The following is a 55,540-nucleotide window of genomic DNA, read 5'->3' as shown; positions in this document are numbered from 1 at the left end:
CGCTGAAGCCCCGCACCGTTGTCCGGCCGGGTCAGCGCCTGCATGAGCGCCTGCCCATCGCGGGACTGCATAAGCTGTCGAAGGGCGGCGGGATCGGCCTTCAGCTGCTCCATCATCCGCTTGGTGTTTTCATCCATGGCTGTGTCCTCCCATGCTCTCAGTCTCAGACCAGTATATGAACGGCGCGAAAAAAATGTGCCTGCGAAAATCGCAGACACATTTTTACATCATTTCAGCTTTTTCCCCTGAGCGCAGTCCGCTTTTAAGGGGCAATCCTCGCATTTAGGGGAGCGGGCGGTGCACACATCCCGGCCGAAAAGCACCATCCGGTGACAGAAAGGCCCGGATTCCGCCGGGGGGATGGCCTTGCGAAGCTGCTGCTCCACCTTTACCGGGTCCTTGGACCCGTCGGTGATGCCCAGCCGCCCGGTGATGCGGATGCAGTGGGTGTCGCACACATAGGAGGGCTGACCGTACACGTCCCCCAGGATCAGATTGGCGGTTTTCCGTCCCACGCCGGGGAGGGAGGTGAGGTCCTCCATGTTGCCGGGAACCTTTCCGCCGAACCGCTCCAGAAGCTGCTGGGCGCAGGCCACCAGATCCTTGGATTTTCCATTGTAGAACCCACAGGAGTGGATGTATTCGCCCACCTCCCTGGGGTCCGCCTCCGCGAAGGCCTCCAGCGTAGGGAACCGGGCGAAGAGCGCCGGGGTCACCAGATTCACCCGGGCGTCGGTGCACTGGGCGGACAGCCGCACAGCGAAAAGCAGCTCGTAGTCCTTCTCGTATTGCAGAGAACACAGCCCCTCCGGGTACAGCTCCTTCAATTTTTCGATGATCCGCAGGGTGGACGCCTTATACCGCATGGCGCACCTCCTATGTACAAGAATGGTGTTATTTTATCACGGATTCTGTGGAAATGAAAGAGAAAAAATCATAGCATTTTCCGGGCAGTTATGCTATAATACAATTTCAGCATTTGACAGAAGGGAGGGACGCCATGCACCGGCCCTTAGCGGACGAGATCCGTCCGAAAACTCTGGATGAAGTCGTGGGTCAGCGGCACCTGCTGGCGCCCGGCGGTGTTCTGCGCCGCCTGATCGATGCCGGGACTGACGCCAACATGGTGTTCTACGGCCCCTCCGGCACCGGCAAGACCACCGTGGCCAACATCATCGCGGAAAAGACCCACAAGACGTTGTACCGCCTGAACGCCACCACGGCGTCCTTGCAGGACGTGAAGGACATCATCGCGGATGTGGGGACGCTGCTGGCCCCCGGCGGCATCCTGCTGTATCTGGATGAGATCCAGTATTTCAACAAAAAGCAGCAGCAAAGCCTGCTGGAATTTATGGAGAACGGATCCCTGACCCTCATCGCTTCCACCACGGAAAATCCTTTTTTCTATGTGTACAACGCGCTGCTTTCCCGCAGCAGTGTGTTTGAGTTCAAATCCGTCCCGGCGGAGGAGATCCGCCCGGCAGTGCTTCGGGCCTTGGAGGTCATGAAGACCCGGACGCCCCTGCCCCTGACGTGGGAGCCGGAGGTCCCGGCGCTGGTGGCTCAGGGCTGCGGCGGCGATGTGCGGAAGTCCATCAACGCCGTGGAGCTGCTCTGCGAGGCGGCGGTCCCCAAAGACGGAACGCTGCTGCTGACGGAGGCGGATGCCAAGGCGCTGTCCCAGCGCAGCGCCATGCGGTATGACCGGGGCGGCGATGCCATGTATGATGCCGCCTCCGCTCTCCACAAGTCCATCAGGGGCAGCGACCCGGACGCGGCGCTGCACTATCTGGCCCGCTTTCTGGAGGCCGGGGATCTCATCACCCCCTGCCGCCGGTTGCTGTGCGCCGCCAGTGAGGATGTGGGCCTCGCCTATCCCCAGGCCATCACCATTGTAAAGTCCTGCGTGGATACCGCCATGCAGCTTGGCCTGCCGGAGGCACAGCTCCCCTTGGCACAGGCCGCCATCCTGCTTGCCACGGCCCCCAAGTCCAACAGCGTCTGCACCGGTATCATGTCCGCGTGGGCGGATGTGAAGGCGGGCCGGGGGGGCGACGTGCCCCGGGAGCTGCAGAATGTTCACGCCGATTCCGCCGGATTGGAGCGGGAACAGGGCTACAAGTACCCCCATAACTACGGCCACCACTGGGTTCGCCAGCAGTATTTGCCGGACGCCATCAAAAACGCCCGCTATTATCACTACGGCGACAACAAGACCGAACAGGCCGCGAAAAGCTACTGGGAGAAGATCAAGGGACCTCAGTGAATTCCGTGACCACCGGAGGCCGCTCACAGTTGGCGGGGGAGTAAACCCAGCGATCCAGTACCCCGTCGGTGATCCAGTAGGGCAGCGTTTCCGGCGGCTCCGCAGGCGGCAGCACTTCAATGACCTGTAATTTGATCTTCATGCGCTCCGGGCGGATGGAGCGGATGGTGACGGATACCCCGTCCCCCTCCCGCAGATCCTCCCGCTGGTCGGTGAGGCCGGAGAGGTTGGGGGCCAGTTCCACAAAGCAGCCATAGTCCATAACACCCCGGACAGTGCCCCGCACCGTGTCCCCCTCGGAAAAGCGGCTGGCGTTTTCCAGCCAGGTGCCTAACAGCTCCTTGTGGGTCAGGGTGATCCGCCGGTTTTCCCGGTCAAAGACCTTGACCGCTGCCAGAATTTTCTGCCCCACCCGGAACCGCTCGTTGGGATGGCGGATGCGGGCGGCGGAGATGTATTCCGTGGGCAGCAGAGCCACGATGCCCCGGCCAATGTCCACGAAGGCCCCGAAGGGCTCCGTGCGTACCACCCTTCCCATCACCACGGCCCCCGGCGTCAGGCCCCGGCACATTTCCTCCATAGCCTGTTCCTGGACCTTCCGGCGGGAGAGCAGGGCCGTCGGCGCGCCTTTCGCGTCGGCGGAGAGGGATTCCACCGTAAAACAGACCTGCTTTCCGACCCTTGATAAAACGGCGATCTCCCGGTCTGCACCGCTGATCCACGGAGCGGTGACTTCCTCTCTGGGAATTTTCGCGAAAGTGCTCCCAAGCTGTAAGTACAGGTTCAGGTCCCCATCGCACCGCTGGACGGTCCCCTCCAGTACGGTGCCGTCGCTCACGGCGCGGCGCAGCATTTCCAGCGTGTATAGCGGCGGGGCGGACAGCCCTTCCGGTAAGTAACCTCTGTTTTCCGGCATACGGATCACATCCTTTTCTTTGATATTCCACCTTATGCGGCTTCGCCGCGGCGGTGACAGGAGGCCCTTTTATGGATCTGCATATAAAAGACGTTGTAGAATTGAAAAAGACCCACCCCTGCGGCTCCAAGCAATGGGAGATCACCCGGGTGGGCATGGACATCAAGCTGAAGTGCCTTGGCTGCGGTCATGAGCTGATGCTGCCCCGGTCCAAGGTAGAAAAGAGCATCAAAAAAATTCTCCCCGCCAGCGGGGAAGTTAAAGGAGGAACCCCGAAATGACTCCGAAGCGGACCCGTATCATTGCCCTGATTCTGGTGGGCGTATTGGTCTTTGGTTTGGCGGCTACCGGTATCAGCGCGCTGCTGATGGTATAAAGCGCCTCATTTGCCCGGCGGACGGCTTTCTTGTCCGCCGGGCTTTCTTTCGACCTTTTTTCGGAACGGCCCGGCTTATAATCTTCTTGTGAAAGGGGGGAGGCTGCATGACGGTGGTGTATCTGGACAGCGTGTTTCTGTTCAACGCCCTGCTGGACTACCTGCTGTTTCTCTCTACGGCACGGCTGGCGGGCATCCCTCTGCGCCGTCGGCGCTACCTCCTCTGCGGAGTGCTGGGCGGGCTGTATGCCGCAGCGGTGTTCCTTCCCGGCGGGGGCTTTCTCACGGAAACGCTGGTAAAGGCAGGCGTGGGGCTGCTGCTGGCGCTCATCGCCTTTGGCCGGGAGACCCATTTTCTCCGGCTGACGCTGCTGACCGTCGCCATCGCCTGCGCCTTGGCGGGGACGGTTCTGGCCCTCGGACTGTTGGCGGGGCAGCACATTCCCAACGCCCGGGGAATTTTCTATACGAATGTCAACGGGAAAACCCTGCTGCTTTCTGCGTCAGGGGTCTACCTGCTGCTGACGGTGATCTTTCGGGCGGCGGCCGCCCACGGTATCCGGGGGGAGTGTCTGCCGGTGACAGTGTGCCTACTGGGGCAAACGGTGGCCCTCACCGCATTGCTGGACACGGGCAACAGCCTGCGGGACACCGCCGGGGAACCGGTGCTGACGGCGGAGCTGTCCCGGTTTCCGCAGCTTGCGGCGGCCATTCAGCACCGTCCGCCGTCAGAGGCATTGCCTTTGCTGCGCCAGCGCTTTCCAAAGCTGCGTCCCCAGTTTTTGCCGATGCGGACGGCGGCGGGAGGCGGGCTGCTGGTCAGCGTGAGCAGCGATTGGACGGAGATCGGCGGCGTTTGTTATCCAAATTTGCGGATCGCCCTGACGGATACAGAGTTGGGGGGCGGATATACCGCTTTATGGGGCGGGGAAGGGAGAAGGAATCATGAGAGAATGGCTGCGGCGGCTGCTGTGCCGTCTGGGATTGTGCCGGGAGCCGGAGCTGCATTATATCGGCGGCAGCGATACGCTTCCACCGCCGCTGAGCCGGGAGCGAGAGACGGAGCTGCTGAACCGATTGGGAGAGGAGGCAGCCCGACAGGAGCTGATCGAGCATAACCTGCGTTTGGTGGTGTACATCGCCCGCCGGTTCGAGAATACGGGCATCAACATCGAGGATCTCATTTCCATCGGCACGATCGGTCTCATCAAGGCCGTGGGCACTTACCGGACGGACAAGAACATCAAGCTGGCAACCTACGCCTCCCGGTGCATCGAAAACGAAATATTGATGTTTCTGCGGAAAAACGCGGGACGGCGGGTGGAGGTCTCCTTCGACGAGCCGCTGAACACGGACTATGACGGCAACGAACTGCTGCTCTCCGACGTGCTGGGTACCGAGGCGGATGTGGTCATGCGGCCGCTGGAGGACGATGTGGACCTGTGCCTGCTGGCGTCGGCGCTGGATACCCTTTCACCACGGGAGCGGGAGATCATCACTCTGCGGTTCGGCTTGGGCGGAGGAAAGGAGCAGACCCAGAAGGAGGTGGCCGACCGGCTGGGGATTTCTCAAAGCTACATTTCCCGGCTGGAAAAGCGCATCATCCAACGGCTGAAAAAGGAAATTCTGCGGCTTTCTTAGGTTGACAAAGCACAAAAGCTATCGTATAATGAATTCCGTTCAAACGCTGAGAAGCGGAGTAGTAGCTGATTTTAACGGTCAAGAGAGAGGGCGGACGGTGCAAGCCCTACCGGACGGTCAGTGAAGTCACCGCGGAGCGGTCGTGCTGAAATCCAGTAAGCCGGACGGGTGTCCCGTTACAGACGGTAAGTGTCACGCGCTTTGCGTGGAATCCAGGTGGTACCACGGACTCTTGTTCGCCCTGAGCCTTTGCGGCTCGGGGCGTTTTGTTTTCAAAATCTGGTAAGACCGTGAAATAAAGGAGAGTTTCAATGAACAAAGAACTGCCAAAGGTGTATGAGCCCCAGCAGGTGGAGTCCCGCATCTATCAGATGTGGGAGGATCATGACTGCTTCAAGGGCGTGGAGGACTCCAAGAAGAAGCCCTTCTCCATCGTCATGCCGCCCCCCAACGTCACCGGCCAGCTCCACATGGGTCACGCGCTGGACTGCACCCTGCAGGACATCCTGACCCGCTTCAAGCGGATGCAGGGCTACGCCGCCCTCTGGGTCCCCGGCACCGACCACGCCGGCATCGCCACCCAGATCAAGGTGGAGGAAGAGCTGCGGGTCAAGGAGGGCAAGACCCGCTATGACCTGGGCCGGGAAAAGTTCCTGGAGCGGGTCTGGAAGTGGAAAGAGGAGTACGGCAACCGCATCGTCCAGCAGCAGAAGAAGATGGGCGTTTCCTGCGACTGGAGCCGCGCCCGCTTCACCATGGACGAGGGCTGCTCCAAGGCCGTCCGGGAGACCTTCTGCGAGCTGTACGACAAGGGCCTCATCTACAAGGGCAGCCGCATCATCAACTGGTGCCCCCACTGCGTTACCGCCCTGTCTGACGCCGAGGTGGAGTATGTGGACAAGCCCGGCCATCTGTGGTATATCCGCTATCCTCTGGCGGACGGCTCCGGCGATATCGTAGTCGCTACCACCCGTCCCGAGACCATGATGGGCGATACCGGCGTGGCCGTGAACCCAGAGGACGAGAACTTCAAGCACCTGATTGGCAAGAAGTGCATCCTGCCCATCATGAATCGTGAGATCCCCATCGTAGGCGACGAATACTGCGAGATCGGCTTCGGCACCGGCGCGGTAAAGATGACCCCCGCCCATGACCCCAACGACTTTGAGGTGGGCCTGCGGCATAATCTGGAGGTCATCCGGGTCATTGCCGATGACGGTCACATCAACGAAAACGGCGGCCCCTACAACGGTATGGACCGCTACGAGTGCCGCAAGGCCATCGTGAAGGATCTGGAGGAGCAGGGCTATCTGGTGAAGGTGGAGCCTTACAACCACAATGTCGGCACCTGCTACCGCTGCCACAACGATGTGGAGCCCCTGATCTCCGCCCAGTGGTTCGTGAAGATGGAGCCTCTGGCCAAGGAGGCCCTGCGGGTGGTGAACGAGGGCGAAGTGAAGTTCGTCCCCGAGCGCTTCTCCAAGACCTATACCAACTGGATGGAAAACTGCCATGACTGGTGCATTTCCCGTCAGCTCTGGTGGGGTCATCAGATCCCTGCGTGGACCTGCGATGACTGCGGCCACATCAACGTGAAGCGGGAGGATCCCACCGTCTGCGAAAAGTGCGGCAGCACCCACCTGACCCGGGAGGAGGATGTGCTGGACACCTGGTTCTCCTCCGCCCTGTGGCCCTTCTCCACGTTGGGCTGGCCGGAGCAGACCGCCGACCTGAACTACTGGTATCCCACCAGCGTCATGGTCACCGGCTATGACATCATTTTCTTCTGGGTGGCCCGAATGATCTTCTCCGGCTGCGAGCAGATGAAGAAGATCCCCTTCCACACCGTTTTGATCCATGGCCTGGTGCGGGATGATAAGGGCCGCAAGATGTCCAAGTCTCTGGGCAATGGCATCGACCCCCTGGAAATGGCGGAAAAGTACGGCGCGGACGCGCTGCGCTTCAATCTCATCACCGGCAACTCCCCCGGCAACGATACCCGGTTCTACACCGAAAAGTGCGAGGCCATGCGGAATTTCGCCAATAAGATCTGGAACGCCAGCCGCTTCGTGATGATGAACCTCACCATCGACCGTTATGAGCTGCCCGCTGCCGACAAGCTGGAGCGGGAGGACAAGTGGGTCCTCAGCAAGCTGAACCGGCTGGTGAAGGAAGTCACCGAGAATCTGGACAGCTTCGAGATCGGTGTGGCCTCCGCCAAGGTCTATGACTTCATCTGGGACACCTACTGCGACTGGTATATCGAACTGACCAAGACCCGGCTGAACGGCACGGACGAGGACGCCAAGCTGACCGCACAGAACGTGCTCTGCTACGTTCTGGTGACGCTGCTGAAGCTGCTGCATCCCTTCATGCCCTTCATCACCGAGGAAATCTATCAGGCCCTGCCCAAGTGCGGCGGCGCTGAGGACATTCTGATGACCGCCCAGTGGCCGGAGTACACCGAGGCGCTGAACTTCCCGGCGGAGGAGAGCGCTATGGAGGCCGTTATGGACCTGATCCGGGCCATCCGCGCCCGTCGGGCCGAGATGAACGTGCCCCCCTCCAAGAAGGCGGAGCTGATGATCGTCACCGATCAGGCGGAGCCGTATCAGCAGGGGCTGCACTTCATCCAGCGTCTGGCCTACGCCAGCAACGTCACCTTCCCGGAGACCGCTCCGGCGGATGTGACCGGCCTTGTCAGCGTGGTGACCCATGACGCCACCGCCTACCTGCCCCTCAGCGAGCTGGTGGATCTGGCGGCAGAGCGGGAGCGCATTGCCAAGGAGCTGGAAAAGGCGAAGAACGGTCTGCGGATCACCGAAGGCAAGCTGGCCAATGAGAAATTCGTGGCCCACGCTCCCGAAAATGTGGTGAACGCCGAGCGGGAGAAGGTTGCCAAATATCAGGAGCTCATCGCCAAGCTGGAAGAATCCGCCAAGGCCATGGCCTGAGCCTAAATACCGAACCGACCAAAAGCATCCACCCGCCCGGCGGGTGGATGTGAGACTGTCGATAAAGTAGTAAATTCTCCGCAACGGTAAGGAAGGGTGTGCGCGGGAAACCCAAGAGGGGTGTCCCGCGCCATTAAAATCCTAAGTTTTCAGAACTTTTATGAAGTTCTGAAAACTTGCTCAGCGGGAAGAAAAGACTTTTTCGACACGCTGGCATCCACCCGCCCGGCGGGTGGATGTTTTTTTCTGCGTGCCCGCCTAAAGACAGAGGGAAAAATTGATAATTTCCGTCAGTTTGCCGGGGCGCAGAAATGCGTTGGAGCAATGGGCGGGCCTCTTGTGAAAATAGACCCTTGACAGGTGGAGAAACCCGTGATATCATATCGAAAGTTTAGAGATTTTTAGAAAAGGAGCGATGAACGTGACGTTGGTACTGAACAATGCGAAGGTATTCCGCAGCGGCGTTTTCTCCCGGAGCAGTGTTTCCATTTCTTTGGGCAATGGTGTTTCCCGAGGCGGTACTATTTCCACTATGGATGCTTCTTCTTTCGTGATTTTACCCGGTTTCGTTGATGTGCATGTGCATCTTCGGGAGCCGGGTTTTTCTTATAAGGAGACCATCCGTACCGGCTCTTTAGCGGCGGCCCACGGCGGCTATACCACCGTATGCGCCATGCCGAACCTGAATCCGGTGCCGGACAGCATGGAGACCTTGCAGCCGGAGCTGGACGCCATTCAAAAAGACGCCGTGATCCGGGTCCTGCCCTACGGGGCGATTACGAAAGGCGAGCAGGGCGGGGAACTGGCGGACTTGGACGCCATGGCCCCCTATGTGGTGGCCTTCTCCGATGACGGAAAAGGCGTTCAGGACCGCGACATGATGCGCCGCGCCATGATGGAGGCCAAGCGCCTGGGCAAGCTGATCGTGGCCCACTGCGAGGACAATTCCCTCCTGCGGGGCGGCTATATCCATGACGGTGCCTATGCCAAGGCCCATGGCCACCGGGGCATCTGCTCCGAGAGCGAGTGGCGGCCCATTCAGCGGGATCTGGAGCTGGTGCGGGAGACGGGCTGTGGCTATCATGTCTGCCACATCTCCACCAAGGAGAGCGTGGACCTGATCCGCAAGGCCAAAGCCGAGGGCCTGGACGTCACCTGCGAGACCGGCCCCCACTACCTGCTGCTGGACGATTCCTGCTTGCAGGAGGATGGCTGTTTCAAAATGAATCCGCCCCTCCGGGACAAGGCCGACCGGGAGGCTCTGTTGGAAGGCCTGGCGGACGGCACCATCGACATGATCGCCACGGACCATGCCCCTCACAGTGCCGAGGAAAAAGGCCGCGGACTGGAAAAAAGCGCAATGGGCATTGTAGGACTGGAAACGGCGTTCCCGTTGTTGTATACTGAACTTGTGAAGCCCGGCGTCATCTCTATAGAACGGCTGATGGAACTGCTCCACGATGCTCCCTGCCGCCGCTTCAACATCCCGACAGACACCGGTTTTACTGTGTTCGACCTGAATGACACCTATCGGATCGACCCGGCAGACTTTCTCTCCATGGGCAAGGCAACACCCTTTACAGGATGGGAGGTCCAAGGCCGCTGCCTGCTGACAGCAGCAGGCGAAACGGCTGTCTGGTATGATGCAGACCGTCTGCTGAAAGGAGAATGATCGTGAAGCAAACAACCTTGACAGTGACTGAAAACACAGGACTGGCCGATGGAATTTACCGTCTGCGGCTGGTGGGGGACACCTCTGCCATCACCGCCCCCGGCCAGTTCGTGAACCTGAAACTCTCCGGCTTTTTCCTCCGCCGTCCCATCTCCGTGTGCGACTGGTCCGATGGAGAATTGACGCTTATTTATAAAGTCTTGGGCCACGGCACCGAGGCCATGACGGGCATGGCTCCCGGCACGGAGCTGGATGTGCTGACGGGTCTTGGCAACGGCTATGATGTGTCCCGCAGTGGGGAACACCCCCTGCTGGTGGGCGGCGGCGTGGGCATCCCGCCGCTGTACGGCCTTGCCAAGCGGCTGGTCGCTCAGGGTAAGCGCGTCACCGCGGTGCTGGGTTTCAACCGGGCATCTGAGATCTTTCTGGCAGATGAGTTCCGGGCGCTGGGGGCGGAGGTCATCATCGCCACCGCCGACGGCAGCGCCGGCCTCAAGGGCCTTGTGACCGATGGCATGGCCGCCGTGTCCGACTACACCTATCTCTATACCTGCGGCCCGGAGCCGATGCTGAAGGCGGTATACAGCGCCTGCAAGACCTCCGGCCAGTTCAGCTTTGAGGAGCGGATGGGCTGCGGCTTCGGCGCCTGCATGGGCTGCTCCTGCAAAACGAAATACGGCAATAAGCGGATCTGCAAGGACGGCCCCGTGCTGGAAAAGGAGGAGATCGTATGGTGAATACAAAAGTGACCCTCTGCGGTATTGAGATGGACAACCCCATTATCCCCGCCAGCGGCACCTTCGGCTTTGGCTATGAGTTTGCGGAGCTGTACGACATCAATATGCTGGGCACCTTTTCCTTCAAGGGCACGACCCGGGAGCCCCGCTTCGGGAATCCCACGCCCCGCATCGCGGAGTACGCCGGCGGTCTGCTGAACGCTGTGGGTTTGCAAAATCCCGGCGTGGACGCGGTGATCGAAACGGAACTGCCGAAGCTCAAGCAGGTATTTCACAAGCCGGTGATGGCCAATATCAGCGGCTTTTCTGTGGCGGAATACGCCGAGGTCTGCGAGAAGCTGGACGCCCAGGAGCAGGTGGGCTGGCTGGAGGTCAATATCTCCTGCCCCAACGTCCACGGCGGCGGCGCGGCCTTCGGCGCGGATCCCAAGTCCGCAGCCGAGGTGACGAAGGCCGTCCGGGCGGTGACGAAAAAGCCCATCATTTTGAAGCTGTCCCCCACGGCGGCCAACATCGCCGCCGTTGCCAAGGCCTGCGAGGATGAGGGCGCCGACGGCGTGAGCCTCATCAACACCATGCCGGGTATGCGGATCGATCTGAAGCGCCGCCGTCCGCTGCTGGCCAACACCACCGGCGGTATGTCCGGCCCGGGGATGTTCCCGCTGGCAGTGCGGATGGTGTATCAGGTCTACGAGGCAGTGTCCATCCCCATCGTGGGCATGGGCGGCGTCACCACGGCGGAGGACGTCATCGAGCTGATGCTGGCGGGCGCCACCGCCATCGGCGTGGGCGCGGCGAACCTTGTGGAGCCGTATGCCTGCAAGACCATTATCGAAAATCTGCCTGCCGTGATGGAACGGTACGGCATAGAAAATCTGACAGAGATCATAGGAGGAGCACATCATGGGTAAAGACGTTATCGTTGCGCTGGACTTTGACAGCAAGGAAAAGACACTGGCATTTCTGGACCGCTTCACAGAGGAAAAGCCCTTTGTGAAGATCGGCATGGAGCTGTTCTACGCCGAAGGCCCCTCCATCGTCCGGGAGATCCGGGCACGGGGCCACAAGATCTTCCTGGATCTGAAGCTGCATGATATCCCCAACACCGTGAAAAAGGCTATGGCCGCTCTGTCCGCGCTGGATGTGGACCTGGTGAACGTCCATGCCGCCGGTACCGGCGCCATGATGTCCGCTGCTCTGGCGGGCCTGACCCGTCCGGATGGTACCCGCCCGCTGCTGATTGCTGTGACCCAGCTGACCTCCACGGATCAGGACATGCTGGAAAAAGAGCTGTGGATCGAAAAGCCCATTGCCGAAGTGGTGATGCACTATGCGGAGATCGCCTCCATCGTGGGACTGGACGGCGTGGTGTGCTCTCCCCTGGAGGCAGGCGCGGTCCACGAGCGCTGCGGCAAGAACTTCCTCACCGTGACCCCCGGCGTCCGCTTTGCTGACGGAGATGTGGGCGACCAGAAGCGGGTCACCACGCCGGCCAAGGCCAAGGAGCTTGGCTCCGACTACATCGTGGTGGGCCGTCCCATCACCCAGGCGGAGGACCCCGTGGCTGCCTACCGCCGCTGCGTGGCGGAGTTCGTGGGCTGAGCCGCGAAACGGAAACGATTGGATCAACAAAAAAATTGACATAAAGGAGAACAAACTATGGACAGCATCAATGTGCGCGTTGCCAAGCGTCTGCTGGAGATCAAGGCGGTCTTTCTCCGCCCTCAGGAGCCCTTTACCTGGGCCAGCGGCATCAAGAGTCCCATCTACTGCGATAACCGACTGATCCTCACCGCTCCGGAAGCCCGGAACGAGGTGGAGCAGGCCATTGCCGATACCGTGAAGCGGGAGTACCCGGAGGCGGAGGTCCTGATGGGTACCGCCACCGCCGGCATCGCCCACGCTGCCATTGCCGCCCACCTGCTGGGCCTGCCTATGGGCTATGTCCGTTCCGGCAATAAGGACCACGGCCGTCAGAACCGCATCGAAGGCCGTCTGGACAAGGGCGAGAAGGTCGTGGTCGTGGAGGATCTGATCTCCACCGGCGGCAGCGTGCTGGAGACCGTGGAGGCCCTGCGGGAAGCGGGCGCTGAGGTGCTGGGCGTGGTGAGCATCTTCACCTACGGCATGAAGAAGGGTATCGAGCGGATGGCCGCCGCCGGTGTGAAGAATGTGAGCCTCAGCAACCTGGACACCATCGCCCAGGTGGGCGCGGAGGAAGGTTATATCGCGCCGGAGGATGTGTCCCGTCTGCTGAAATTCCGGGACAATCCGTCTGACGAAAGCTGGATCAATGGAGGGAAAAACTGATATGGAAAATTTGATCGACATTATGCAGCTCTCCACCGAGGAGATCGACGAGCTGGTAAAAACGGGCTGCGATATTATGGAGCATCCCGCCGAATATGCCCATAAGTGCGACGGCAAGATCCTGGCAACGCTGTTCTTTGAGCCTTCCACCCGTACCCGCCTGAGCTTTGAGAGCGCCATGCTGTCCCTTGGCGGACAGGTGCTGGGCTTTTCCTCCGCCGCCAGCTCCTCCGCCTCCAAGGGCGAGAGCGTGGCGGACACCATCCGGGTGGTCAGCGCCTACTGCGACATCATCGCCATGCGCCACCCCAAGGAGGGCGCGCCTCTGGTGGCAACGCAGCACTCCTTGGTGCCGGTGATCAATGCCGGTGACGGCGGCCATAACCACCCCACCCAGACCCTGACGGACCTCATCACCATCCACAAGGAAAAGGGCCATTTCGACAACCTGACCATCGGCTTCTGCGGCGACCTGAAGTTTGGCCGGACGGTCCATTCTCTGGTGGCTGCCATGAGCCGCTACACCGGCGTCCGGTTCGTGTTTGTCTCCCCGGAGGAGCTGAAGCTGCCCCGCTACGTCAAGGAGCAGTACGTCAAGTCCAAGAACATTCCCTATACCCAGTCCACCTGTCTGGAGGAGGTCATGCCGGAGCTGGATATCCTGTACATGACCCGCGTCCAGAAGGAACGCTTCTTCAATGAGGAGGATTACCTCCGCTTGAAGGACAGCTACATCCTCACCCCGGAGAAGCTGGAAAACGCCAAGGAGGATCTGCGAATTCTGCATCCGCTGCCCCGCGTCAATGAGATCTCTGTGGCGGTGGACGAGGACCCCCGTGCCTGCTACTTCAAGCAGGCCCAGAACGGCCGCTACATCCGCATGGCGCTGATCATGAAGCTGCTGGGTATTCAGTGAGAGGAGAGAACGGACATGATTATTGATTCTATTCAGAACGGCATCGTGATCGACCACATCACCGCCGGTAAGGCCATGGAGCTGTACAACATCCTGGGCCTGGACAAGCTGGATTGCACCGTCGCTATTTTGAAGAACGTCACCAGCGGCAAACTGGGACGGAAGGACATCATCAAGATCGACCGGGAGATGGAGCTTGACTGGGACCTCATCGGCTATGTGGACCCCACCATCACCGTCAACATCATCCATGACGGCAAGCTGGTGGAAAAGCGGGGCTTGAAGCTGCCGGAGCGGATCCGGGGCGTGCTGAAGTGCAAGAACCCCCGCTGCATCACCTCTGTGGAGCAGGAGCTGCCTCAGGAATTCCTACTGACCGATCCGGCCAAGCGTGTTTACCGCTGCATCTACTGCGAGACTGAGGCCGGCAAATAAGACGGCCTGAGGAGATTATGATGAAAAAAGGTTATTTGATCTTACAGGACGGCCAGGTATTTGAGGGCGTCCGGTTCGGTGCGGAGACCGACACCGTGGGTGAGCTGGTGTTCACCACCGGTATGTGCGGCTACGTCGAGACCCTGACGGACCCCAGCTATGCCGGACAGATCGTTATGCAGACCTATCCTCTGATCGGCAACTACGGCATCATCCGGGAGGATTTTGAAGGAGCCTGCTGCGTGAAGGGCTATGTGGTTCGGGAATACTGCGACACACCCTCCAATTTCCGGACGGACTGCGATCTGGATACATACTTGAAAGAGCAGGGCGTGCCGGGCCTGTGCGGTGTGGATACCCGGGAGCTGACCCGCATCATCCGGGAGCACGGCGTGATGAATGCCGCCATCTGCGACGAGATCCCCGCCGATCTGACTCCCATCAAGACCTACGCCATCACCGGTGTGGTGGAGGCTGTTTCCTGCAAGGAGCCCGACCGCTATCAGGCGGAAGGGGAGGAGCGCTTCCGGGTGTCCCTGCTGGATTACGGCGCCAAGCGCAACATTGTCCGGGAGCTCCAGAAGCGGGGCTGCACCGTGACGGTCCTGCCTGCGACCACCTCCGCGGAGGAGATTCTGGCGGCGGATCCGGACGGCGTGATGCTGTCCAACGGCCCCGGCGATCCTGCGGAAAACACGTATCAAATCGAGCAGATCCGCAAACTTCTGGGCAAGGTGCCCATGTTCGGCATCTGCCTGGGCCACCAGCTGACGGCTCTGGCCGCCGGCGGCAGCACCTATAAGCTGAAATACGGTCACCGGGGCGTGAACCAGCCGGTCCGGGATCTGAACGGCGTCCGTACTTACATCACCAGCCAGAACCACGGCTACGCCGTGGACGGCGATACGGTGAAACTGGGCAAGGTTCGTTTTGTCAACGCCAATGACGGCACCTGCGAGGGCATCGACTATCCGGAGCTGAAGGCGTTTACCGTCCAGTTCCATCCTGAGGCTTGTACTGGCCCCAAGGATACGTCCTTCCTCTTTGACCAGTTTGTAGAGTTGATGAAAGGGGGCAGAGTCTAATGCCTTTGGATACAAGTATCAAAAAAGTCCTGGTTATCGGCTCCGGCCCCATTGTCATCGGCCAGGCCGCCGAGTTTGACTACGCCGGCGCCCAGGCCTGCCGCATCCTGAAGGAGGCGGGGGTGGACGTGGTGCTGTGCAACTCCAACCCCGCTACCATCATGACCGATCAGGCCATGGCGGACGAGATCTATCTGGAGCCTCTGACTACGGAGACCATCAAGCGCATCATCAAGAAGGAAAAGCCCGACAGCCTTCTGGCAGGATTGGGCGGCCAGACCGGCCTGACCTTGGCCATGCAGCTGGACAAGGAGGGCTTCCTCCAGGAGCAGGGGGTCCGTCTGCTGGGCACCGACGCCAAGGCTATTTCCCGGGCTGAGGACCGGGAGCTGTTCAAGGAAGCCATGGCGGAGATCGGTCAGCCGGTGATTGCCTCCGATATTGCCGAAACGGTAGAGGGTGCCTTAGAGGTGGCCGAGCGGATCGGTTATCCCGTCATCGTCCGTCCCGCCTTTACCCTGGGCGGCGCCGGCGGCGGTGCCGCCGCCAATGAGGCGGAGCTGCGGATCATCGCCCAAACCGGTCTGGACGCTTCTCCCATTACCCAGATCCTGGTGGAGCGGGCCATCTTCGGCTGGAAGGAGATCGAGTTTGAGACCATGCGGGACGGCGTGGGCAACGTGATCGCCGTTTGCTCCATGGAGAACTTTGACCCCGTTGGCGTCCACACCGGCGATTCCATCGTGGTGGCCCCTACCCAGACCCTGGCGGACAAGGAGTTCCAGATGCTCCGGAAAGCGTCTCTGGACATCATCACCCATCTGGGCATCGTGGGCGGCTGCAATGTGCAGCTGGCCCTGAATCCGGACAGCTTTGAATATGCGGTCATTGAGGTGAATCCCCGCGTCAGCCGTTCCTCCGCCCTGGCATCCAAGGCCACCGGCTATCCCATTGCCAAGATCACCACGAAGATCGCCCTGGGCTACACCCTGGACGAGATCAAGAACGACATCACCGGTAAGACCTGCGCCTGCTTTGAGCCCACGCTGGACTACATTGTGGTGAAGATGCCCAAGTGGCCCTTCGATAAGTTTGCCGACGCCAGCCGCAAGCTGGGTACCCAGATGAAGGCCACCGGCGAGGTCATGGCCATCGCTCCCAGCTTTGAGATGGCACTGATGAAGGCCGTCCGGGGGGCGGAGGTGGGCCTGGACAGCCTGAACCGCAAAAACGATCCCGAGGACCATGCCCCCATCTGGGAGCGGCTCCGTCGGGTGGATGACCATCGGCTGTTCACCATTTTTGAGGCCCTGAAGGGCGGTACGTCCATCGACGAGATCTTCAGCATCACCCGGATCGACCGCTGGTTCCTTGCAAAGCTGAAGAAAATGGCGGAATTTGAAAAGGCTTTGGAAAAGGACGGCCTCACTGTTGAGCATTATGAGACCGGTAAGAAGATGGGCTATCCCGACGATACCCTCAAGCGACTCTCCGGCGCTGCCGCGCTGCCCTGTGAAAAGAAGGACGCCGTCTACAAGATGGTGGATACCTGCGGCGCGGAGTTCGATGCCGAGACTCCCTATTTCTATTCCACTTTTGATAAGTTCTGCGAATCCCGGACTTTCCCCCGCAGCGGCAAGCCGGTCATTATGGTGCTTGGCTCCGGCCCCATCCGCATCGGTCAGGGCATCGAGTTCGACTATTCCTCCGTCCACTGCGTCTGGACGCTGAAGGAGCTGGGCTACGAGGTAGTCATCGTCAACAACAACCCCGAGACCGTCTCCACGGACTATGATACCGCCGATCGCCTGTACTTTGAGCCTCTGTTCCCCGAGGATGTCATGCACATCATCGAGGTGGAGAAGCCCGTGGGCGTGGTGGTGGCCTTCGGCGGCCAGACGGCCATCAAGCTCACCAAGTTCCTGGACAGCCACGGTATCCCCATTTTGGGTACCAGCGCTGAGTCCATCGACATGGCAGAGGACCGGGAACGGTTCGATGCCCTGCTGGAGCGGTTCTCTATCAAACGGCCTCAGGGCCGGGCCATCACCGGTATGCAGGAGGCGCTGGACGCCGCTCATGAGCTGGGCTATCCCGTGCTGCTGCGCCCTTCCTACGTCATCGGCGGCCAGAACATGGTCATCGCCCACAACGATGAGGACGTGCGGACTTACATGGAGGTCATCCTCTCCGGCAAGATCGAAAACCCGGTGCTGGTGGACCAGTACCTCATGGGCAAGGAACTGGAAGTGGACGTCATTTCCGACGGCAAGGACGTCCTGATCCCCGGCATCATGCAGCACATCGAGCGCACCGGTGTCCACTCCGGTGACTCCATCGCTGTCTATCCGCCCTTCTCCATCGGAGATAAGATGCTGAAGGTCATTGTGGACTGCTCGGAAAAGCTGGCCCTGTCTCTGGGAACCCATGGCCTCATCAATATTCAGTATCTGATCTACCAGAACGAGCTGTACGTCATTGAGGTGAACCCCCGTGCCAGCCGCACGGTGCCCTACATTTCCAAGGTCACCGGCGTACCCATGGTGGATCTGGCCACCCGCGTCATGGTGGGTCAGCCTCTGGCCTCTCTGGGCTATGGCACCGGTCTGTACCGCCAGCCCCCCTATGTAGCCGTGAAGGTGCCTGTGTTCTCCTTTGAGAAAATCACCGATGCCAACGCTGCCCTCTCCCCGGAGATGAAATCCACCGGCGAGGTGCTGGGCCTTGGCAAAAATATGCAGGAGGCCCTGTTCAAGGGCCTTGTCTCTGCCGGATACAAGGTGGAGAAGGAGGCCCGCGGCGGCGTGCTGATCTCCGTGAACCACCGGGATCAGCCGGAGATCGTCAACATCGCCCGGAAGCTGGACGAAATGGGCTACAAGCTCTACGCCACCGACGGCACCGCCAGAGAGATCTCCCGTCTGGGTACCGATGTGGAGATCGTGGGCAAGCTGGGGAAGGACAACCGGGTGTTCCAGCTCCTTGAAAACGGCCGGATCGACTATGTGATCCTCACCGGCTCCACGGAGCCCATCTATATCCGGGACTTCATCCATCTGAACCACCGCTGCGTCCAGCTGGGGATCCCGTGCCTGACCTCTCTGGATACCGCCAACGCGCTGACGGATATTCTGGCCAGCCGCTACAACCAGCGGAACACGGAGCTCATCGACATCTGCCACCTCCGCAGCGAGCGTCAGAAGCTGAAATTCTCCAAGCTGCAGACCTGCGGAAACGATTACATCTTCCTGGAAAACTTCCACGGCGAGATCACCTGCCCGGAGTCCCTGTGCGTCACCTTCTGTGACCGGCACTACGGCATCGGCGCCGACGGGATCGTCCTGATGGAGCATTCCGACATTGCCGACGCGAAGATCCGGCTGTTCAACGCCGACGGCAGCGAGAGCGCCACGGCGGGCAACGCCCTGCGCTGCATGGGCAAGTACCTGTATGACAACGGTCTGGTGAAAAAGGAAGATATGCGGATCGAGACCGGTGCCGGCGTCCGGGAGGTACACCTCTACACCGCCAACGGTCTTGTGACCTCCGCCTGTGTGGATATGGGCTGCGCCTCTCTGGATGCGGCGGCCTTCCGGTTTGCCATCGCGGAAAAGACGGTGGTGGATTACCCGGTGTATATCGGCGGACAGTCCTTCAACATCACCTGCGTAGACGTGGGAGAGCCCCATTGCGTGGCCTTCTGCCCCCGGATCGACGATGTGGATGTGGAGTTCCTCGGTCCCCGGTTTGAGCAGGCTCCCTATTTCCCGGAGCGGATCAACGCAGAGTTTATTCGCGTGGTGAATCCCAGCACCATCAAAATGCGGGTCTGGGAGCGGGGCAGCGGCGAGATCATGGCCAGCGGCACCGGTGCCTGCGCCGCTGTGGTGGCGGCCGTGGCCAACGGTATGTGCGAAAAGGGACGGGATGTGACCGTCCGGGCTGCCGGCGGTGATCTGGTGGTGAATTACACCGACGAGAAGATCACCCTCACCGGCGACGCCAAGCTGGTTTATACCGGCGAAGCGGTGTACTAACGGAAAAACCGTTTTTGAAAACTGGATCTAATCTGCTTTGACTGCACGAAAAAGCGGCCTATGCGTTTTACGCATGGGCCGCTTTTTTTGCTGCAAATTTCAAGTGCGCTATTATGGGCCCGAAGGCAGGGCCATGGGCGCATTAAGGGAACGTTTTCCGTCGATTTTGACCGTGATACGGCAGGTGAGAGATAACCGGCAGAGATTTACATAAAAAATATGACAGTCGCACCCGGCTTCGACAGAAACCTGTCCGGCGAATATGCTACCATCACCGTAAGACAAGCCATTCCCCAACAGATCTGATCGGAGCAGAGTACCTTCTGAGCTGATTTGACAAATGGGGATAAAATTCGACAAAAGAGGGAATAGTATGGATATACGAGCGCGGGACACAGACCGGGAGCTGTTGCTGGAATTCAGCGGAGAAATGGACCATCACGGGGCCAGAAATGCCTTGAAGGAAGTGGAGATCGCCATTGATGCGGCCCTTCCCCGAAGTCTGATCTTAGACTTTGCGGGCGTGACCTTTATGGACAGCTCCGGGATCGCCCTGATCCTTCGGTCTCAGCAGCGGATGCAGCTGATGGAGGGCAGCGTTGTGCTCCGGAACGTGCCGGAGCAGGCCCGCCGTGTTCTGGACGCTGCCGGCATCGGGCGGCTGGTTTCCATTCAATAACGGGAGGTTTACATAATGAAAATAAAGACGGAAAATGAAGTCACTTTGCAGTTTCCCAGCCAGAGCAGCAACGAGGGGTTTATCCGCTCCGCGGTGGCCTGCTTCGCGGCACAGATGGACCCCACTCTCAACGAGCTGGAGGACATCAAGACCGCCGTTTCTGAGGCGGCCACCAACGCCATCGTCCATGCGTACCCGGACCGGATCGGCAAGGTGACGGTGAAGGTCCGGATCTGTACCGAACAGGTGCTGGAGATCACGGTGCGGGACTACGGCCGGGGCATCCCGGATGTGGAAAAGGCCCGGCAGCCCATGTTCACCACCGGAGGAGAGGAACGCAGCGGCATGGGCTTCACCATCATGGAGAGCTTTATGGATAGTTTAAAGGTGCGGTCCGTGGCTGGCCGGGGTACCACCGTGGTGATGAAAAAGAAGATCGCCCCCCGGATCAAGCGATGAATGGCGCCATGGAGCTGCTGCGGGCGGCTCAGGAGGGGGACCGGGACGCATGTGAGCAGGCAGTGCTGGAAAACAACGGCCTGATCTGGAGTGTGGTCCGCCGGTATTACGGCCGGGGAGTGGAGCCGGACGATCTGTACCAGCTGGGATGTCTTGGGTTTCTGAAAGCGATCCGGGGGTTTGATTTTTCCTACGGCACCTGCTTTTCCACCTATGCCGTTCCCAAGATCGCCGGGGAGATCCGGCGGTTTCTCCGGGATGACGGCACCATCAAGGTGGGACGGAGCATCCGGGAGCAGGCACTGACTCTGTATGCCCTGCGGGAGCGGCTGCGGCAGGAGTTGGGGCAGGAGCCGTCCCTCTCCGAACTGTCGGCCCAGACCGGATGGACACCGGAGGAGATCGCCCAAGTGGATCTGGCCACAGAGGCACCGGATTCCTTGCAGCGGGAAACAGCGGACGGCCTTGCGCTGGAGGGGCTGCTGGGCACAGAGGCTCCGGAGGAGGGACTTGTGGAGCGCATCGCCCTGCGGGAGGCGGTGGATCAACTGCCGGAAAAGGAGCGCATGACGATTCTGCTCCGCTATTTCAAGGGGCTGACGCAGGAGCGGGCCGCCCGGGTGCTGGGGGTGTCCCAGGTGCAGGTTTCCCGGCTGGAACGCCGGGGACTGGAACGGCTGCGGCAGAGCTTTGCGGAGTGAAATAGGGATCATCCTGAAATTCCGTCATGGTGGACCAATAACGCTTTGGCATGTGGGTCATTCGTAGTTTTGGATTTTCCCGCTCCCGAATAGCCACGGTATCGTAAAACCGCTTCCAAAGCAGCCGGTAGGCGGCCTCCGTTTCATTCGGCGGCGCCATCTGAAAGTCCGCTAACGGGCGAATGACGGCCTTGCCGGCGGCGTAAAACAGCGCCTCGTGGTGGACACGGTCATAAATGAAAAATTTCTCGTTTTGATAGCGGGCGCAGAAGTGGCTCCGCAGAATGGGGAGGACCCTATTTTTCGGTTCGATCTCGCTTCCCAGAATGCCGCCCAGATCGGAGAAGCGGAGAAAGCCTTTTAAAAGATGGGCTTCGCCGTTGAGATGCCGGACGGCTGTCGCTACCGGATGAAGCGTCTCGTCGGAAAAGTTCCGCAGAAAACTGGGACCTTCCCGCAGCAGCTTTACCACCAGCCGGTACAGGCGGATCTCGCGTTCCTCCATGCAGGTGAGAAACCCCCGACGTACCAGCTCCTCTCCGTAGGGGGAGAGCTTGTGCAATTTTCGCAGGACCCGTCCGGCGTGGCCGCTGTCGGTGCGGATTGCCCGGACGGGAAACAGAATAGGCGCAGAGTCCTCATCGTCGGTAATGGCGGTGAGGACTTCTTTGTTGGCGTAGCTGTCAAAAATGCAGCAGAGAAAGCCCTCGAAGCTGCCGTCATAGGTGTAGATCATTTCGTTCATAGGGCACCTCCGGACTTAAACGGCATCGTCGAACAGAGAAAGCTGTCGCATCTCCGGCTGGGGCAGCAGGGACTGCTCCACGGCGATGAGGTTTCGCAGAAGGCTGTCTTGCGTGAAGCGCAGACCGTCGGCCATGCGGCCATTGGCGGTGAGGAAATACTGCGCCCGCTTCATGACCACACCTAATTTCGGCAGATTTTCCAGCCGCAGGGGGCCAGTCCGCCGGGCAGTCAGGATGCGGCGGGCGGATACTACCCCCAGACCGGGGACGCGCAGCAGTGCTTCGTAGTCCGCCCGGTTCACCTCTACGGGGAAAAATTCAGGATGCCGCAAGGCCCAGCAGCATTTGGGGTCCAGACGGGGGTCAAAGGAAGGGGCCTGCTCGTCCAGCAGCTCCTCCGCACGGAACCCGTAAAACCGCAGCAGCCAGTCCGCCTGATAGAGCCGATGCTCCCGCAGCAGGGGCGGCTTGGTCTCCTTGGAGGGGAGAAGGGCACTTTCCACCACCGGCACATAGGCGGAGAAAAATACCCGCTTCAGCTGATACCGGTCATAAAGCCCCTGCGTCAGCCGCAGAATGTGGAGGTCGCTGTCCGGCGTGGCACCCACGATCATCTGGGTGCTCTGGCCCGCCGGGGCGAACTTGGGCGTGTGGCGGTACTTGACCAGTTCTTCTTTATTTTGAATACTTCTGACTTGGATCTGCCGCATAGGAGCCAGTACAGCGGCCTTCGTCTTTTCCGGGGCCAGAGTCCGCAGTCCTGTCTCTGAGGGCAGCTCGATGTTGCAGCTCAGTCGGTCGGCCAAAAGGCCCAGCTGCTCCACCAGCTCCGGGGCGGCGCCGGGGATGGCCTTGGCGTGGATGTAGCCATTGAAGCGGTATTCTTCCCGAAGAATGCGGATGGCCCGGATCATCTGCTCCATGGTGTAGTCCGGATTCCGCAGTACCCCGGAGGAGAGGAACAGCCCCTCAATATAATTCCGCCGATAGAAGTTGATGGTCAGGTCCGCCAGCTCCTGCGGCGTAAACGCCGCCCGCCGGGTATCGTTGCTCCGCCGGTTGACGCAATAGGCGCAGTCATAGACACAGCAGTTGCTCATCAGCACCTTCAGGAGCGTGACGCACCGCCCATCAGCGGAGAAGGTATGGCAGCAGCCGGCGATGGACGAGGTGGTGTTGCCGATATAGCCCTGCCGGAACCCGCGGCGGACGCCGCTGGAGGTACAGGCGGCGTCATACTTGGCTGCGTCCGTCAGGATCTCCAGCTTGGCAAGAACGTCCATCTTCACCGTGCCGCAGCGTGGCGGCGGGTATGACGGGTGGGCTGTTCAATATAGTCCACTACCCGGAATACCTGGGAAGCCAAAGTGGATACGCCTACCAGCATAAAGAAAAAGCTCCAACCGATCATAACACGTTCCTCCAATCGAACAAATGTTTTATCTACTCTTATCATACATCGAACACTTGTTCGTGTCAAGAAGAACTTGTCAAAAAAAGAAGAATCCCCTGCCCTTTTTTCAAAAGAGCAGGGGATTTATGAGCTGTTTTGCCGGAAATCGCGATTACTGGCACTGAGCCAGAGCGTTCAGCAGATCGTCAATAGCGCTTTCGGGAGTGGCCCAGCTTGTGACGAAGCGGTACATAATGTGCTCCTCGTCGATGACCCGCTCCACCTGGAACTCAAAGCCCATGGCGGCCAGCTTCTCGGCGGTCTGGATCTTCATGACCGGGAACTGCTGGTTGGAGGGGGAGGGGACCGGGAACTCATAGCCCAGCGCCTTGAAGCCGTCCCGCAGACGGAAAGCCATGTCATTGGCGTGACGGCCGATGTCGAAGTAGAGATCGTCCTTCAGCAGCGCCTGGAACTGTACGCCCAGCAGCCGGCCCTTGGCCAGCATACCGCCCCGCTGCTTGATGTGCCAGCGGAAGTGGGGGCAGGGGACCGTCAGCACCACGGCCTCGCCAAACAGCGCGCCGTTCTTGGTGCCGCCGATGGTGAACACATCCGTCAGCGCCGCCAGATCCGCCAGCGTCAGATCGCTTTCCGGGGAGGTGAGGGCGGAGCCAAGACGGGCGCCGTCCAGGAACAGCAGCAGGCCGTGCTCGTCGCAGCAGCGACGCAGAGCGGTCAGCTCCGCCTTGGTGTAGACGGTGCCGATCTCAGTGGTATCGGAAATGTAGACCATCTTGGGGGAGACCATGTGCTCCGTGCCGTCATGACGGGCCAGAACGGCCTCCACCATAGCGGGGGTCACCTTGCCGTCCGGGGAGGTCTCCACGCAGACCTTGTGGCCGGTGGCTTCGATGGCACCGGTCTCATGGCAGTTGACGTGGCCGGTGTGGGCGGCGATCACCGCCTCATAGGAGGCCAGCAGCGCCGTGATGACCGTCAGGTTGGTCTGGGTGCCGCCGACCAGAAAGTGAACGTCCGCCTCGGGAGCGGCGCAGACCGTCCGGATCAGGTCACGGGCCTCCTCACAGATGGGGTCCACGCCGTAGCCGCAGGTCTGGACCAGATTGGTGTCCGTCAGAGCCTGAAGAACCTGGGGATGTGCGCCTTCGCTGTAATCGTTGCGGAAGCTGTACATGAAAAAACCTCTTTTCTGTAATCGGATTGTTACCGCTTGTTTCTTGACTATTATAACGCAAATCGTGTATATTAGCAAGCAGAGAACACAATAGAAAGAAAATGAACGCCCTTGAGGGACGTTTATAAGGAGGTACTATGAAGAAATTGTTTGCGCTGGCGGCTGTGGCCCTGACCCTGTGCGGCCTGCTGACCGCCTGCGGCAGCAAAACGGAGACTGCCAATGACGTGGATCTGACTGGATTTTACAACTCTCTGGCGGAGCAATACGGCTGGGGCGACGATATGATGGATCTGGACGGCGAAATGCTGGAGATGTACTATCCCGGTCTGGGGGACATCCCCGCCAAGCAGCTTCTGGCCAAGGCTCCTGTGATGTCCTACGCCGTGAGCGAGTATGTGTTCCTGCAAGCCGACAGTGAGCAGGATGCCGCGCAGGCGGTGAAGATCCTCCAGACCCGGATCGACAGTCAGGCGGACGGGGATGCCTTCTATCCTGAGACCATTGACCAGTGGAAGGCTGCCAAGGTGCTGCAAAACGGCGCCTATGTGGCAATGATCGCCTCCGGCGAGCACCAGACGGAGATCGAGGACGCCTGGAACGCACAGTTCGGCGCGTAACAGTCTGACGCGGAACGACCAGCCGTGACACCACGGCTGGTTTGCTATGTAGAAACGGAAAAAACACTGCATTTCAACGTCATTAAAGCAGAATTGCTTTACAGAAAAAGAAGGTGAACAGCCCATGCGTTTCAGCAGCTTACCCTTTTTATTCGGCTTTTTGCCGATCACGCTGGCGATCTACTTTGCCGTTCCCCTCCGGTGGCGGAATCTGGCCCTGCTGCTGGCCAGCCTGGTATTTTACGGCTGGGGGGAGCCGGTCTATATCAGCATCATGGTGCTGTCCATCCTCATCGACTATACCCACGGCCTTCTGGTGGAGAAGTACCGCAGCCGGGACAAGCTGGCCCGGTGGTTCGTGGCGGAGAGCGTGCTGCTGAATTTGGGTCTGCTGGGCTTTTTTAAATATTGGGATTTCTTCGCCGCCAACCTCTCTCTGATCCCCGGCGTTTCCATTCCCACCCTGGGACTGCCCCTGCCCATCGGCATCTCCTTTTTCACTTTCCAGACCATGAGCTATACCATTGATGTCTACCGGCAGGACGCTCCCGCCCAGCGGAACATGGTGTCCTTCGGCGCCTATGTGACCATGTTCCCGCAGCTGGTGGCGGGGCCTATCGTCCGCTATAAGGATGTTGCGGCGGAGCTGATTCACCGGACGAACACGGCATCGGCGTTCGCCGCCGGGGCACGGCGGTTCACCGTGGGCCTTGCGAAAAAAGTGCTGCTGGCCAACAGCATCGGTGCACTGTGGGACGCGGAGCTGGCGGCGCAGTCTGCCGGGACGCTGACGGCCGTCGGCGGCTGGCTGGGCATCGCGGCCTTCGGCTTTCAGATCTACTTCGACTTCTCCGGCTATTCCGACATGGCCATCGGCATGGGGCAGATGCTGGGCTTTCACTTCCCGGAAAACTTCAACTACCCCTATACCGCCGCCTCCGTGACGGAGTTCTGGCGGCGGTGGCACATTTCCCTGACCACATGGTTCCGGGAGTATCTGTACATCCCCTTGGGCGGCAGCCGGAAGGGGACATGGCGGACGGTGCGGAATATCTTCCTTGTCTGGTTCTGCACCGGCTTCTGGCACGGGGCAAGCTGGAATTTCATCCTATGGGGTCTGCACTTCTTTGTGTGGCTCATGCTGGAAAAGTATCTGCTGCGGGACTTCCTCCAAAAGCTGCCATCGTGGCTGCGGCATTTCTACACGCTTGTGGTGGTGTTCGTTGGCTGGGGCGTGTTCGCCATGGAGGATCTCGCCGGCTGCGCCGGGTATTTCAAAACCTGCTTCGGCAGCGGAACGCTGTGGAGTGCCGCTGACGGCTACTACCTGACAGCCTACGGCCTGACGCTGCTGCTTTTAACGGTTGGCTCCACCCGTCTGCCCCGGAAGGTCTGGGACCGGCTGCCGGAGCGGACGAGAGACCTGCTGGGGCCGCTGCTGATGACGGCGGGTCTGGTGATCTGCACGGCCTACTTGGTAGACGGCAGCTACAACCCGTTTCTGTATTTCCGATTCTGATTTTTCATTTCATCCAAGAAGGGAGGGGGCCGCATGGCGAACAAGGGACGGCTGACCACGGGGATCTTCTGCCTGTTTCTGGCGGGACTGCTGGCGTGGCACATTGCGCTGCCGGACCGGGCACGCTCCGAAACGGAAAACCGGACGCTGGCCCAGTTCCCGGACTTTTCCTGGGAAACCCTGAAAAACGGCAGCTTTACCGCGGGGATGGAGGACTATTTTGCCGACCAGTTCCCTCTGCGGGATGACTGGACGGGCCTGAAGGCCCGGTGCGAGCAGATGTTGGGCAAGCGGGAATTCAATGGCGTCTACCTCTGCGGCGATACCCTTATCGCCAAGGTGGACGATCCGGACAGGCTTCAGGTGGAAAAGAATTTGGACGATGTGAAGCAGTTTGGAGAAGCATCTCACGGCCAGGTGCTTTTGGGGTTGATCCCCTCGGCGGCAGAGGTCTGGAAGGACAGGCTGCCGCAGGGCACGCCCAGCTTCGATCAGGCTGCGTTCATCCAAAGCGCGGCGGAGAAAACGGGCCTGCCCACGGTGGATCTGCTGGGAGTCTTGACAGAACACGCGGGGGAACCCATCTATTACCGGACCGACCACCACTGGACCACCTGTGGGGCGTTCTACGGAGCCAATGCGCTGTTGACCGCCTTGGGGAAGGAGCTATTAAAGGAAACTGACTTTACACCGGAAGTTGCCAGCATGGACTTCAACGGAACCCTGTATTCCACCTCCGGTATCCACTGGCTTGCCCCGGATACCATAGAGTATTGGGTGTCCGAGGACGATCTGCGGGTCACATCGTGGAAATCCGGCAAGGAGGAGCCGGGGCGGCTGTATGACCGCAGCTATCTGGAGCACAAGGATAAATACAGCTCCTTCCTCGGCGGCAATCAGCCGTTGTGCGTCCTTGAAAACCCGGCGATCACCGACGGCAGCAAGCTGCTGCTGATCCGGGACTCCTATTCCGATTCGCTGGCGCCCTTTCTGGCCCAGCGCTTTTCCGAGGTGCATCTGGTGGACCTGCGGTACTACCACACTTCCGTGGCGGACTACATGGCGGAGCAGGGCATCGACACTGCCGTGGTGCTTTACAGCGTGTCGAATTTCCTCGCGGACCGGAACCTGATCTATCTGGCCCCGCGAGGGTGATGCACATCGGTGTTCGTTGTTTCAAATCACGGAAATGAAATTGCAGACTGCTTTCTTGAGAAAAGGCTTGCAAATAGTGTCAGCTTTGATATAATAGATACATTCTGATTTCAACACTGAAGGAGAACCTTGAACTATGGAAAGTATGATTATGATTGTTGCCCTCATGGCGGTGATGTATTTCTTCATGATCCGTCCTGAGAACAAGCGGAAGAAGCAGGCACAGAGCATGCGTGACAGCCTGAAGAAGGGTGATATGATCACCACCATCGGCGGCATTGTGGGCAAGATCGTTATGGTGAACCCCAACACCATTGTGATTGAGACCAGCGATGACCGTGTCCGCATGGAGCTGACCAAGTGGGCCGTGTCTCAGGTGGGCGTTCAGACCGGTGAGCAGCCCGAGGCCGAGAAGAAGGAGAAGAAGGCCGAAAAGAAGGAAGAGACTCCCGCTGTGGAGGCTCCCAAGGCTGACGAGGACGAGAAGAACTAAGTCTGGTCGGACTGTTCGATTTAAGCAGCCAAAAGGGCTTGCTGTCTGCGTATCGCAGATGGCAAGCCCTTTTTTTGATGTGCGGCGCGAAAGCGGAGTTGCAGATCCGACGCAGCTTTGCCGTCCGTTCCCGCAAGCGCGGTGTTTTTGCTCGGATGCAGTTACCCGGTCCAATAAGACTTGTGATTTAGAGGAACGGAACATGGGACGGTACAGACCTGTTAGTTTCGGTAAATAGCTTGATAGAGAACAGCCCCCATTTGCCGGATCGTCCGACAAATGGGGGCTGTTCAAGGCACGGGGCCTGGTCATATCAGTTGTTTTCCGCGAAGCGGGCCAGAAACTGCTTGGTGCGCTCCTCCTGAGGATGGTCGATGACCTGCTTGGGATCGCCCTGCTCCACGATGAAGCCGCCGTCCATGAAGATCACCTGATCCGCCACGTCCCGGGCGAAGGCCATCTCGTGAGTGACGATGATCATGGTGGTTTTCTGTTCCGCCAGACCACGGATAACCTTCAGTACCTCGCCGGTCAGCTCCGGGTCCAGCGCAGAGGTGGGCTCGTCGAAGCAGAGAATATCCGGGTGGAGCGCCAGTGCCCGGGCGATGGCCACCCGCTGCTGCTGACCGCCGGAAAGCTGATGAGGATAGTGCCCGGCACGGTCCGCAAGGCCCATCTGGTCCAGCAGCTCCATTCCGGCGGCACGGATGGCGTCCTTGCTCTCGCCGGTGTCCTTGGCCATCAGTTCCCGGGCGAGGGTCACGTTTTCCAAAGCCGTATACTGGGGAAAAAGGTTGAAGGACTGAAATACCATGCCGAAGTGGAGCCGGTTTTTCCGGATCTCCTTTTCGGAGCAGTTCGCGTGATGATCGGCGTCAAACAGCACCTTGTCCTGCACGGTGATGGTGCCGGCGTCCGGCGTTTCCAGAAAGTTCAGACACCGCAGCAGCGTGGTTTTGCCGCTGCCGGAGGAGCCGATGATGGAAAGGGCCTGCCCCTCCTCCAGAGAGAAGCTGATGTCATTGAGGACCTTTGTGTTTTCAAAATGCTTTTCCAGATGCTGTACGGTTAAGATCGACATTTCAAAGCCCTCCCTTACTTAAAATAGCTGAGCTTGCGCTCGATGAAGCTGAACAGGAGCGTCAAAAGACCCACAAAGGCCAGATAGAACACGCCGGTATAGAACAGAGGCCAGGTGATGCCCTTGGACTTCATAAAAGCTTCGCCGGCCATGGTGATCTCAATGATGGCGATGGTCCGGGCCAGAGAGGTGTCCTTCACCAGCGTGATGATCTCATTGGACATGGGGGGGATGACCCGCTTGACCATCTGCAAAAGGGTGATCTTGAAGAAGATCTGCCGCTTGGTCAGGCCCAGCACCTCACCGGCTTCCCGCTGACCTGCCGGGACGCCCTCAATGCCGCCCCGGTAGATCACAGAGAAGTAGCAGGCGTAGTTGATGATAAAGGCGATGCAGCAGGCAGTCATGCGCCCATCCCGGAAGGCGTTCCACGGATTTGTGCCGAACCAGGTGCCGGGACCGTAGAAAATGATGATAAGCTGGAGGATCAGCGGCGTACCCCGGATGATCCAGACGATGATGTTGGTCAGGGCGGACAGGGGACGAAGCTGGGAAAGCCAGCGGGCAAAGCCCCGCGCTTCCTGCTGCCGGTAGGCCAGAGACCGGAAGGGCGCCCACTTGCTCATGGAGCCGAAGGCCACCACCAGACCCAGAGGCAGGGCAAACAGCAGCGTCAGGAAAAACAGCTTGACCGCCTGACTACAGCCTTGCAGGATGGAGAGGGTAACAGTCCAGAACATGAAAAAATTCTCCTCTATGTAGTGATAATGGGGGGAACGAAGGGGGAGGAAGGAAAGCGTATGCGGGAAATATGCCGCTCAAAGGCAGAGAGCGACCGCTCTCTGCCTTTGCTGTATGATTTGCGGAATTACTTGGTCACAATGACCTGAGCGTTGTTGCAGTAGGCGTTGGTGCACTCCATGGATTCCTGGGCGGCGGTGGTGATGGTCATGCCGTTCCAGACCACATCGATGCCCTTGCCGTTCAGCTCGAAGACCTTGTTGTCCCAGGTGATCACGGTAAACACAGGCTCCACGCCCAGCTTTTCCGCTACCAGCTTGGCCATGTCGGCGTCGAAGCCGATCCAGTTGCCGTCAGCGTCCTGATAGTCCATGGGCTCAAACTCGGTGATGCCGATGACCAGCGTGCCCTTGTCCTTGATGTACTGCACGTCGCTGTCGGATTCGGAAGCGGTGAACTCGGATGCGGGCTGCTCCACCAGAGCGGCCTGTACGCCGTAGGTCTCGGCGGTTGCTTCCAGAACGCCGTCGGCGTAAGCGTCAGCCATCACGGAGTTGATGAAGGAGGCCAAATCGCTGCCCTTGCGGCAGCCGACGCCGTACAGCTCCTCGGTGAGCTTCTGATCGGTGATGGTCAGATTGGGATAGCTGGTGCCTTCACCCACCATGGCACCGGCCATGAGGGAGTCGATGATAGCGGCATCGGCGGTGCCGGCCTGCACTTCCATCAGTGCCTTGGCCTGAGAGTCTACGGATACAACGTTGTAGCCGTTGGCCAGTGCCACTTCCTCACCGGCGGAACCGGCTTCCACTGCGTAGGTCAGCTTGGCGACTTCAGCAGGCTTGGTCGCATCGGCGGCGGGGGTGCTGGTATCAGCGGGGGTCTCGGTCTTGGCACCACAGGCAGCCAAAGACAGAACCATCATAGCAGAGAGTACAAATGCAGTCAATTTTTTCATGTTCCATTCCTCCTGAAGAATTGTTCGAGCGATTGATTTATTATGGTAGTAGTTTACCATGATAAATTGGTAATGTAAAGAAGTGAAAACGACAAAATGCGCCGAACGTGCGGCGGGTGATTTGGTGGGAATGAACAAAGGCAGACGGGCTGTCATACTTTTCCGGGCTGTCTCATAGAAATGGACTATAAAAGCGGAAAAAGGACGGGATGCTATGAATACCTCGATCTATCAGAATATTGCCACCCGCACTGCGGGCGACATCTATATCGGTGTGGTAGGGCCGGTGCGGACGGGCAAATCCACCTTTATCAAGCGGTTCATGGAGACGCAGATCATTCCCAATATCGACAACGTGTACCGCCGGGAGCGGGCCAGAGATGAGCTGCCCCAGAGCGGCTCCGGCCGCACGGTGATGACGGCGGAGCCGAAGTTCGTGCCGGAGGAGGCGGCCCAGATCCAGTTGGAGGGGGGCGCGGCCTTTTCCGTCCGGCTTATCGACTGTGTGGGCTACATGGTCCGGGGGGCCTTGGGCCAGACGGAGGATGATCAGCCCCGGATGGTCACAACGCCGTGGTACGATCATCCTATCCCCATGACGGAGGCGGCGGAGATCGGCACCCGGAAGGTCATCGCGGAGCATTCCACCATTGGCATCGTCATCACCACCGACGGCAGCATTTCCGACATTCCCAGAGAGGATTATCTGGAACCGGAGGAGCGGGTGATCCGGGAATTGCAGGAGTTGGGAAAGCCGTTTATCGTCCTGCTGAACAGCGAGGACCCCAAATCGGACCGGACTCTGGCCTTGGCCGGGGACATCGCCAGCCGGTATCAGGTGAAGTGTGTGCCGGTGAACTGTTTGCGGCTGGAGGAGGAAGATGTAGGGGAGATCCTGAAGGCGGTGCTGTATGAGTTCCCCATGCGGGAACTGGATATTTTCCTACCGCCCTGGGTGGACGCTTTGCCGGGAGAGCATCCGGTAAAGGCGGGAATCTATGACGCCATCCGGCAGAGCATGGCGGAGCTGCACCACATCCGGGAGATCGACGGCGCAGTGAAGAAACTGGGAGAAAACGAGAACATCAGCGAGGCGCTCATCACAGCCATCGACCTTGGCACCGGCGTAGCCGCCGCACGGGTGAGCCTGCCCCGGGAGATGTTCTACCGGACGCTCTCGGAGCAGTCCGGCTTTGATGTGGGGGATGACGGTGACCTCATGAGCCTGCTGACAAAGCTGGCCGGCGTCAAGACGGAATATGACAAGGTGGCCGGGGCGCTGCGGGATGTCCGGGAAACGGGCTATGGCATCGTGGTGCCGGGGATCGACGAATTGAAGCTGGAGGAACCGGAGATCATGAAGCAGGGAGGGCGGTACGGTGTCCGCCTGAAGGCCAGCGCCCCCAGTATCCACATGATCCGGGCGGATATCGAGACGGCGGTGAGCCCCATTGTGGGCAACGAGAAGCAGTCGGAGGACATGGTGAATTACCTCTTACAGGAGTTTGAAGGGGACACCAGTAAGATCTGGCAGTCCAACATTTTCGGACGCAGCTTTCACGAGGTGGTCAGCGACGATCTGCAAACCAAACTGAAGCGGATGCCGGAGGATGCCCGGAAAAAGCTGCAGGAGACGCTGACCCGCATCATCAACGAGGGCAGCGGCGGGTTGATCTGCATTATCCTGTAAAGGTAAATAAAAGTGCCCCCGGCGGGAATATTCCCGCCGGGGGCATTTGTCTGCAAATATAAAGAACGCCGGAACGGTCACAGGGCCGTGCCCCGCTTGGGCATGTAGAGATTTGTCATATCCACGCCCTCCAAGGCCAGCAGAAAGCGCTTTTTCTCCACGCCTCCGGCGTAGCCGGTGAGACTGCCGTCCGCCCCCACAACCCGATGACAGGGGATGAGGATAGAAATGGGGTTGTGCCCCACCGCGCCGCCTACAGCCTGGGCAGCAGCGGAAATTCCCCGGTCCCGGAGAATCTGGGCCAGCGCGCCGTAGGTAGTTACCTGACCGTAGGGGATCTCCAACAGCAGCCGCCACACCACCTGACGGAAATCGCTGCCTCTGGGAGCCAGCGGCGGCAGATCCGGGAGAGGCTGCTTGGCAAAATAGGCGTCCAGCCACGCGGCGGCCTGACGGAACACGGGCAGATCGTCCCGTTCCACGGCGGCTTCGTCCAGCGTGGCGGCAAAATATTTCTGCCCTTCCAGCCACAGACCGGCCAGCGCGCCGTTGTCAGCGGCTAAAAATATAGTTCCCAGCGGGGAAACGTACCGGGTCAGCTCCATAAAAGTCCCTCCTGACGCATAGAATGACGGCTCAATGCCATTATAATCAAGGCCCGTGCTACTTGCAAGAGAAATCCCTCCGTGGTATGATGAAACGGAACGATACATTGTGTGAGAGGAGGCGGCTTTGTATGCTGTTGGCGGTCGATATCGGCAACTCCACGATTTCCACCGGCCTGTTTGGGCTGGATGGGGAGCTGCGCTTTTTAGCATCCTTGGATACGGACTACCGAAAGACGGCGGATCAGATCTGCGTGGATCTGATGAACCTGTTTCAGCTTTACCATTTCCGCTATGAGGATGTGACGGATTCCATTCTGTGCAGCGTGGTGCCGCCGCTGAACTTTATGATGGAGAAAGCGCTGACCCGTCTGCTGGGCAAGCCGCCTGTGGTGGTGGGCCCCGGCGTGAAAACGGGACTGAATATCCGCCTGGCGGTCCAAAGTCAGGTGGGGGCGGACATTGTGGCGGACGCTGTGTCGGCGCTGGAACAGTTCACCGCGCCCATCATCACCATCGACATGGGTACCGCCACTACCATCGGTGTCATTTCCGAGGGACGGACCTATGAGGGCGGCCTTCTGCTGCCGGGGGTCAACGTCTCTCTGGAGGCCCTCTCCCGGCGGGCGGCCCAACTCCCGGCCATTTCCCTTCAGGCCCCGAAAAACCTGATCGGCAAAAGCACGGAGGACTGTATGCGCTCCGGCATCGTATACGGCACCGCCGCCATGCTGGACGGCATCATCGACCGCATCCGGGGGGAATTTCCCGGAAAGGAGCTGCACATCGTGGCCACCGGCGGCAGCGCGCCCTTTATCGTGAAATTCTGCCGGAATAAGATCCTTTACGATAAAACACTGCTGATGAAGGGCCTGTGGGCCATCTATAAGAGAAACCAGTAAATCGGAAAAATGAAAAGAAAGCAGTAAAGCAACAAATCAGCCGCCTGATGGAGTATCCATCAGGCGGCTGCGTTTTACAATTCTAAAGGGGAGACTTACTTTACCAGAACCTTCTTCAGCTTGGCGAAGCGGGGCAGGGAATCCACCTTGGGCAGGTTGGGCTCACCCTGGATCAGGGGCAGCACATAGTCGATGAAGGGCTGCTCCACGCCGTTGTGCTCCTTGTTGATCCACTCCAGAGGAACCTTCTTCTCCGTGTTGGCCACGTCGGTGAGGTTCAGCAGCTCCGTCTTGCAGACGTACTTGCCGTTGTCGCGGGTGCACTGGAAACCGACCATCTTATCGGTAATGCCGGCCACGGCGTTCTCCACGGCGGCCTTGCCGCTCATGACGGACTCCTCAATGTCGGTCTCGGAGGCCAGATGTGCGCCGCAGCGCTGCAGCAGGCTCAGCTCGATGCCGCGGACCTTGGCACCGGTCTTTTCCTTGACCACAGAGGCCAGGTGAGCAGCCAGACCGCCCAGCTGAGCGTGGCCGAAGCCGTCGGTGGCAGAGGTCTTGGCCTCAGAGACGAAGGTGCCGTCAGCATAGTGGATACCCTCGGAAACGGCCACCATGCAGTTGCCCTTTTCCTTATAGATGCGGTCCACGTCGGCCAGGAACTTGTCCATGTCGAAGTCCACCTCGGGGAGGTACACCAGGTCGGGACCTGCGCCGTAAGCGGTAGCCAGAGCAGCAGCGCCAGCCAGCCAGCCGGCGTGACGGCCCATGATCTCCATGATGCAGACCATGCCGGTGTCATAGACGCGGGCGTCCTGATAGACCTCCATGCAGGAGGTGGCGATGTACTTGGCGGCGGAGGCGAAGCCGGGGCAGTGGTCGGTGCCGAACAGGTCGTTGTCAATGGTCTTGGGCACGCCCATCACGCGGCAGTCATAACCGACCTTCTGCATATACTTGGAGATCTTGTTGCAGGTGTCCATGGAGTCATTACCGCCGTTATAGAAGAAGTAACGGACGTCATACTTCTTGAAGATCTCCAGAATGCGCTTGTAATCCGTGTCATCCACGTCGGGGTCCGCCATTTTATAGCGGCAGGAACCCAGAGCAGAGGAAGGAGTGTACTTCAGCAGCTCCAGCTCGGCGGGGTCCTCCTGACCCATGTCGAACAGACGGTCATTCAGAACACCCTTGATGCCGTGCTCTGCACCCAGGACCCGGGTGATGTTGGGGTTCTTCAGGGCAGTTGCGATCACGCCGTAGGCACTGGCGTTGATAACGGAAGTGGGACCGCCGGACTGACCGAAGATACAGGCGCCTTTCAATTCGCTCATATGAAAATCCTCCTGACGATTCAAAATAAGATACCTGTATCATATCATCGAAATTTTAGAAAGTAAATACTTGCAATTTATTTTTTTTGTGATATTATGATAAAAGAAAAACGTTTTCCTCCCAGAAATCTAAAAAATTGTCAATATGTTCACAAGGGCTTCCGGGATGAAAAACGGATAGATCCCCAAATAGAAAGTTATATTTTATAGGAGGATGTTCGTATGCCACTGGTTACTTCTACTGAAATGTTCAAGAAAGCCTATGATGGCGGCTATGCCATCGGCGCGTTCAACGTCAACAATATGGAGATCGTGCAGGGCATTACCGAGGCTTGCCAGGAGGAGCACGCTCCCGTGATCCTGCAGGTTTCCAAGGGCGCCCGCGCCTATGCCAACCACACCTATCTGGTGAAGCTGGTTGAGGCCGCTGTGGAGTGCTGCCCCGATATCCCCATCGTTCTGCATCTGGACCACGGCCCGGACTTCGAGACCTGCAAGAGCTGCATTGACGGCGGCTTCACCTCCGTCATGATCGATGCTTCCGGCAAGCCCTTTGCCGAGAACATCGAGATCACCAAGAAGGTCGTGGAGTATGCCCACGATCACGGCGTTGTGGTCGAGGCCGAGCTGGGCACTTTGGCCGGCATCGAGGACGAGGTCAAGGTCGCCGCTCACGAGGCCTCCTATACCCGCCCCGAGGAGGTCGAGGAGTTCGTGTCCAAGACCGGCTGCGACTCTCTGGCCATCGCCATCGGCACCTCTCACGGCGCTTATAAGTTCAAGCCCGAGCAGTGCACCCGCAATGAAAAGGGCATTCTGGTTCCCCCTCCCCTGCGTTTCGACGTTCTGGAAGAGGTCTCCAAGCGCCTGCCCGGCTTCCCCATCGTGCTCCACGGCTCTTCTTCCGTGCCTCAGGAGTATGTGAAGATGGTCAACGAGTTCGGCGGTCAGATGCCCAACGCCATCGGCGTGCCCGAGGAGCAGCTGCGTCAGGCTGCCAAGCTGTCCGTCTGCAAGATCAACATCGACTCCGACCTGCGTTTGGCCATGACCGGCACCATCCGTAAGTTCATGGCGGAGCATCCCGACAAGTTCGATCCCCGCGAGTACCTGAAGCCCGCCCGTGCCAACATCAAGGAGCTGGTCCGTCACAAGCTGGTGGACGTCCTCGGCTGCGCCGGCAAGGCCTAATTCAGTTTTGACTGATTGATTTTACCCCAAACGCACCGGGAGACACTGTCTCCCGGTGCGTTTTTGTCAAATCGCCAGCTTTTGCGGATGATAACGCTCTTGCACATTCCGGTACCCTATATTATAATGTAAGGGCATTTGCAATAAACGAAAAGGAATGTGGCTATGTTTAAGATCTTGAAAACAGAGGGGAAGGCCCGACGGGGCGAATTCTCCTGCGCCCACGGCGGCACGGTGCAAACCCCGGTGTTTATGAATGTGGGTACGCAGGCGGCCATCAAGGGCGGCGTTTCGGCGTTGGATTTGAAAAATGTGGGCTGCCAGATCGAGCTGTCCAACACCTACCACCTGCATCTCCGTCCCGGTGACAAGGTGGTGCGGCAGATGGGCGGCCTCCATAAATTTATGAATTGGGATGGGCCGATCCTCACGGACTCCGGCGGGTTTCAGGTGTTTTCGCTGGCCTCTCTGCGGAAGATCAAGGAGGAGGGCGTCACCTTCGCCAGCCATATCGACGGGCACCGGATCTTTATGGGCCCGGAGGAATCCATGCAGATCCAGTCCAATCTGGGCAGTGACATCGCCATGGCCTTTGACGAGTGCGTGGAGAACCCGGCCCGGTATGAGTACGCCAAGGCATCGGTGGAGCGGACCCTCCGCTGGCTCCAGCGCTGCAAGGTGGAGCATGACCGGCTCAACAGTCTGCCGGACACGGTGAACCCCCATCAGATGCTGTTCGGTATCAACCAGGGCGCCACCTTCGCGGATCTTCGGGCCTGGCATATGCAGGAGATCGCCAAGATCGACTGCGACGGCTACGCCATCGGCGGTCTGGCGGTGGGCGAGCCGGCGGAGATCATGTACGAGATGATCGACGTGGTGGAGCCCTTTGCCCCCAAGGAGAAGCCCCGGTATCTCATGGGCGTGGGAACCCCCAGCAACATCATTGAGGCCGTGGCCCGGGGCGTGGACTTCTTCGACTGCGTGATGCCCTCCCGCAACGGCCGTCACGGAAAGCTCTTTACCTGGGAGGGCAACGTGAACATCATGAACGAGAAGTATATCACCGATGACCGGCCCATCAGCGAAAGCTGCAGCTGCCCGGTGTGCCGGAGCCATTCCCGGGCCTACCTGCGCCACCTGTTCAAGGCGGACGAGGTGCTGGCCCTGCGTCTGGCGGTGCTGCACAACCTCTGGTTCTACAACGAACTAATGGCCAAGATCCGGGAGGCACTGGACAACGGCACCTTTGCCGACTTCCGGGAGAAATACAGCGGCAATCTGGAAAAACGGGCCTGATTTGGAACGGTTTTGCCTGCTGCGGCCGGTAAGAGGACTTGACAAACCGGCGGTTTGCGCATAAAATAAATCCGTTATCGACTGAGATGGGGAAAAAGCCCTGGTATCCCGCCTTCAGAGAGCCGGCGTTTGGTGCAAGCCGGTGGGGGAGCCTGGGAGGACTGGCCCCGGAGTCTTTCGCCTGAACAGCAGTAGGGCGGAACGGCTGGCATCGTTATCTGCCGCACCGAGCGCCGGGAAACCGGCGGAAACAGGGTGGTACCGCGTTTTCAACGCCCCTGAGCCGTAAGGCTTAGGGGCGTTTTCTTTATTCGGCGGAAAGCGTGAGGCGTTGTAGGATGAAAAAGCTGTGGGCTTCCCCCGTTCCTTTTCTGGCCTATGGCGTTCCCTATGCGTATCTGGGATTTTGGGGACATGGGGAAACGGGCAAAGTTTTGGCGAATTTTCTGTCTATCATCGGCGTGATTACGCTGATGAAATGGACATACCACAGAAACAGTCTGAAAGCCCTGTTTTTGGGAAATGCCCTGTCCCTGCTGGTATCCTGCGTCTGCCTGTCCGTGTTCGGAACGGAGAAATGGGGCGGGACCTTTGAACCCGCAACAGCTTTTCAGATGCTGTGCGCGGCAGCGTTGCTCGCACTGGCCGTTCAGCTGGTCTGGTGGCGCGTCAAGCGGCGGACATAAAAGCGGTCCTGAGATCAAATCAATCAAAATGCAGAACATTTCAGATAAAAGGAGTCAACCATGAAGTACGATTTTACAGCCATTGAAAAGAAATGGCAGAAGAAGTGGCTGGAGGAAAAGCCCTTCACCGCCGTCACCGGGGACAAGACCCGGGAGAAGTTCTACGGCCTCATCGAGTTCCCTTATCCCTCCGGCCAGGGCCTCCACGTGGGCCACGCCCGTCCCTTCACCGCCATGGACATCATCTGCCGCAAGAAGCGGATGCAGGGCTACAACGTGCTGTTCCCCATCGGCTTTGACGCCTTCGGCCTGCCCACGGAGAACTACGCCATCAAGAACCACGTCCATCCTGCCATCGTTACCAAGCAGAACATCGCCAACTTCACCAAGCAGCTTCACATGCTGGGCTACTCCTTTGACTGGGACCGGGTGGTAGACACCACCGACCCCAGCTACTACAAGTGGACCCAGTGGATCTTCCTCCAGCTGTTCAAGAAGGGCCTTGCCTATAAGGCATCCATGCCCGTGAACTGGTGCACCAGCTGCAAGTGCGTGCTGGCCAACGAGGAAGTTGTGGAGGGCGTCTGCGAGCGCTGCGGCAGCGAGGTCATCCGCAAGGAAAAGAGCCAGTGGATGCTGGCCATCACCAAGTACGCCGACCGCCTCATTGACGATCTGGACGACGTGGACTATATCGAGCGGGTGAAGATCCAGCAGCGCAACTGGATCGGCCGCAGCGAGGGTACCGAGGTGGACTTCACCGCCACCAACGGCGACAAGCTGACGGTCTACACCACCCGGTGCGACACGCTGTTCGGCGTGACCTATATGGTCATCTCTCCCGAGCACCCCTACCTCGCCCAGTGGAAGGACCAGCTGACCAACTGGGAGGCCGTGGAGGCCTACCGGCAGGAGGCTGCCCGGAAATCCGATTTTGAGCGAGGCGAGCTGAACAAGGAAAAGACCGGCGTCCGGCTGGAAGGCATCGAGGCCGTCCATCCCGTCACCGGTAAGCATATTCCCATTTTCGTTTCTGATTACGTGCTGATGGGCTACGGCACCGGCATCGTCATGGGCGTGCCTGGCCACGATCAGCGCGACTGGGATTTTGCCACGGCCTTCGGCCTGCCCATTGTGGAAGTGGTGAAGGGAGGCGACGTCACCAAGTGCGCCTTTGCACTGAAGGACGACACCGGCATCATGGTCAACTCCGACTTCCTCAACGGCCTTACCGTCAAGGAGGCTATCCCCACCATGAAGAAGTGGGTCACGGAGCATGGCATCGGCCATCCCAAGACCAACTTCAAGCTCCGTGACTGGGTGTTCAGCCGTCAGCGCTACTGGGGCGAGCCGATCCCTCTGGTGAAGTGCGAGAAGTGCGGCTGGGTCCCCCTGCCGGAGGAGCAGCTTCCCTTGCTGCTGCCGGACGTGGAGAGCTACGAGCTGACGGACGACGGCGAATCTCCTCTCTCCAAGATGACCGACTGGGTGAACACCACCTGCCCCAAGTGCGGCGGCCCTGCCCAGCGTGAAACGGATACCATGCCCCAGTGGGCCGGCTCCTGCTGGTACTTCCTGCGGTATATGGACCCCCACAATGATAAGGCCTTGGCCTCCAAGGAGGCGCTGGAATACTGGTCTCCCGTGGACTGGTACAACGGCGGCATGGAGCACACTACGCTGCATCTGCTGTACTCCCGGTTCTGGCATAAGTTCCTCTATGACATCGGCGCCGTGCCCACCAAGGAGCCTTACGCCAAGCGCACCAGCCACGGCATGATCCTGGGCGAGGGCGGCGAGAAGATGTCCAAGTCCCGGGGCAACGTGGTGAACCCCAACGACATTGTGGCCCAGTACGGTGCAGATACCATGCGGCTGTATATCATGTTCGTGGGCGATTTTGAGCAGGCGGCTACCTGGTCCACCGATGCCGTGAAGGGCTCCAAGCGCTTTTTGGACAAGGTGTGGAATCTGGCGGAGTCCGCGGCGGACAGCCGTGAGCTGACCCCCGCCAACGAGGCCGTTCTCCACAAGGCCATCAAGAAGGTCACCGACGATATCGACACGTTGAAGATGAACACCGCCATCGCCGCCATGATGACTGCCGTCAACGAAATGACCGCCAACGGCGTCACCAAGGGCGACATGGGCATTCTGCTGCGGCTGCTGAATCCCTTTGCCCCCCACGTCACCGAGGAGCTGTGGGAGCAGCTTGGCTTTGCCGCTGAGACCGGCAGAATGTGCTGTCAGGCGGAGTGGCCTGTATATGACGCCAGCAAGACCGTGGCTTCCTCTGTGGAGATGGCCATTCAGGTCAACGGCAAGATGAAGGGCACCGTCACCATGCCGGTGGACAGCGATGAGGAGGCCGTGAAGGCCGCCGCGCTGGCTGTGGACAAGGTGCAGAAGGCCACCGAGGGTATGCAGATTGTCAAGACCATTCTGGTCAAGAACCGTCTGATCAACCTGATCGTAAAGCCCCAGTAAGGGAAAGTGATCGGCTCAAATGCGGGAAACCATCAAATTTTTCGGATTTGAGAAAAAATCCTTGACTTTCTTCTGATTATTTCCTATAATGATGTACGTTAAGGCTATACGTAGCCCCTAAGCATCCAGGATCAAGCCGGATGTCTCGGAGGGAGGGAAATATAAATGTCTGAGATTCATGTCAAGGAAGGCGAATCCATCGATAGCGCACTGAAGCGTTTCAAGCGTAGCTGCGCTAAGGCAGGCGTTATCGCCGAGGTTCGCAAGAGAGAGCATTATGAAAGCCCCAGCGTGAAGCGTCGCAAGAAGTCTGAGGCTGCTCGTAAGAACAAGAAGCGTTTCTACTAAGAAGCAAAAGTACCGCACCGTGAGGTGCGGTACTTCTTTTTTATTTGCGGCGGAACAGCGAGTCGGCGATGTCGCAGACCTCCGGCCACTGGAAAAACGCGGCGGCCACGCCCAACTGCCGCCCAAGACGCAGCTTTTGCCGCAGCGTGTCGGCGTCATCAAAGAGAATGAAGTGGGATTCACCGTTCTTGGCATAAGTGAAGTAGCGGGCAAACAGGTCTTTGGAAAAAAACACGGCGGGCTGATGCTCCCTTATAAGCGCGTCCAGTGCCGCCTGCGTCAGCGGTTCTCCCTGACCGCTCCGGGCAGGGAGACGGAAGTCCATCCGCAGCCGCTGGAGGTCAAAGACCACATTCCGCCCGCCGCCGTAGCGGGCGAGCTCCTCCCGGATGTGGGTTTCAAAGCTGCCGCCGGAGATGGCTGTGTTCAAGATGACGGTGGGACGCTCGACAGCCCCGGCGTAGGACGGGGGAAGGCAGAAGAACTTTCGGCTTTTGGCGCACTGCTGCCCCAATAGGGCAGCAAAGCGGCGGCGATCCTCCCGGGACGGCTCGTCAAAATCCAGAACGATTCCGCCATAGCTGCGGCGGGCGCATTCCCGGAGCACGGCCTCGGCCAGCGCCGCCGGACGGTCAATGGACGGCGCGGAACGGTCACTGAGAACCAGCAGCCCCGGCAACGGGGCCATCGGCCCGGACCGGGCCGGTGTCAGCAAGTTCCGGCTCAGCAGGGAGGACCCCTCCCCGATGCGGTAGGCGGCGTGGGCCAGCCCCACCGGATAGGCGGAGGCGGTTCGCGTGTCCTCCGGGCGGACGGTCAGATAGAGCTGCATGGCGGTTCCCCCTTGTGAAGCGGCCGTAATTCTGATATACTGCATTTATTCTTATGTGAGAGGAGGGCGGCTTATGCTGACGCCGGACATTCTTTTTGACAGCTACCGGGATATCACCCCCGCCTTTCTGCAAAGTCAGGGCGTGACGCTGCTGCTGACGGATCTGGACTATACACTGGCGCCCAAGGCGGTCCGCCGCCCGGACGAGGGGCTGCGGCAGTGGATCATCGGCTTGAAGGACGCCGGGATCACCGTGATGATCGTGTCGAACAACCGCTCCGGCGTTCGCGTGACCGAGTTCTGCGGAGATCTGGGCATCGGCTATCAGGGCCATGCCGGAAAGCCCAGTCCAAAGGGCCTGCGGGCCGCTATGGAGCGGACGGGGGCGGATCCGGCCCACACCGCCATGCTGGGAGATAAGCTGTTGACCGATATGCTGGCGGCCCACCGGGCGGGCGTCCGGGCGTGGATGGTGGAGCCGCTGGGGGGACCCGTTGGGATATGGAACCGTGTTCTGCACCTGCTGCAGCGCCCGTTTAAAAGGGCCTGCCCCTATAAATACCAAAAAAATCCGGAGGAAAACACAAAATAACCGGAAAACCACTTGCAATAACGGACAAGATAGTGTAAAATATCATCGGTCAAATTATATAAGACAGGAAAGAATTGAGAAAATGTCCACTTCACGGTCGTTTTCTCGTAAAGATTTGTGAGGAGGATTTAACTATGCCTATTTCTGCAGGCGATTTCCGTAAGGGTGTTGTATTTGAGATGGACGGTAAGCCCATGCTGGTCGTGGACTTCCAGCACGTCAAGCCCGGCAAGGGTGCCGCTTTCGTGCGTACCAAGTACAAGAACGTGATGACTGGCGCAATCCGTGAGGAGTCCTTCAACCCCAGCGCCAAGTTCGAGAACGGCACTGTGGAGCGCAGAAACGCCGAGTACAGCTACAATGACGGCGATCTGTACTACTTCATGGACCCCGAGACCTATGACATGACCCCGCTGAACAAGGATGTTCTGGGCGACGGCTTCCAGTTCGTCAAGGAGAACACCATGTGCACTCTGGTCAGCTACAAGGGTAGCGTGTTCAGCGTGGAGGCTCCCAACTTCATGGAGCTGGAAGTCACCGCTACCGAGCCCGGCGTGAGAGGCGATACCGCCACCAACGTCACCAAGCCCGCTACTCTGGAGACCGGCGCCATCATCAAGGTGCCTCTGTTCATCAACGAGGGCGAGAAGATCCAGGTGGATACCCGCACCGGCGAGTATCTGGGCCGCGTGAAGGAATAAGTTTTGAAGGGGGGATTATAACGATAATCCTCCCTTTATTTCCAAGATTGATATTTTGAAAGGAGCGATCACTATGGAGATCACTGAGAAGGTTGCGTATCTGAAGGGCCTGATGGAAGGCATGAAGATCGACACGGAGACCAACGAGGGCAAGATCCTGTCCGCTATGGTGGACATTCTGGAGGACATCGGCCTGGAGTTGGAGGACCTGTGGAATGCTCAGGGCGAGCTGGAGGACGGTCTGGACGTTGTCAGCGATGATCTGGAGGATATCGAGGACATCGTGTATGACGAGGATGACGAGGACGAGTCCTTTGACGATGAGTACTATGAGGATGACGCCGAGGATGACGAGGATTGCTACGCCACCACCTGCCCCACCTGCGAGGAGACCATCTACTTCGATGAGTCCGTGCTGGAGGATGGCGAGGTCATCTGCCCCAACTGCGGCGAGAAGCTGGAGTTCGACATGAGCTCTCTGGAAGAGGACTCTGACGACGATCAGGAGTAAATCCGATCCGATCCAATATGAAACAGCTCCCCGGTGAATACCGGGGAGCTGTTTTTCTTACTGATAAAACGGTGAATTCTCCGCTATGGTAAGGAAGGGTGTGCGCGGGAAACCCAAGAAGGGATACACCGTCGGCTCAAGCCAAACAGTGAATACTGCGTATCCGCTATTTGGGAGCCTTCCTCGAAACAGGCTTGCTTCATCCGCCACCGGCGGCGCTTCGCCTGTTTCCCTGCGCCATTAAAATCCCGCATTTTCGGAACTCTCATATAGTTCCGAAAATGTTCAGCGGGGCGAAAGAAGTTCGCCCCGCTGACAGCTCCCCGGTGAATACCGGGGAGCTGTTTTGCTTGATTTCCTATGCGGATGCATAAAATTAGTTAATGCAATGACTTTAAAGCTGTATTACTTTACAGATTTCTGCCGCAGGCTACAAAGTCCGGCACCGATAGCGGTAGCGAAGGTGGCGCTTTCCGGGATCACGTAATGGATGCCGTAGAGCTTTTCGAAAGCCGCAAAGTTTGGCTCCGCCTGATCCAGCGTGGTCATGGAGCCGGTGACGATCACGGTGTCCGTATGGCAGCTCTGACAGGCCAGCACCGTCATAGTTCCGATGGCCTGAAGAACCAGATTCACCGCGCCGGCGGCCAGATCAGCGGGGGTGGCGTCCTCGGAGAGATCACCGAAGTTGGCAGCGGTCATGTTGGGGTCCAGCGTGGAGGCAGGGTCCCGGGCAATGTCGCTGATGGTGAGATCCACATGGCTCAGATCCCCCTGAGCGGCCAGCTTTTTGATCTGGTAGAAGCGTTCCATACCCACCAGCTTGTGGCAGAGACCACCCAGCGTGCCGCCGCCGATACCGCTGCCGCAGAGGTGCCGGACTTCTTTTCCGGCTTCTGCCCACAAAAAGGCGGTGCCGGTACCCATCGTCACGACTACGCCGGAGGTCTGACCGGACAGAGCCAGCGCACCGGTGCCGCTGGCCTGAAATTCATCCACCCGGCAGGTGGGCAGGCCGAACACATCCCCATCCACATAGCTGGCGCCAACGCCGGTCAGAACGACCCGGCGCACATCTCCGAGGGAGAGACCGTTGCTGGTCAGGTAGTTGCCCAGCGCGCCGTACAGGCTGGTGACCTGATCCTCCGCCCGGACCCGGAGCATGGAGACCACGCTGCCGTCGGTCCGCAGCCCTACGATCTTTGTAGTAGAGCCGCCAATATCAATGCCTAAGATCACTTCCATGGCTTGTTTCCTTTCCAAAGGGGGCCGGCAGGTGAGGGATACGCAAAAGCCGGCCGCCGTCTTAGTTATGATAGGGGAGCAGAGGTGCCTTGTCAATGTTTATTTGTGAAAAAATTGATAAAAGAATTGCTTTTATCCGGGGAGATAGCTATAATGTGTGGTAACTTGTGGTGTAACGAGAAGGAGACACACGATGGATATCACAGATAAGCTCAATATGACGATGCTCTGCGACTTTTACGAATTGACCATGGGAAATGGTTATCTGGAAGCGGGGCTGAAGGATCGGATCACCTATTTCGATATCTTTTTCCGCGATGTTCCGGACCATGGCGGTTACGCCATCTGCGCAGGTCTGGAGCGGATCATCGCCTATATTCAGGATCTGCATTTTTCTGAGGAGGACATTGAATATCTCCGGAGCAAGGATCTGTTTTCCGAGCGGTTCCTGGACTATCTCCGCGATTTCAAATTCACGGGTGACGTCTGGGCCATCCCAGAGGGCACTCCCATCTTCCCACGGGAGCCGATCATCACTGTCCGGGCTCCGGCTATTCAGGCACAGCTGGTGGAGACCTTCCTGCTGCTGATCTTCAACCACCAGAGCCTTGTGGCCACCAAGACCAACCGCATTGTTCGGGCGGCAGAGGGGCGTGTGGTGCTGGAATTCGGTTCCCGCCGGGCACAGGGCACGGACGCCGCCATCTCCGGCGCCCGGGCTGCCTATATCGGCGGCTGCGCCGGTACGGCCTGCACCATTTCCGACCAGCTTTTCGGCGTTCCCGCCGGCGGCACCATGGCCCATGCCTGGGTGCAGATGTTCGACTCGGAGTATGAGGCCTTCAAGACCTACTGCGAGGTGTTCCCCACCAACGCCACGCTGCTGGTAGACACCTACAATACCCTGAAATCCGGTGTTCCCAACGCTATCAAGGCCTTCAACGAGGTGCTGCGGCCCAAGGGGATTACCAAGTGCGCCATCCGTCTGGATTCCGGCGATATCGCCTATCTCACCCGGGAGGCCCGGCAGATGCTGGACGAGGCGGGCTGGGAGAGCTGCAAGATCTCCGCGTCCAACTCTCTGGATGAGTACATCATTCAGGACATCCTCCGCCAGGGTGCCAAGGTGGATCTCTTTGGCGTGGGTGAGCGGATGATCACCTCCAAGAGCGACCCAGTGTTCGGAGGCGTGTATAAGCTGGCGGCCATTGAGAAAGAGGACGGCACCATCGTGCCGAAGATCAAGATCAGCGAAAATGTGGGCAAGATCACCAACCCCCATTTCAAGAAGGTCTACCGGATCTTTGATAAGGCCACTGGCAAGGCGGAGGCGGACTACATCACCGTGTGGGATGAAGTGATCGAGGAGGGTCAGCCTCTGGAACTGTTCGATCCGGACGCCACCTGGAAGCGGCGGACCTATACGGACTATACCATCAAGCCCTTACAGGAGAAAATCTTCGAGCACGGCCAGCTGGTGTATCAGCAGCCCACACTGCCGGAGATCCAGAAGTACTGCCGGGAGCAGATCGATACCCTGTGGGACGAGGTAAAGCGTTTTGAGAATCCCCACAACTACTATGTGGACCTGAGCCAGAAGCTCTGGGACATCAAGCAGGATCTGCTGCGTAAGAATTACCGCTGAATGAAAAGCGCATGGCTGGAATGGCCATGCGCTTTTTTCAAATATAGTTGAAGATTGCCGGTTGTGTTGCTATAATTATAATAGAAAACTATTTGAATCCGGGAGGTGACGGTATGGGCAGAATGTCCCATAGGAATCAGGAACGCACGGAGCGGCGGATCTCCGCAGCGGCCAGTCTGATGCTCTGCGCCCTGACGGTGCTGGCGCAGATCGCGGTGACCCTTCTGCTGACCCGTTTCCTGAAAGAAAAGGCTAGCTTTGTGTATGGCTTCCTCCAACTGATCGGCGCGGTGGTGGCCATTCGGGTTTACCAACGCAGCGGCAGCCCATCCTATAAGCTGAGCTGGATGTGTTTGCTGCTGATTTTGCCAGTGGCAGGTATGCTCCTGTTCTGTCTATGGGGCGGCACGCATCAGGCCAAGCAGCTGAGTTTGAAGCCGGTGCCGCCGATCCCCCAGCGGGAGAGCGCAAAAATGCTCAGCGACCTGAATCAGACCGCCCTGACCCGCCGCAGCCCTGCGTGGGGCCGCTTGGCCGCCTATCTCCAGAAGCGGCAATTCTGGCTGTACCGCAATACGGACGCCGCCTATTTCGGTGAGGGGGAGTCCTTCTTCCGGGATCTGGTGGAGCATCTGCGGCAGGCGGAGACCTATATCTTCATGGAGTACTATATTTTGGCGGAGGGGACTGTCTGGGACGAGATCTTCGCCGTATTGAAGGAACGTGCCGCCGCCGGGGTGGAGATTCACCTGATTATCGACGATTTCGGCACCTTGACCCGTCTGTCTGACGGGACGCTGCAAGCCATCAAAGATGCGGGGATCGAGGTGGAGATCTTCAACCCCGTCCACCGGTATATCAACCGCCTGTACTTCAATTACCGTGACCACCGGAAGATCACTGTTATCGATGGTTATGTGGCCTACGCCGGCGGTATCAACATCGGAGACGAGTACGCCAACCGGATCGAGCGCTTCGGCTACTGGAAGGACAGCACCGTTCGCCTGACGGGGGACGGGGCCTGGGGCTTTGCTGTGCAGTTCATGCAGATGTGGAAGATGCTGGGCCGTCATTTTCCCAACGAGGACGATTACTACCGCTCCCGCCGGGAAGGTCCGGCGGTGGAGGGCTTCTGCCAGCCCTTTGAGGATGGGCCGCTGAATAACCCGGACAATCCGGTGGAGGCTGTCTATCTTCAGCTCATCGCCTCTGCCAAGCGGATGCTGTATATCACCACGCCGTATTACGCTGTGGAGGAATCCATCCAGGAGGCGCTGTGCATCGCGGCGGACGCCGGGGTGGATGTGCGGCTGATGATCCCCGCTATCCCGGATAAAAAACTGGTGTATCTGGTGGCGGAGACCTACTGGGGTGATCTGCTGCGCCACGGCGTCAAGATCTACAAATATACCCCCGGCTTTGTCCATGCCAAAAGCGTCATGGCGGACCGGGAAGCGGCCCTGATCGGCAGCACCAATATGGACTACCGCAGCTTCCAGCTTCACTATGAGGACGCGGTGATGCTCTACCACATGCCGGTGATCGAGGAGCTTTTGGAGGATATGGACCACATCGTGGAGGACAGCCAGCTTTATACACTGGAGGACTGGGAGAACCGCCCGTGGCTCCGGCGGATGACGGCGTCCATTTTGAAATTAGGAGCCATCTGGCTGTAACAGTAAGAGAGGATCAAAACGTATGTCCCGGGAACTGACACCGCAGGAGACTGCCGAACGCAGTCTCATCAAAACCTATCGCAAATCCATCTGGAACCCCTTTATCGCCGCTGTGAAGCGGTACGAGCTGATTGAGCCGGGGGACAGGATCGCCGTGTGCATCTCCGGCGGCAAGGACTCCGTGATCCTGGCCAAGCTGATGCAGGAATTGCAGCGCCATACCTCTCAGCCCTTTGAGCTGGTCTTTATGGTGATGGACCCCGGCTACAAGCCGGAGAATCGAAAACTCATCGAGGATAACGCCGCCCTGCTGGGGATTCCCATCACGATTTTTGACAGCGACATTTTCGATGTCACCGTCAGCGTGGAGAAGAACCCCTGCTATCTCTGCGCCCGGATGCGCCGGGGCTTCCTGTATGCCAAGGCTCAGGAACTGGGATGCAACAAGATCGCGCTGGGCCACCACTTTTCCGACGTCATCGAGACCACTGTCATGGGCCTGTTCTACGGCGGACAGCTTCAGGCCATGCCCCCCAAGCTCCGCAGCAAGAATTTCCCCGGCATGGAACTGATCCGGCCCCTGTACTGCGTCCACGAGGACGCCATCATCGCATGGAAGAACTACAACCACCTGCAATTCCTCCAGTGCGCCTGCCGGTTCACGGAGGAGCGGGAGGCAGCGGGGGACGGCGTGGGCCGCAGCAAGCGGCAGGAGATCAAAATGCTGTTGCGGGAGCTGAAAAAGACGAATCCCAACATCGAAAAGAGTATTTTTCAGGGGATCAACGGCTTGCAGTTGGACACCTTCCCCGGCTTTAAGCACCGTGGCGTGTTCCACTCCTTCCCGGAGCTGTACAACCACCCGGATTGGTTTGCCGGAGAGACGAAATCGGAAGAAATTTCGGAAGGACTCTAAAATAATCCTTGCAATTTGACAGATTCTATGGTATTCTATCATGGCTTACAAAGGGCGGTCCTCTGTCGTGCGCCGGCTAAAAGTGTGCCAATGTGCATAAAAAGCGGCATGAACGCCTATTAACAGGAGGAAAAAATCCATGGATCTCATCAAGGAACTGAACAAAGAAGCCCTGCAGAAGGAAACCGCCAACGTTCAGGTGGGCGACACTGTTCGCGTACACGTGAAGGTTAAGGAAGGCTCTCGCGAGCGTATCCAGGTGTTTGAGGGCACCGTCATTGCCAAGAAGCATGGCGGCATTGAGGAAACCGTCACCGTCCGCCGTGTTTCTTACGGCATCGGCGTTGAGAAGGTGTTCCCCGTCCATTCTCCTTCCATCGACCACTTTGAGGTCGTCCGCAACGGTAAGGTCCGTCGCGCCAAGCTGTACTATCTGCGTGGCCGCGTGGGCAAGGGCGCCAAGGTCAAGGAGAAGCTGTAATCAGCTTTCAGTTGAGCAGAAAAAGAGAGGCGAAAGCCTCTCTTTTTTTGTTATAAAAATCTGACGCAGACCTTGTGACGCCGGGCTTTTTTTGATATACTATTCCAATAATGCGTAATTGGCCTTATGGTCTGAAAGGAAGAGTTTGATGCAGGAACAGGAAAAGCAGACGGCGAAGGGCCGGGACCTGTATGAATGGGTGCAGTCGCTGGTAGGCTCCGTTTTGGTGGTGGTGGCGATTTTCACCTTTGTGATCCGCATGATGGGAGTGGACGGCCACTCCATGCTCAATACGTTGCAGCACGGGGATCGTCTGCTGGTGGTCAACTCCATGCTGTACCATAACTACAAGTACGGCGACATCGTGATCCTGCGGAAAAACGGCGTGTTTGACGATGACCCCATCGTCAAGCGGGTGATCGCCGTGGAGGGTCAGACGGTGGACATCGACTTTGCCGAGGGCATCGTCTATGTGGACGGTGAGGCACTGGAGGAGGATTACATCCGGGAGCCGACCTACACCGCCGAGGGCACCGAATTTCCCCTGACGGTGCCGGAGGGGTCCATCTTCGTCATGGGCGACAACCGCAACGGCTCCAGCGACAGCCGGGACTACCGGCTGGGTACGGTGGATACCCGGTATGTCATCGGCAAGGCGGCCTTTTTGATTTTCCCCGGTCCGGACTATGAGACGGAGAAGCGGGACTTTAAACGGATCGGAGTGATTTGGTCATGAATATTCAATGGTATCCCGGCCACATGACAAAGACCCGGCGGATGATCGCCGAGCAGATCAAGAATGTGGACGCGGTATGCGAAATCTTAGACGCCCGCATTCCGGTTTCCAGCCGGAACCCGGATGTGGACGAGCTGACGGCGGGGAAGCCCCGCATGGTGGTGCTGAACCGCGTGGATCAGGCGGACCCGGAGGGGACGAAGCGCTGGGCGGAGCATTTCCGGGCCAAAGGCTACGCCGTGCTGGAATCCGACGCCAAAAGCGGCGTGGGCACGGCGAAATTCGCCGGGGCCGTTCGGGAACTGCTGGCGGACAAGCTCCGCGCCTACGCGGAAAAGGGGATGACCGGCCGGGTAGTGCGGGTCATGATCCTGGGTATTCCCAATGTGGGCAAGTCCACCTTCATCAATAAAGTGGCGGGGCGAAAGACCGCCAAGACGGAGGACCGTCCCGGCGTTACCCGCTCCAAGCAGTGGGTGCCTATCGACCGGAATTTAGAATTGCTGGATACACCGGGCATCCTCTGGCCGAAGTTTGACGATCAGAGCGTGGGTATGAATCTGGCCTACACTGGCGCCGTGAAGGACGATATTTTAGACGTGGAGACTCTGGGCTGCTACCTGATGGCCTATCTGGGCGAGCACTATCCCGACGCCCTGAAAGCAGCCTATAAGCTGTCCGCTCTGCCGGAACGGGAAGCGGAGAAAAATGACATAGCCTACGGCTACCGCCTGCTGGAAGCGGCAGGGAAGAAGCGGGGCTTTCTGATCTCCGGCGGCGAGGTGGATACGGAGCGCATGGCAAAGATCCTGCTGGACGAGTTCCGCTCCGCCAAGCTGGGACGCTTTACGCTGGAGGTGCCTTGACGAAAGGAGAAACGCCGATGGACTGCCCATTATGCGGAAAAGAAATGCGCCGCGGTCAGGCGGCTTACGTTCCCACCGGCGGCCTGTATTTCCTGCCGCCGGGAGAGACGCTGCCCTGATGATGACACGGCGTGGGATCGAGGACAGAGGCGGCATTGTGTTGGATATGTGCAGCAGTCTGGGGTGGCTCAGAAAACCGGGAGCGCTCCCAGCGTATATTTGCGAAAATTGCCGCAAGATGATCGTGGAGTATTGATATGGAACTTTGGGACTATGAGCGTCAGGCGTGGAACAGCGGTGCGGAGACCGTCTGCGGCGTGGACGAGGCCGGGGCCGGCCCCCTGATGGGGCCGGTGTACGCGGCGGCGGTGATCCTGCCGAGAGAATTGGACATCCCCGGCCTGAATGACTCCAAAAAGCTGACGGAGAAAAAGCGGGAAGCCCTGTACGAAGTCATCACCACTCAGGCGGTTTCCTGGAGCGTGGCCCGTGTGGAGGCGTGGGAGATCGACGAGATGGACATTCTCAACGCCCGGATGCTGGCCATGCAGCGGGCCATTGAGGGCCTGTCCGTCCGACCGGATACGGCTTTCATCGACGGCAATCGGGACCACGGCAGCCGGTACGCCATCGAGACGCCCCATCAGCTCATCGTAGGCGGGGACGGCAAAAGCGCCTCCATCGCGGCGGCGTCCATTCTGGCGAAGGTCAGCCGGGACCGGTATGTGTCGGGAAAGCTGGACGCAAAATATCCCCAGTACCAGTTCGCTAAGCATAAGGGATACGGTACGAAGCTGCACTATGAACTGCTGGACCAGTACGGTCCCTGCCCGGAGCACCGGCGCAGCTTTTTGAAAAAGTGGGAGGCCAAACGCCATGGGTAAGACCCAGAGCGCCGGGAACCGGGGCGAGGCGGCGGTGGCCCGCTATCTGCGGCAGAAGGGCTACACGCTGCTGGAAAGTCAGTGGCGCTGCCGGTTTGGAGAATTGGATTTAGTGGCAAAGGACAAGCGAGGGCTCCTCTGTATCGTGGAGGTCAAGCTTCGGGGGAGCGGCTCCATCGCCCTGCCCCGTGAGTTTGTGGACGGCCGCAAGCAGCAGCGGCTCCGCAGTGCCGCAGAGCTGTATCTGGCGGCGAACGAGCTGGACGTACCGGTCCGGTTCGACGTGGCGGAGGTTTATGACGAGGGCGGCAGCCTCCGCATTTCCTATATTGAAAACGCATTTATTTAGCCTCATAAAGGAGGAGACCGATATGAAGTATTACAGCACGCGGGATAAGAACGTGTCCCTTTCCGCGGCGGAAGCCGTGAAAATGGGCCTGAGCCGGGACGGCGGTCTGCTGACCCCAACGCGGATTCCTCAGATCGACCGGGCCTTTTTGGAGCGGCTGATACCCATGGAGTACGCCCAGCGGGCGGCGAAGGTCATGGTACTGTACCTGACGGATTATTCCGAGGAGGAGCTGCTGACCTTTGGCCGGAACGCCTACGGCCCGGCGCAGTTTGACGATCCCATTGCCGCGCCGGTGCGGAAGGTGGAGGACGGCCTATATTGTCTGGAGCTGTGGCACGGTCCCACCTCCGCGTTCAAGGATATGGCACTGCAGATGCTGCCTCAGCTTTTGTCCGCCGCACTGCGGAAAACCGGCGAAAAGCGGACAGCCTGCATTTTAGCGGCCACCTCCGGCGATACCGGCAAGGCGGCCATGGCCGGCTTTGCGGATGTGCCCCAGACGTGTATTCAGGTCTACTACCCCAAGGACGGCGTCTCTCCCGTGCAGGAGCGGCAGATGGTGACGCAGGAGGGGGAGAACGTGGACGTCCGGGCGGTCATCGGCAACTTTGATGACGCCCAAGCCGGCGTTAAGCGTATCTTCTCCGATGAAGCTGTCCGGGCGGAGCTGGACAAGCGGGGTTATTTCCTGTCCTCTGCCAACTCCATCAACTGGGGCCGTATCCTGCCCCAAGTGGTCTACTACATCTCCGCCTACTGCGATCTGGTGCGGGACGGCGCTCTCACCATGGGGGACAAGGTGAACTTCTGCGTCCCCACCGGCAACTTCGGCGACATTCTGGCAGCGTACTACGCGAAGCGCATGGGCCTGCCGGTAAACAGGCTGATTTGTGCCTCCAACAGCAACAACGTGCTGACGGACTTCCTCCGCACCGGCATCTATGACCGGAACCGGCCCTTCCACACCACCATCAGCCCCTCCATGGACATTCTGATCTCCAGCAATCTGGAACGGCTGCTGTTTGACCTCTCCGGGGAGAACGACGCCGAAATTCGGATGTATATGGATGCGCTGGGCAGCGCAGGCCGGTATCAGGTGTCCGACAACATCAAAGCAAAGCTGGACGATGCCTTCTGGGGCGGCTGCTGCTCGGAGGAGGGAACGGAGGAAACCATCCGCCGGTATTGGCAGGACTACGGTTATCTGATCGATCCCCATACCGCTGTGGCGGCGGAGGTGCTGGCGCAGTACCGCGTCGCTTCCGGGGACGAGACCCCTGCCGTGGTGGTCTCCACTGCCAGCCCTTACAAATTCTGCGGGAGCGTGCTCACCGCCATCGGGGAGACGCCCTGCGGCGATGGGCTGGAGCTGCTGGACCAGCTTCACGCGGTCAGCGGCGTCCCGGTGCCCTGCCGTCTGGCGGAGCTGAAAGGAAAGTCCCGCCGCTTTGACAAAACGGTGGAGAAGCAGGCCATGGAGCAGGCGGTGCTGGACTTCCTGAAATAAGTCATCTGAAAAACAACATCGGAAAGGAGGTGCCACCGAATGGCGCTTTACGCCATAGGCGATCTGCATTTATCCCTAAACAGCAACAAGTCCATGGAGGTGTTCGGCCCCGCGTGGGAGAACTATACAGAGCGGATCCGGGCGTCCCTGAGCCAGCTGACGGCAGAGGATGTGCTGGTGCTGGCGGGAGACACCTCCTGGGGAATGAGCCTTGAGGAATCCGTGGAGGATTTCCGGTTTCTGGAGCAGTTTCCCTGCAAAAAATATCTCATCAAGGGCAACCACGATTACTGGTGGGCCACCGCCGCCAAGTTCCGCACCTTTTGTGAGGCCAATGGCTTCACCACCCTGGAACTGCTGCACAACAACTGCTTTTTCTACGGCAATCACGCCGTCTGCGGCACCCGGGGCTGGTTTTTGGAGGAGGAGCAGAAGCCCCACAATGCCAAGGTGCTGAACCGGGAGCTGCTGCGGCTGGAGACTTCGCTGAAGGCGGCGGGGGAGAAGCCCATCTTCTGCTTCCTCCACTATCCACCCCTGTATCAGGGCTACCAGTGCCCGGAGATCCTGTCCATGCTGGAAACGTACAAGGTGGAGCTTTGCTGCTACGGCCATCTCCACGGACCGGTGATCCGCCGGAGGCAGGAGGGAAAATACGGAAATACGGAATTTTCTCTGATCTCCGGCGACTATCTGGGGTTTGTGCCGAAAAAAATTTGCGAAAAGTAGAAAAAAGACTAGAAATCTTGAAATATTTCTGGTAAAATACAAATTTGCATGGGCTGCTGCCTATGAGGATGGGTTTTACCGCCCATGATGAACGGAGGAGTAAACAATTATGACTGTCAAGAGCTGTGAAAAAGTTGAAAAGAGCCAGGTGGCGCTGACCATCGAGGTCAACGCCGCTGAGTTTGAGGCTGCCGTCGAAAAGGCATATCAGAAGATGCGCCGGAAGATCAGTGTTCC

At 58.9% G+C, this 55,540-nt stretch carries 56 protein-coding genes and 2 other annotated features (2 of these 58 running past the window's edge); of the genes, 42 read left to right on the top strand and 14 right to left on the bottom strand.

The window, feature by feature from the left end; all coding sequences use genetic code 11:
• Both H8Z83_RS05500 and nth read right to left on the bottom strand, forming a co-directional pair.
• Nucleotides 1-137, bottom strand: partial view of a hypothetical protein gene (locus H8Z83_RS05500; RefSeq protein WP_187014120.1) — the 5' portion only. The gene continues 121 nt to the left of window position 1, outside the view; only the first 137 of its 258 coding nucleotides appear in the window; the start codon lies at nt 135-137; its stop codon lies beyond the left edge, outside the window.
• A 90-nt stretch (nt 138-227) separates the two neighbouring features.
• Nucleotides 228-866: an endonuclease III gene (gene nth, locus H8Z83_RS05495; RefSeq protein WP_187014119.1), complete on the bottom strand. Its 639-nt coding sequence runs from the start codon at nt 864-866 to the stop codon at nt 228-230.
• Nucleotides 867-1,000: 134 nt separating this feature from the next.
• Between nth and H8Z83_RS05490 the strand changes: the two genes are divergently transcribed.
• Entirely contained in the window at nt 1,001-2,266 is a 1,266-nt protein-coding gene (locus tag H8Z83_RS05490) for a replication-associated recombination protein A (protein WP_187014118.1), read from the top strand.
• Here H8Z83_RS05490 and H8Z83_RS05485 read toward each other — a convergent pair.
• On the bottom strand, nt 2,250-3,182 hold the full coding sequence (locus H8Z83_RS05485; RefSeq protein WP_187014117.1) for a S1 RNA-binding domain-containing protein: 933 nt from the start codon (nt 3,180-3,182) through the stop codon (nt 2,250-2,252). The genes H8Z83_RS05490 and H8Z83_RS05485 overlap by 17 nt on opposite strands.
• 71 nt (nt 3,183-3,253) lie before the next feature.
• Here H8Z83_RS05485 and H8Z83_RS05480 point away from each other — a divergent pair, with 71 nt between their 5' ends.
• From H8Z83_RS05480 to H8Z83_RS05410, 16 genes are all read left to right on the top strand, one after another.
• Nucleotides 3,254-3,463, top strand: coding sequence for a DUF951 domain-containing protein (locus H8Z83_RS05480; RefSeq protein ID WP_187014116.1), 210 nt, complete (start codon nt 3,254-3,256; stop codon nt 3,461-3,463).
• 202 nt (nt 3,464-3,665) lie between these two features.
• The gene (locus H8Z83_RS19510) at nt 3,666-4,676 is read left to right on the top strand and encodes a sigma-E processing peptidase SpoIIGA (protein WP_243184744.1); all 1,011 of its coding nucleotides are present in this window, start codon (nt 3,666-3,668) and stop codon (nt 4,674-4,676) included.
• Nucleotides 4,561-5,199 carry an RNA polymerase sporulation sigma factor SigE gene (gene sigE, locus H8Z83_RS05475; RefSeq protein ID WP_243184770.1) on the top strand — a complete coding sequence of 213 codons (639 nt, stop codon included), beginning with the start codon at nt 4,561-4,563 and terminating at the stop codon, nt 5,197-5,199. Before H8Z83_RS19510 ends, sigE begins: the two co-directional genes overlap by 116 nt.
• 39 nt (nt 5,200-5,238) lie before the next feature.
• Nucleotides 5,239-5,446, top strand: a binding site (T-box leader).
• A 64-nt stretch (nt 5,447-5,510) separates the two neighbouring features.
• The gene (locus H8Z83_RS05470; RefSeq protein WP_187014114.1) at nt 5,511-8,153 is read left to right on the top strand and encodes a valine--tRNA ligase; all 2,643 of its coding nucleotides are present in this window, start codon (nt 5,511-5,513) and stop codon (nt 8,151-8,153) included.
• Between the two features lie 415 nt (nt 8,154-8,568).
• A complete protein-coding gene (locus H8Z83_RS05465) occupies nt 8,569-9,825 on the top strand; it encodes a dihydroorotase (protein WP_187014113.1) in 1,257 nt (418 codons plus the stop codon).
• 2 nt (nt 9,826-9,827) lie between these two features.
• On the top strand, nt 9,828-10,562 hold the full coding sequence (locus H8Z83_RS05460) for a dihydroorotate dehydrogenase electron transfer subunit (RefSeq protein ID WP_366463821.1): 735 nt from the start codon (nt 9,828-9,830) through the stop codon (nt 10,560-10,562).
• A complete protein-coding gene (locus H8Z83_RS05455; RefSeq protein WP_187014111.1) occupies nt 10,556-11,473 on the top strand; it encodes a dihydroorotate dehydrogenase in 918 nt (305 codons plus the stop codon). The genes H8Z83_RS05460 and H8Z83_RS05455 overlap by 7 nt, the downstream gene beginning before the upstream one ends.
• Nucleotides 11,466-12,164, top strand: coding sequence for an orotidine-5'-phosphate decarboxylase (gene pyrF, locus H8Z83_RS05450; protein WP_187014110.1), 699 nt, complete (start codon nt 11,466-11,468; stop codon nt 12,162-12,164). The genes H8Z83_RS05455 and pyrF overlap by 8 nt, the downstream gene beginning before the upstream one ends.
• Nucleotides 12,165-12,221: 57 nt before the next feature.
• Nucleotides 12,222-12,872: an orotate phosphoribosyltransferase gene (pyrE, locus tag H8Z83_RS05445; RefSeq protein WP_207731996.1), complete on the top strand. Its 651-nt coding sequence runs from the start codon at nt 12,222-12,224 to the stop codon at nt 12,870-12,872.
• 1 nt (nt 12,873) lies between these two features.
• Nucleotides 12,874-13,788: an aspartate carbamoyltransferase gene (pyrB, locus tag H8Z83_RS05440; RefSeq protein ID WP_187014109.1), complete on the top strand. Its 915-nt coding sequence runs from the start codon at nt 12,874-12,876 to the stop codon at nt 13,786-13,788.
• 15 nt (nt 13,789-13,803) lie between these two features.
• The gene (locus H8Z83_RS05435) at nt 13,804-14,223 is read left to right on the top strand and encodes an aspartate carbamoyltransferase regulatory subunit (RefSeq protein ID WP_187014108.1); all 420 of its coding nucleotides are present in this window, start codon (nt 13,804-13,806) and stop codon (nt 14,221-14,223) included.
• Nucleotides 14,224-14,243: 20 nt separating this feature from the next.
• Nucleotides 14,244-15,308 (top strand): carbamoyl phosphate synthase small subunit, encoded by a 1,065-nt coding sequence (locus H8Z83_RS05430; RefSeq protein WP_187014107.1) that lies wholly within the window; start codon nt 14,244-14,246, stop codon nt 15,306-15,308.
• Nucleotides 15,308-19,345: a carbamoyl-phosphate synthase large subunit gene (carB, locus tag H8Z83_RS05425; RefSeq protein ID WP_187014106.1), complete on the top strand. Its 4,038-nt coding sequence runs from the start codon at nt 15,308-15,310 to the stop codon at nt 19,343-19,345. Before H8Z83_RS05430 ends, carB begins: the two co-directional genes overlap by 1 nt.
• Before the next feature lie 373 nt (nt 19,346-19,718).
• Entirely contained in the window at nt 19,719-20,024 is a 306-nt protein-coding gene (locus H8Z83_RS05420) for an STAS domain-containing protein (RefSeq protein WP_187014105.1), read from the top strand.
• 15 nt (nt 20,025-20,039) lie between these two features.
• The gene (spoIIAB, locus tag H8Z83_RS05415) at nt 20,040-20,483 is read left to right on the top strand and encodes an anti-sigma F factor (RefSeq protein WP_187014104.1); all 444 of its coding nucleotides are present in this window, start codon (nt 20,040-20,042) and stop codon (nt 20,481-20,483) included.
• Nucleotides 20,480-21,184, top strand: a complete 705-nt coding sequence (locus H8Z83_RS05410; protein WP_187014103.1) for a sigma-70 family RNA polymerase sigma factor — start codon at nt 20,480-20,482, stop codon at nt 21,182-21,184. Before spoIIAB ends, H8Z83_RS05410 begins: the two co-directional genes overlap by 4 nt.
• Here H8Z83_RS05410 and H8Z83_RS05405 read toward each other — a convergent pair.
• From H8Z83_RS05405 to H8Z83_RS05395, 4 genes are all read right to left on the bottom strand, one after another.
• Nucleotides 21,072-21,929, bottom strand: a complete 858-nt coding sequence (locus H8Z83_RS05405) for a TIGR03915 family putative DNA repair protein (RefSeq protein WP_187014102.1) — start codon at nt 21,927-21,929, stop codon at nt 21,072-21,074. The genes H8Z83_RS05410 and H8Z83_RS05405 overlap by 113 nt on opposite strands.
• Nucleotides 21,930-21,944: 15 nt before the next feature.
• Complete coding sequence (locus H8Z83_RS05400; RefSeq protein WP_187014163.1) at nt 21,945-23,213, bottom strand: putative DNA modification/repair radical SAM protein; 1,269 nt, start codon at nt 23,211-23,213, stop codon at nt 21,945-21,947.
• A gap of 2 nt (nt 23,214-23,215) precedes the next feature.
• Complete coding sequence (locus H8Z83_RS19860; protein WP_256435300.1) at nt 23,216-23,341, bottom strand: hypothetical protein; 126 nt, start codon at nt 23,339-23,341, stop codon at nt 23,216-23,218.
• Between the two features lie 154 nt (nt 23,342-23,495).
• The gene (locus tag H8Z83_RS05395) at nt 23,496-24,521 is read right to left on the bottom strand and encodes a threonine aldolase family protein (protein WP_187014101.1); all 1,026 of its coding nucleotides are present in this window, start codon (nt 24,519-24,521) and stop codon (nt 23,496-23,498) included.
• Nucleotides 24,522-24,658: 137 nt separating this feature from the next.
• Between H8Z83_RS05395 and H8Z83_RS05390 the strand changes: the two genes are divergently transcribed.
• The 4 genes from H8Z83_RS05390 (at nt 24,659) to yajC (ending at nt 28,308) form a co-directional block, all read left to right on the top strand.
• Nucleotides 24,659-25,141, top strand: a complete 483-nt coding sequence (locus H8Z83_RS05390) for a DUF4358 domain-containing protein (protein ID WP_187014100.1) — start codon at nt 24,659-24,661, stop codon at nt 25,139-25,141.
• A 124-nt stretch (nt 25,142-25,265) separates the two neighbouring features.
• The gene (locus H8Z83_RS05385; RefSeq protein ID WP_187014099.1) at nt 25,266-26,660 is read left to right on the top strand and encodes an MBOAT family O-acyltransferase; all 1,395 of its coding nucleotides are present in this window, start codon (nt 25,266-25,268) and stop codon (nt 26,658-26,660) included.
• Between the two features lie 33 nt (nt 26,661-26,693).
• Nucleotides 26,694-27,815, top strand: a complete 1,122-nt coding sequence (locus tag H8Z83_RS05380; protein WP_187014098.1) for a DHHW family protein — start codon at nt 26,694-26,696, stop codon at nt 27,813-27,815.
• A 136-nt stretch (nt 27,816-27,951) separates the two neighbouring features.
• Nucleotides 27,952-28,308, top strand: coding sequence for a preprotein translocase subunit YajC (gene yajC, locus H8Z83_RS05375; protein ID WP_187014097.1), 357 nt, complete (start codon nt 27,952-27,954; stop codon nt 28,306-28,308).
• Between the two features lie 313 nt (nt 28,309-28,621).
• Here yajC and H8Z83_RS05370 read toward each other — a convergent pair whose 3' ends face one another.
• From H8Z83_RS05370 to H8Z83_RS05360, 3 genes are all read right to left on the bottom strand, one after another.
• Entirely contained in the window at nt 28,622-29,389 is a 768-nt protein-coding gene (locus tag H8Z83_RS05370) for an amino acid ABC transporter ATP-binding protein (RefSeq protein ID WP_207731995.1), read from the bottom strand.
• Between the two features lie 14 nt (nt 29,390-29,403).
• Nucleotides 29,404-30,129 (bottom strand): amino acid ABC transporter permease, encoded by a 726-nt coding sequence (locus H8Z83_RS05365; RefSeq protein WP_187014096.1) that lies wholly within the window; start codon nt 30,127-30,129, stop codon nt 29,404-29,406.
• A gap of 128 nt (nt 30,130-30,257) precedes the next feature.
• The gene (locus H8Z83_RS05360; RefSeq protein WP_187014095.1) at nt 30,258-31,088 is read right to left on the bottom strand and encodes a transporter substrate-binding domain-containing protein; all 831 of its coding nucleotides are present in this window, start codon (nt 31,086-31,088) and stop codon (nt 30,258-30,260) included.
• Nucleotides 31,089-31,302: 214 nt separating this feature from the next.
• Here H8Z83_RS05360 and spoIVA point away from each other — a divergent pair, with 214 nt between their 5' ends.
• Nucleotides 31,303-32,778, top strand: a complete 1,476-nt coding sequence (gene spoIVA, locus H8Z83_RS05355; protein WP_187014094.1) for a stage IV sporulation protein A — start codon at nt 31,303-31,305, stop codon at nt 32,776-32,778.
• Between the two features lie 77 nt (nt 32,779-32,855).
• On the opposite strand, the gene H8Z83_RS05350 is transcribed toward spoIVA, so the two are convergent.
• On the bottom strand, nt 32,856-33,383 hold the full coding sequence (locus H8Z83_RS05350; RefSeq protein WP_187014093.1) for a methylated-DNA--[protein]-cysteine S-methyltransferase: 528 nt from the start codon (nt 33,381-33,383) through the stop codon (nt 32,856-32,858).
• Between the two features lie 131 nt (nt 33,384-33,514).
• On the opposite strand from H8Z83_RS05350, the gene H8Z83_RS05345 reads away from it, so the two are divergent.
• A complete protein-coding gene (locus H8Z83_RS05345; protein ID WP_187014092.1) occupies nt 33,515-34,285 on the top strand; it encodes a type III pantothenate kinase in 771 nt (256 codons plus the stop codon).
• Between the two features lie 95 nt (nt 34,286-34,380).
• Here the strand turns inward: H8Z83_RS05345 and H8Z83_RS05340 are convergent, their stop codons facing one another.
• Nucleotides 34,381-35,619, bottom strand: coding sequence for a 6-phosphofructokinase (locus H8Z83_RS05340; protein ID WP_187014091.1), 1,239 nt, complete (start codon nt 35,617-35,619; stop codon nt 34,381-34,383).
• Between the two features lie 222 nt (nt 35,620-35,841).
• Between H8Z83_RS05340 and fba the strand changes: the two genes are divergently transcribed.
• From fba to rpsU, 5 genes are all read left to right on the top strand, one after another.
• Nucleotides 35,842-36,810, top strand: a complete 969-nt coding sequence (fba, locus tag H8Z83_RS05335) for a class II fructose-1,6-bisphosphate aldolase (RefSeq protein ID WP_187014090.1) — start codon at nt 35,842-35,844, stop codon at nt 36,808-36,810.
• Nucleotides 36,811-36,975: 165 nt separating this feature from the next.
• Nucleotides 36,976-38,109: a tRNA guanosine(34) transglycosylase Tgt gene (gene tgt / locus H8Z83_RS05330; RefSeq protein ID WP_187014089.1), complete on the top strand. Its 1,134-nt coding sequence runs from the start codon at nt 36,976-36,978 to the stop codon at nt 38,107-38,109.
• Between the two features lie 74 nt (nt 38,110-38,183).
• Nucleotides 38,184-38,392, top strand: a binding site (T-box leader).
• 55 nt (nt 38,393-38,447) lie between these two features.
• A complete protein-coding gene (locus H8Z83_RS05325; RefSeq protein ID WP_187014088.1) occupies nt 38,448-38,795 on the top strand; it encodes a hypothetical protein in 348 nt (115 codons plus the stop codon).
• Nucleotides 38,796-38,855: 60 nt separating this feature from the next.
• The gene (leuS, locus tag H8Z83_RS05320) at nt 38,856-41,282 is read left to right on the top strand and encodes a leucine--tRNA ligase (protein WP_187014087.1); all 2,427 of its coding nucleotides are present in this window, start codon (nt 38,856-38,858) and stop codon (nt 41,280-41,282) included.
• 165 nt (nt 41,283-41,447) lie between these two features.
• Nucleotides 41,448-41,630, top strand: coding sequence for a 30S ribosomal protein S21 (rpsU, locus tag H8Z83_RS05315; RefSeq protein WP_187014086.1), 183 nt, complete (start codon nt 41,448-41,450; stop codon nt 41,628-41,630).
• Nucleotides 41,631-41,670: 40 nt separating this feature from the next.
• On the opposite strand, the gene H8Z83_RS05310 is transcribed toward rpsU, so the two are convergent.
• Nucleotides 41,671-42,462, bottom strand: coding sequence for a hypothetical protein (locus tag H8Z83_RS05310; protein WP_187014085.1), 792 nt, complete (start codon nt 42,460-42,462; stop codon nt 41,671-41,673).
• Nucleotides 42,463-42,535: 73 nt separating this feature from the next.
• Between H8Z83_RS05310 and H8Z83_RS05305 the strand changes: the two genes are divergently transcribed.
• The 3 genes from H8Z83_RS05305 (at nt 42,536) to H8Z83_RS05295 (ending at nt 44,266) form a co-directional block, all read left to right on the top strand.
• Nucleotides 42,536-43,054: a YqeG family HAD IIIA-type phosphatase gene (locus H8Z83_RS05305; RefSeq protein WP_187014084.1), complete on the top strand. Its 519-nt coding sequence runs from the start codon at nt 42,536-42,538 to the stop codon at nt 43,052-43,054.
• Between the two features lie 134 nt (nt 43,055-43,188).
• Entirely contained in the window at nt 43,189-43,755 is a 567-nt protein-coding gene (gene efp / locus H8Z83_RS05300; RefSeq protein ID WP_187014083.1) for an elongation factor P, read from the top strand.
• Nucleotides 43,756-43,828: 73 nt separating this feature from the next.
• A complete protein-coding gene (locus H8Z83_RS05295) occupies nt 43,829-44,266 on the top strand; it encodes a CD1247 N-terminal domain-containing protein (protein ID WP_187014082.1) in 438 nt (145 codons plus the stop codon).
• 405 nt (nt 44,267-44,671) lie between these two features.
• On the opposite strand, the gene H8Z83_RS05290 is transcribed toward H8Z83_RS05295, so the two are convergent.
• The gene (locus H8Z83_RS05290) at nt 44,672-45,511 is read right to left on the bottom strand and encodes a BadF/BadG/BcrA/BcrD ATPase family protein (protein ID WP_187014081.1); all 840 of its coding nucleotides are present in this window, start codon (nt 45,509-45,511) and stop codon (nt 44,672-44,674) included.
• Between the two features lie 193 nt (nt 45,512-45,704).
• Between H8Z83_RS05290 and H8Z83_RS05285 the strand changes: the two genes are divergently transcribed.
• The 11 genes from H8Z83_RS05285 to tig all read left to right on the top strand — a co-directional run.
• Nucleotides 45,705-47,156 (top strand): nicotinate phosphoribosyltransferase, encoded by a 1,452-nt coding sequence (locus H8Z83_RS05285; RefSeq protein ID WP_187014080.1) that lies wholly within the window; start codon nt 45,705-45,707, stop codon nt 47,154-47,156.
• Between the two features lie 113 nt (nt 47,157-47,269).
• Nucleotides 47,270-48,832, top strand: coding sequence for a cardiolipin synthase (gene cls / locus H8Z83_RS05280; protein ID WP_187014079.1), 1,563 nt, complete (start codon nt 47,270-47,272; stop codon nt 48,830-48,832).
• A 22-nt stretch (nt 48,833-48,854) separates the two neighbouring features.
• Nucleotides 48,855-49,748, top strand: coding sequence for a tRNA 2-thiocytidine biosynthesis TtcA family protein (locus tag H8Z83_RS05275; protein ID WP_187014078.1), 894 nt, complete (start codon nt 48,855-48,857; stop codon nt 49,746-49,748).
• Nucleotides 49,749-49,887: 139 nt separating this feature from the next.
• On the top strand, nt 49,888-50,229 hold the full coding sequence (gene rplS, locus H8Z83_RS05270; protein WP_187014077.1) for a 50S ribosomal protein L19: 342 nt from the start codon (nt 49,888-49,890) through the stop codon (nt 50,227-50,229).
• Nucleotides 50,230-50,377: 148 nt separating this feature from the next.
• Nucleotides 50,378-50,965, top strand: a complete 588-nt coding sequence (gene lepB / locus H8Z83_RS05265) for a signal peptidase I (RefSeq protein ID WP_187014076.1) — start codon at nt 50,378-50,380, stop codon at nt 50,963-50,965.
• Complete coding sequence (gene ylqF / locus H8Z83_RS05260) at nt 50,962-51,831, top strand: ribosome biogenesis GTPase YlqF (RefSeq protein WP_187014075.1); 870 nt, start codon at nt 50,962-50,964, stop codon at nt 51,829-51,831. The genes lepB and ylqF overlap by 4 nt, the downstream gene beginning before the upstream one ends.
• Before the next feature lie 257 nt (nt 51,832-52,088).
• Nucleotides 52,089-52,715, top strand: a complete 627-nt coding sequence (gene rnhB / locus H8Z83_RS05255; protein ID WP_187014074.1) for a ribonuclease HII — start codon at nt 52,089-52,091, stop codon at nt 52,713-52,715.
• Nucleotides 52,708-53,064 carry a YraN family protein gene (locus tag H8Z83_RS05250; RefSeq protein ID WP_187014073.1) on the top strand — a complete coding sequence of 119 codons (357 nt, stop codon included), beginning with the start codon at nt 52,708-52,710 and terminating at the stop codon, nt 53,062-53,064. The genes rnhB and H8Z83_RS05250 overlap by 8 nt, the downstream gene beginning before the upstream one ends.
• 22 nt (nt 53,065-53,086) lie before the next feature.
• Nucleotides 53,087-54,574, top strand: a complete 1,488-nt coding sequence (gene thrC / locus H8Z83_RS05245; protein WP_187014072.1) for a threonine synthase — start codon at nt 53,087-53,089, stop codon at nt 54,572-54,574.
• Nucleotides 54,575-54,613: 39 nt separating this feature from the next.
• The gene (locus tag H8Z83_RS05240; protein WP_187014071.1) at nt 54,614-55,303 is read left to right on the top strand and encodes a metallophosphoesterase; all 690 of its coding nucleotides are present in this window, start codon (nt 54,614-54,616) and stop codon (nt 55,301-55,303) included.
• 109 nt (nt 55,304-55,412) lie between these two features.
• Nucleotides 55,413-55,540, top strand: partial view of a trigger factor gene (tig, locus tag H8Z83_RS05235; protein ID WP_187014070.1) — the 5' end (the start) only. 1,306 nt of this gene lie beyond the right edge of the window; only the first 128 of its 1,434 coding nucleotides appear in the window; its start codon is at nt 55,413-55,415; its stop codon lies beyond the right edge, outside the window.

The organism is Dysosmobacter segnis (genome assembly GCF_014297285.1).
In the GTDB taxonomy this organism is placed as follows: domain Bacteria; phylum Bacillota; class Clostridia; order Oscillospirales; family Oscillospiraceae; genus Oscillibacter; species Oscillibacter segnis.
Note: the sequence above shows the minus strand (reverse complement) of the source record. Positions and strands in the feature narration are given on the sequence as shown.

Excerpts from the sequence above, each read along its gene's own strand:
- nth (WP_187014119.1), bottom strand. The coding sequence starts at position 866 with ATGCGGTATAAGGCGTCCACCCTGCGGATCATCGAAAAATTGAAGGAG.
- H8Z83_RS05490 (WP_187014118.1), top strand. The coding sequence starts at position 1,001 with ATGCACCGGCCCTTAGCGGACGAGATCCGTCCGAAAACTCTGGATGAA.
- H8Z83_RS05485 (WP_187014117.1), bottom strand. The coding sequence starts at position 3,182 with ATGCCGGAAAACAGAGGTTACTTACCGGAAGGGCTGTCCGCCCCGCCG.
- H8Z83_RS05480 (WP_187014116.1), top strand. The coding sequence starts at position 3,254 with ATGGATCTGCATATAAAAGACGTTGTAGAATTGAAAAAGACCCACCCC.
- H8Z83_RS19510 (WP_243184744.1), top strand. The coding sequence starts at position 3,666 with ATGACGGTGGTGTATCTGGACAGCGTGTTTCTGTTCAACGCCCTGCTG.
- H8Z83_RS05470 (WP_187014114.1), top strand. The coding sequence starts at position 5,511 with ATGAACAAAGAACTGCCAAAGGTGTATGAGCCCCAGCAGGTGGAGTCC.
- H8Z83_RS05465 (WP_187014113.1), top strand. The coding sequence starts at position 8,569 with ATGAACGTGACGTTGGTACTGAACAATGCGAAGGTATTCCGCAGCGGC.
- H8Z83_RS05455 (WP_187014111.1), top strand. The coding sequence starts at position 10,556 with ATGGTGAATACAAAAGTGACCCTCTGCGGTATTGAGATGGACAACCCC.
- pyrF (WP_187014110.1), top strand. The coding sequence starts at position 11,466 with ATGGGTAAAGACGTTATCGTTGCGCTGGACTTTGACAGCAAGGAAAAG.
- pyrE (WP_207731996.1), top strand. The coding sequence starts at position 12,222 with ATGGACAGCATCAATGTGCGCGTTGCCAAGCGTCTGCTGGAGATCAAG.
- pyrB (WP_187014109.1), top strand. The coding sequence starts at position 12,874 with ATGGAAAATTTGATCGACATTATGCAGCTCTCCACCGAGGAGATCGAC.
- H8Z83_RS05435 (WP_187014108.1), top strand. The coding sequence starts at position 13,804 with ATGATTATTGATTCTATTCAGAACGGCATCGTGATCGACCACATCACC.
- H8Z83_RS05430 (WP_187014107.1), top strand. The coding sequence starts at position 14,244 with ATGAAAAAAGGTTATTTGATCTTACAGGACGGCCAGGTATTTGAGGGC.
- carB (WP_187014106.1), top strand. The coding sequence starts at position 15,308 with ATGCCTTTGGATACAAGTATCAAAAAAGTCCTGGTTATCGGCTCCGGC.
- H8Z83_RS05420 (WP_187014105.1), top strand. The coding sequence starts at position 19,719 with ATGGATATACGAGCGCGGGACACAGACCGGGAGCTGTTGCTGGAATTC.
- spoIIAB (WP_187014104.1), top strand. The coding sequence starts at position 20,040 with ATGAAAATAAAGACGGAAAATGAAGTCACTTTGCAGTTTCCCAGCCAG.
- H8Z83_RS05410 (WP_187014103.1), top strand. The coding sequence starts at position 20,480 with ATGAATGGCGCCATGGAGCTGCTGCGGGCGGCTCAGGAGGGGGACCGG.
- H8Z83_RS05405 (WP_187014102.1), bottom strand. The coding sequence starts at position 21,929 with ATGAACGAAATGATCTACACCTATGACGGCAGCTTCGAGGGCTTTCTC.
- H8Z83_RS05400 (WP_187014163.1), bottom strand. The coding sequence starts at position 23,213 with ATGGACGTTCTTGCCAAGCTGGAGATCCTGACGGACGCAGCCAAGTAT.
- H8Z83_RS19860 (WP_256435300.1), bottom strand. The coding sequence starts at position 23,341 with ATGATCGGTTGGAGCTTTTTCTTTATGCTGGTAGGCGTATCCACTTTG.
- H8Z83_RS05395 (WP_187014101.1), bottom strand. The coding sequence starts at position 24,521 with ATGTACAGCTTCCGCAACGATTACAGCGAAGGCGCACATCCCCAGGTT.
- H8Z83_RS05390 (WP_187014100.1), top strand. The coding sequence starts at position 24,659 with ATGAAGAAATTGTTTGCGCTGGCGGCTGTGGCCCTGACCCTGTGCGGC.
- H8Z83_RS05385 (WP_187014099.1), top strand. The coding sequence starts at position 25,266 with ATGCGTTTCAGCAGCTTACCCTTTTTATTCGGCTTTTTGCCGATCACG.
- H8Z83_RS05380 (WP_187014098.1), top strand. The coding sequence starts at position 26,694 with ATGGCGAACAAGGGACGGCTGACCACGGGGATCTTCTGCCTGTTTCTG.
- yajC (WP_187014097.1), top strand. The coding sequence starts at position 27,952 with ATGGAAAGTATGATTATGATTGTTGCCCTCATGGCGGTGATGTATTTC.
- H8Z83_RS05370 (WP_207731995.1), bottom strand. The coding sequence starts at position 29,389 with ATGTCGATCTTAACCGTACAGCATCTGGAAAAGCATTTTGAAAACACA.
- H8Z83_RS05365 (WP_187014096.1), bottom strand. The coding sequence starts at position 30,129 with ATGTTCTGGACTGTTACCCTCTCCATCCTGCAAGGCTGTAGTCAGGCG.
- H8Z83_RS05360 (WP_187014095.1), bottom strand. The coding sequence starts at position 31,088 with ATGAAAAAATTGACTGCATTTGTACTCTCTGCTATGATGGTTCTGTCT.
- spoIVA (WP_187014094.1), top strand. The coding sequence starts at position 31,303 with ATGAATACCTCGATCTATCAGAATATTGCCACCCGCACTGCGGGCGAC.
- H8Z83_RS05350 (WP_187014093.1), bottom strand. The coding sequence starts at position 33,383 with ATGGAGCTGACCCGGTACGTTTCCCCGCTGGGAACTATATTTTTAGCC.
- H8Z83_RS05345 (WP_187014092.1), top strand. The coding sequence starts at position 33,515 with ATGCTGTTGGCGGTCGATATCGGCAACTCCACGATTTCCACCGGCCTG.
- H8Z83_RS05340 (WP_187014091.1), bottom strand. The coding sequence starts at position 35,619 with ATGAGCGAATTGAAAGGCGCCTGTATCTTCGGTCAGTCCGGCGGTCCC.
- fba (WP_187014090.1), top strand. The coding sequence starts at position 35,842 with ATGCCACTGGTTACTTCTACTGAAATGTTCAAGAAAGCCTATGATGGC.
- tgt (WP_187014089.1), top strand. The coding sequence starts at position 36,976 with ATGTTTAAGATCTTGAAAACAGAGGGGAAGGCCCGACGGGGCGAATTC.
- H8Z83_RS05325 (WP_187014088.1), top strand. The coding sequence starts at position 38,448 with ATGAAAAAGCTGTGGGCTTCCCCCGTTCCTTTTCTGGCCTATGGCGTT.
- leuS (WP_187014087.1), top strand. The coding sequence starts at position 38,856 with ATGAAGTACGATTTTACAGCCATTGAAAAGAAATGGCAGAAGAAGTGG.
- rpsU (WP_187014086.1), top strand. The coding sequence starts at position 41,448 with ATGTCTGAGATTCATGTCAAGGAAGGCGAATCCATCGATAGCGCACTG.
- H8Z83_RS05310 (WP_187014085.1), bottom strand. The coding sequence starts at position 42,462 with ATGCAGCTCTATCTGACCGTCCGCCCGGAGGACACGCGAACCGCCTCC.
- H8Z83_RS05305 (WP_187014084.1), top strand. The coding sequence starts at position 42,536 with ATGCTGACGCCGGACATTCTTTTTGACAGCTACCGGGATATCACCCCC.
- efp (WP_187014083.1), top strand. The coding sequence starts at position 43,189 with ATGCCTATTTCTGCAGGCGATTTCCGTAAGGGTGTTGTATTTGAGATG.
- H8Z83_RS05295 (WP_187014082.1), top strand. The coding sequence starts at position 43,829 with ATGGAGATCACTGAGAAGGTTGCGTATCTGAAGGGCCTGATGGAAGGC.
- H8Z83_RS05290 (WP_187014081.1), bottom strand. The coding sequence starts at position 45,511 with ATGGAAGTGATCTTAGGCATTGATATTGGCGGCTCTACTACAAAGATC.
- H8Z83_RS05285 (WP_187014080.1), top strand. The coding sequence starts at position 45,705 with ATGGATATCACAGATAAGCTCAATATGACGATGCTCTGCGACTTTTAC.
- cls (WP_187014079.1), top strand. The coding sequence starts at position 47,270 with ATGGGCAGAATGTCCCATAGGAATCAGGAACGCACGGAGCGGCGGATC.
- H8Z83_RS05275 (WP_187014078.1), top strand. The coding sequence starts at position 48,855 with ATGTCCCGGGAACTGACACCGCAGGAGACTGCCGAACGCAGTCTCATC.
- rplS (WP_187014077.1), top strand. The coding sequence starts at position 49,888 with ATGGATCTCATCAAGGAACTGAACAAAGAAGCCCTGCAGAAGGAAACC.
- lepB (WP_187014076.1), top strand. The coding sequence starts at position 50,378 with ATGCAGGAACAGGAAAAGCAGACGGCGAAGGGCCGGGACCTGTATGAA.
- ylqF (WP_187014075.1), top strand. The coding sequence starts at position 50,962 with ATGAATATTCAATGGTATCCCGGCCACATGACAAAGACCCGGCGGATG.
- rnhB (WP_187014074.1), top strand. The coding sequence starts at position 52,089 with ATGGAACTTTGGGACTATGAGCGTCAGGCGTGGAACAGCGGTGCGGAG.
- H8Z83_RS05250 (WP_187014073.1), top strand. The coding sequence starts at position 52,708 with ATGGGTAAGACCCAGAGCGCCGGGAACCGGGGCGAGGCGGCGGTGGCC.
- thrC (WP_187014072.1), top strand. The coding sequence starts at position 53,087 with ATGAAGTATTACAGCACGCGGGATAAGAACGTGTCCCTTTCCGCGGCG.
- H8Z83_RS05240 (WP_187014071.1), top strand. The coding sequence starts at position 54,614 with ATGGCGCTTTACGCCATAGGCGATCTGCATTTATCCCTAAACAGCAAC.